Here is a 56,816-nt window from a genome sequence, read left to right as displayed (position 1 = left end):
AACACCTCGTAGTCGGTCGCCAGCGCGAACAGCAGCGCGATCATGAGCAGCAGGTTCGACGGGTCGATGTACCCGGAGGGCGTGAAGCCCAGCAGGTCCGACAGGTGGCCCTCCTGGAAGATCCACACCACGATGCCGAGGGCGGCCCCCAGCGAGACGGCGTTCATCAGGACCGCCTTGATGGGCAGCACGATCGAGCCGAACGCGAGGAACAGCACGACCATCGTGACGATGACGATGTACCCGAGCATGTACGGCAGGCCGTCGGCGACGGCTTCGAGCATGTCGACGCGGTCGGAGGCGCCGCCGGTGACGTACAGGTCCGCGCCGTCGACGTCGATGGCGCGGGCGTCCTCGATGAGGCCGCGGGCGTCGGCGCTGAACGGGTCGAGGTCGTAGAGGACGTCGAAGAGCATCGCGTCGGCGGTGGGCTCGGCCGCGGGCCGCACGCCGTCGACCAGGTCGAGCCCTTCGAGCTCGGACTGCACTTCGGCGATGGCGGCCTGGTCGCCCACGGCCATGACCTGGAAGGTCTCCTCCTCGCCGCCGGGGAAGTCCGCAGCGATCGTCTCGGTGACCACGCGGGACTCGGCGTCCTCGGGCATGTCGCGCTCGTCGACGCCGCCGAACTGCATGTCGAGCATGGGGCTCGCCAGGAGCGCCATGAACGCGAGGACGGGGAGCAGGACGAGCACAGGGCGGCGCATGACGCCCGCGGCGAGGCCGTGCCAGAAGCCGGTGTCGGTCTTGGGCGCGGCGTTGCGGCGCCACGGCAGGCGGCCCTTGTCCACGTTGTGGCCCAGCAGGTACAGGACCGCGGGGAGGGCGACGAGCGCGGCGAGCATGGCGACGCCGACGGCGGACATGACGCCGTACGCGATGCCGTGCAGGAACGGCACGTCGACCAGGAGCAGGCCGCCCATCGACAGGACGATGATGAGGCCCGAGACCATGACGGTGCGCCCGGCGGTGGCGACGGTGTTCATCACGGCGGTGCGCTTGTCGCGGCCCTGCGCGAGCTCCTCGCGGAAGCGGCGCAGCACGAACAGCGAGTAGTCGATGGACATGCCGAGGCCGATGATGGTGATGACGTTGGCGGCGAACACCGAGACGTCGGTGAACTCGGTGATGACGCGGGTGATCGCGAAGCCGCCGAGGATCGACATGCCGCCGATGAGCAGCGGCAGCGAGGCGGCCACGAGGGCGCCGAAGACCAGGATCATGATGAGCAGCAGGATCGGCATGGAGATCATCTCGGCGATCTCCAGGTCGTGCTGGACCTGCTCGTTCAGGTCCGCGAAGATCGCGGCCCCGCCGCCGAGCCGGACGTCGAGGTCCGCGGTGTCGCCCGCGTCGCGCAGCTCCTGCTCGATGCCGGAGAAGACGCCCGCGCGCTCCTCGTCGGAGGCCCCGGCGAGGGTGACCGGGACGAACGTGGCGTGCCGGTCCTCGGAGACCCAGCCCTCCTGGCCGGTCTCGTAGTAGGAGGCGGCGGTGTCGACCTCGTCGATGCCGTTGATGTCGGCGACGGCGCTCTGGACGGCGTCGGCGAAGGCCGGGTCGTCCACGGTGAGGGTGTCGGAGGAGTACAGGACCACGACCTCGGCGCCGATGGAGCCGAACTCCTCCTCGATGGCCTCGGCGTCGAGCACGGAGCGGGACTCCTGGGAGACGTACCCGCCGTCGGTGAACTCGTCGAAGACGCCGAGGCCCCAGGTCGCGCCGATGGCGAAGACCGCGGCGACGCCGGCGAGGATCGCCCAGCGGGTCTTGATGACCGCCCGGCCTAGCAGGGAATACATGAGCTTTCTCCTATGGGTGTTCAGCGGAGAGGGAGGCTGCGACCGCTGGTGCCGGAGGTCCGGTCGGCGGTACGATGGTAAGCGTTGATCATTTAGCTAACGCCGTTTACTCTAATGAACGCCCCTCATAGAGTCAACGCTGTTAACTGAATCGTAAGCAGAGGAGAGCAGTGACTTCCAACACCGCGGGTGGCCCGACCCGTCGCGAGCGCATGCGCGCGGAGACCATCGCCGAGATCAAGGCGAGCGCCCGGAGGCAGCTCCAGGAGCACGGTCCGAGCGGGATCTCCCTCCGCGCCATCGCACGGGAGGTGGGAGTCACCCCGGCGGCCCTCTACCGCTACTTCGACAACCTCGACGCACTGCTCATCGCCACGTGCTGCGACCTCTACGACGAACTTATCGCCGAGACGAGGAAGGCCATGGACGCCTTCCCGCCCGACGCCCACCTCGAACGGATGAAGTCCTGGATCTGGGCCTTCCGGGCCTGGGCCGTGGGCAACCGGCGCGAGTTCGAGCTGATGATCTCCTACCCCGAGGCCAACAGCGCCATGTCGATCAACGGGGTGCGCCTGGAGCAGGCCCCCGAGAACGTCGACCCGGTGACCATGAAGTCCCTGGAGCACTCGCAGCTGTGCGGCCGCGAGATGGCCGCGTTCTACCGCAAGACCGAGAACGGCGAGCTGCCCCCGGCCGGGCCCGTCGAGATGCCCGAGATCTCCGAGGGCCTCCAGGACGAGCTGATGGACAAGTGCTCGGCGTTCATCGTGGGAGAGCCGCTGCCGCTGTCGTGGATCTTCACGTTCACCTCGGCGTGGGTGCGGGTGTTCGGCCTGGTCGTCATGGAGGCGTTCGGGTCCCTGCCGGTGCAGGACAACGTCGACGAGTTCTACAAGACCCAGATCCTCGCCATGATCCGCGAGTTCGGGATCGACGGGTAGCCGGTCCGATATCGGACAGCGCCGCTTCCCGCCGACCGCCTGCGGCCGCATCGATGAGTCCCCATCATGGGACGGGGCCGGCGCTCGCCGGTCCGGGAGGGGATTGATCATGCGGCAGGGCATCATGCGAAGGGGCATGGCGGGCAGGGCCGGGCTCGGCATCACGGCGGTCGGGGCGGCGCTGGTCTTCACGCTGTTCTCCGGCGGCGCCGCGGGCGCCGCACCGGCGCCGGAGGCGGAGGCCGCACCCGCGGCGGCCGCCGAGGCGAACCCGCAGTGCGAGGCGATCGGATCGGTCACGACCCTGGCGGGCGTGAACCTGCGGCGCGAGCCGAACACGAACGCGACGATCGACGGCATCATCCCGCAGGGCGTCTCCGTGCCCTGGTGCGGGATCGTCGAGGGCGGGCCCTACAGCGTCTGCGGCGTCCAGGGCTGGACCTACTGGGACCACGTCAACTGGAACGGGCAGTCCGGCTACGTGGCGGGCGCCTGCACCACGCTCGACGAGTAGGACGGCGAAGGGCCCGGACGGCGCGGTCCGGGCCCTTCCCTGTGCGTCTAGGAGGCCGCGGGGGCCTCGTCGGCCGGGCAGGAGCGGATGTCGTGCCCGACGGAGGTCATGCACTTGCCGGACTTCAGGTTCCACTTCCACCCGTGCATCTGGCAGGTGAGGACGCCCTCCTCGATCTTCCCGAAGACCGACAGGTCGGCCTTGAGGTGCGGGCAGCGGCGCTGGAGCTGCCACCCGTTCATCGTGATGTCCTCGTCGTCGGGGCGCTGCTCGGCGTACCAGCCCTCGGCGTACTGGAGGCGCTCCTCGCTGAGGCACTTGAAGAACGCGTACACGTACTCGTTGTACTGGCCGATGCGCGCCGCGGTGAACCGGCACGACAGGAACAGCGAGTTGACCCAGTCGACCTCGCGGATGTGCAGCAGGTGCTCGATGAGGCGCCGCTCGGTGCGGAACCGGTAGCGGACCTTCCCGCCGTCGTCGTGGTGGATCTTCCGCTCCAGGAAGTCGAACACGATCGACTCCACGACCTGGTCGGAGTCCGGCGCGGTCAGGTCGAAGCGCACGGGGCCGCCGATGCCGGTGGCGATGTGCTCTGCGGACTCCATGAGCGGCTCGATGCGCTCGCGCAGCGTCTCCAGGACGTCGATCTCGGGGTGGGACCAGGACGCCTTCTCCGCGGCGATCCGCGGCTGCATCCGCTCCTTGAACTCGTCGAGGTGCTGCTTCTTGTTCTCGAACCAGACCTTGATGTCGTCCACGGGGTGGGCCACGGACCCGGAGCCGTCGGCGAGGACCTCGGCGACCGAGCCGGGCAGCAGGATGAGGTTGTTCTCGTGCCCCTGCCGCTCCAGCCACTCCACGTAGGACATCTGGTCGGGGAAGATGTTGCCCTCGTCGCCGAACACGTCGTTGAACTGGTACAGCGAGTCGTCCAGGAAGCAGGGCGGCCCGGCGATCGGGAAGACCCAGTCGCCCTTGACGTCGTCGATGTACCGCAGCGAGCGGTCGAACCCGCGCTCGCGCTTCTGCTTCCCGAAGGCGCGCTTGGCGTTGTCGGGCAGCTCGTAGACCATCGGGAACCAGATCGCGCCGGAGAACTGGAGCAGGTGGGCGTGGATCTTCCCGTGCTGGAGGAACACGCTCATGTCGGTGGGGCGGGCGTCGTTCTGGTTGAGCAGGCGCGTGCCGTCGGCGTCCTCGACCCACAGCGACGAGTCGCCGATCGGGCCGTCGGTGGGGCTGGTGAGCGCCTGGATCATGACCTTGACGCCGCCGGGGAGCTCCACGATCTCCTCGGACACGGTCTTGATGAACTTGTGGAAGCCCAGCGCCCGCAGCTCGGACTCCAGTTCGGAGGTGGGGTACTCCGGCAGCAGGACCGTCGTGTCCTTGCTGATGTGCTTGGTGAGGTTCTCCTCGTCGAAGTGGTCCCGGTGCAGGTGCGACACGTACAGGTAGTCGGCCTGGCCCAGCTCGTCCCAGTCCAGCTGCGAATTGTCGGGGAACGGGAACCACGACGCGAAGTACGCGGGGTTCACCCAGGGGTCGCACAGGATCGAACCCGCGGCGGTCTCGATGAACATGCTGGCGTGGCCGGTACCGGTGATTCGCACGGTTACCCTTCCGGACATGGGGACGACGACGCCCCCAGCCTACAAGTCACAGCCTGGCCGGGGGCCGGGCGCCGACGCTTGTGGCGTGGGAGACTGTGCGGGATCAAACGAACGGTTGGAGGAACCCGCATGGCTGCCGAAGAGCAGATTCTCTCGCCCGATCAGCGCAAGCCCACCAGCCGCAAGGCCCTCTACTCGGCGCTGACCGTCGCGATCGTCATCAACCTGGCGTACCTGTTCGGCAACCACCAGGGCTGGGTCGAGGACGCGTTCATCCTCATCACGGTCGCGGTCCTGCTGGCCGTCATGGTCATCGACGCGGCGCTCGTCAAGGCGGGCCTGCGCTAGAGCTTGAGACGTGAAAGGGGCGGGGCCGCGTTCGCGGCCCCGCCCCTTTCACGTTGCGCGTCAGTGCATCATGCCGCGGCGGGCGAACATCTCGCGGACCTCGCGGAGCGCGGAGTCCACTTCGGCCTCGAAGTAGCCGCCCTGCACTAGCGAGAACTGGCTGGTGTCGAGCTCGCGGTCCGAGAGCGGGACCGGGTTGCGGCCGGTCATCGCCGCGGAGACCGCGTCGAACATCTGGTCCACCTGGCTCGGGTCGTACCCGGAGCCGAAGCGGCGCGGCTGGAAGGCGCGGCGGAGCTGTTCGAGGCGCTGCACGTCGTCGGGCGTGAAGGGGGAGTCCGACGCCCGCATCTCCGTGGTCATCTCCTCCCGGCCGTGGCGGCCGGGGGCCTCGAAGGCGCCGCGGCCCTCGTACGGGTTGCGGCGGCCGAAGTCCGGCGGGGTGGCCGCGCCGCGCGGGCCGGGCCCGGGGGGCGGTCCGCCGGCGGGCCCTCCACCGGGTCCTCCGAAGCCGGACGGGTCGGGGCCGGGCGGCGGGGCCGAAGGCCCGCCGAAGCCGCCCGTGGGCTCGTGCTGCTGCGGCCCGCGGTCGAAGCCGCCGGTGGGCTCGTGCGGGGACCCGAAGCCGCCCGTGGGCTCGTGCGGGGACCCGAAGCCGCCCTGGACGGGCGGGCTGGGGACGCCGCCGCGGCGCCCGTAACCGGTGTCCTCCTGCTGCGGCGGCTGGGAGCCGAAGCCGCCCTGCTGCCCGTACTCGCGGCCGCGCGGGGCCCCGTAGGGCTCGGGCTGCTGCGGTTCGGGACGGCCCATGGGGCCGCCCTGCTGCATGCCCTGGACCAGGTTCTGCGGAATCGCCTGGGTCGGGGCCGCGGGCGGCATGGGCTCGGGTTCGGGCTGGCCGTAGCGGTCGGCGCGCGGGATCGCACCGGTCTGGTGCGGCGGCTGGCCCATCGGGCCCTGCTGCATCGGCGACTGGTGCGGCGGGGCCGCGCGGCGGCTGCCGGTGTCGCCGAACTCGTCGTCGTAGGCGGCGCCGAACCCGGGGGCGGGCGGCGGCTCGGGGGCGCCGCGGCGCGGGCCCTGGCCGTACACGCCCGGCTGGTCGGCGGGGCCGAAGCCGCCGCGCCGCGGGTCGGACTGGAGCGGGAGCTGCTCGGTGGCGCCGTGCGGGGGCCCGGCCTGGGGGCCGTCGTGGCCGCCCGCGCGCGGACCGGACTGCGCCGGGGGCGCGAAGTCGCCGCGCATCGGCTCGGGGCCGCGCGGCGAGCCGTACTCGCCTCCGCCGCCACCGCCGCCGTAGACGCCCGCCTCGGGGCCGCCGCCGCGCGGGCCGTAGCCGTTGGCGCCGTTGGGGCTCCGCTGCTGGAAGTCGTCGCGGCCGAAGTCGTCGCGGGGACCGGGCCCGAAGTCGTTCTGGGGGCCGCCGAAGTCGCCCGGCCCGGGGCCGAAGTCGTCGCGCTGCTGGGGCACGAAGTCGTTCTGCGGTCCCCCGAAGTCGTCGCGGGGGCCGAAGTCGTTCTGGGGGCCGCCGAAGTCGTCGCGCGGACCGAAGTCGCCGCGCCCGCCCTGGCCGCCGAAGTCCTGCTGGCCGCCGCGGGGGGCGCCGCCGCGCTTCGCGAACGGGTCGTCGTAGTCGTCACCGGGGGGACCGGCGAGGAAGCCGAAGCCCTCGTCGTCGCCGCCGCGGAGGTCGCCGAAGCCCTCGTCGTCGGAGGGTCCGGGGGCGGCCCTGGCGGGGCCGCGGCCGCGGCCGACCGGCTCGGGGGCGGGCGGCGGGGGGGCCATCTCGCGGGCGGCCATCATCTCCTGCGCGGGGATGACCTGCGTCGCCTGGACCTCAGGGGCGCGCCGCGAACCCGGGCCCTGCTGCATCGGGGGCTCGTCGAAGCCGCGGCCCTGGGCGGCGGACTCGGGCTTGCCGTAGTCGGGGGCGGGGGCGGATCCGAGGACGCCGCGCTCCTCCAGTTCGGCGAGCTGCCGCGCGACCCGGTCGAGGTAGACGTCCACCTGCCACTCGTCGTATCCGCCGAAGCGGACCCTGAAGACGACGTCGTCGACCTCGTCCGCCGAGACGGGACTGCCCACCGGCTCACCGGCGAGCGTCGCCTCGACGCGGTCCAGGAACGCGTCGACCTCATCGACCTTGTAGCCCCGGCTCAACGCCCGGCGCCGGAACCGGTCACCATGACTCGCCACTACCAAGCCACCCTTTCCGCCTACTCCGCGGCGCCGGAGGCGCCGGGCGACTCGGCAGCGGGGCGGCCGGGCGTACCGGCCTCCCGTACCGAAGCGGCCAGCTGCCCGCAAGCGCCGTCGATCTCTTGGCCGCGCGTATCGCGCACCGTCGTGGAGACGCCCGCATCCCGCAGCCGCCGCACGAACTCCGCCTCAACCGGCTTGGGACTCGCGTCCCACCGGCTCCCCGGCGTGGGGTTCAAGGGAATCAGGTTGACGTGGACCAGTCTGCCCTTCAGGAGCTTCCCGAGCAGGTCGGCCCGCCACGGCTGGTCGTTCACGTCCCTGATCATCGCGTACTCGATCGAGACGCGACGTTTCGTCACCCGAGCGTACTCCCAGGCCGCCCCGAGGACCTCGGCGACCTTCCAGCGGGTGTTGATGGGGACGAGCTCGTCGCGCAGCTCGTCGTCGGGCGCGTGGAGGGAGACCGCCAGGCGCACCGGCAGGCCCTCCGCCGCGAGCTTCTCGATGGTCGGCACCAGGCCGACGGTGGAGACGGTGACGTTGCGGGCCGAGATCCCGATCCCGTCGGGCACCGGCTTCGTGATGAGGTGCAGCGCCGCCTTGAGGCGGGGCCAGTTCGCGAGCGGCTCGCCCATGCCCATGAAGACGATGTTCGAGAGGCGGCCCAGGCCCCGCTCCTCGGCGAGGCGCGCGGCGTTGACGACCTGGTCGACGATCTCGGCGGTCGTCAGGTTCCGGTCGAGGCCGCCCTGGCCGGTGGCGCAGAACGGGCAGGCCATGCCGCATCCGGCCTGCGACGACACGCAGGCGGTCACCCGGTCGGGGTAGGCCATGATGACCGATTCGACCAGTGCGCCGTCGTACAGGCGCCAGACCGCCTTGACGGTCCGCCCGTCGTCGCACGAGTCGACGCGGATCGGCTGGAGGAGCCGCGGGAGCAGCGCCTCGCCGATGGCCTCGCGGGCGGCGGCGGGGAGGTCGGTCATCTGGGAGGCGTCGCCGACGTGGCGGCCGAAGTACTGCTGGCGCAGCTGCTTGGCGCGGAAGGCGGGCTGCCCGATCTCGGAGAGGACGGACTGGCACCCGGCCAGGTCGAGGTCGGCGAGGTGCCGTGGCGCGGCCTTGCGAGGGCGCGGTTCGGTCAACGTGAGTGCTACAGACATGTCACGACCTAGTCTCGCATGACAGGCCCGCGGCCCGCCAACCCCGGATAGTCGAATTCACCCCGGGCCCTCCTTCACCGGATACACCAATCAGGACACATCACCCGAGCAGGTAACGGAACCACACATAGGCCACCGGGGCCACCATGAGGATCGAGTCGAGCCGGTCCATCACCCCGCCGTGGCCGGGGATGAGATTGCTCATGTCCTTGATGCCCAGGTCCCGCTTCAGCAGCGAGACGGACAGGTCCCCCAACGTAGCGGCAAGGGCGACGCACACGCCGAACGCCACGCCCAGCGGGAAGGACACGCCGAAGAACGCCCAGAGGGTGATCGAGGCGCCGAGCGCGGCGGCCACGACGGACCCGGCCAGGCCCTCCCAGGACTTCTTGGGGCTGATGCGCGGCGTCATCTGGTGGCGTCCGAACAGCACCCCGGCGGTGTACCCGCCGGTGTCGGACATGACGACCGCGAACAGGTAGATGAGGACCTGCGCGGCGGCGCCGTCGATGAGGCGGGCCTCCGACGCCTCGGAGGTCGCCAGGAGCATCACGAACCCGGCCAGGAACGGGACCTGGATGAGCACGAGGGCCGCGGCGGGCACGTCGGTGCGGTAGCCGGTGGCGCCCTCGGAGAGCCGCCACACGTACAGGGCGGCGACGCTGACGGCGGTGCCCAGGAGCAGGCCGGTGGCCCCGCCGAACCAGGCGAGGACCACGATGAGGACCCCGGCGGCCGCGAGCGGGATCACGGGGACGTTCTTGCCGCCCTTGCGCATCGCGGTGCCGGTCTCCCAGCAGGCGACGCCGACGGCGACGACGGCGAGGACGAGGAAGGCCATCGGCTGGATGAGGACCGAGGCGATGACGACCGCGGCCATGCCGAGCCCGGCGCCGATGGCGACGGGGAGGTTGCGTCCGGCCTTGGGCCGGGACGCGGGGGCCGTCTCGGCGGTGCCGGGCCCGCTCCCGGGCCCGTCGGGAGACGGGTGGGGGCGACGGCCGGGCGAACCGTCGGGAATCGTGCTCATCAGATCTCGAGCAGCTCGGACTCTTTGGCGCTGACGAGGTCGTCGACGTGGCCGGTGAAGCGGCCGGTCAGGTCGTCGAGCTCCTTCTCGCCGGAGCGGCCCTCGTCCTCGGAGACCTCGCCGTCCTTGACGAACTTGCCGATCTCGTCCTTGGCCTTGCGGCGGACGTTGCGGATGGCGATCTTGGTGTCCTCGCCCTTGGTGCGGACGACCTTGATCATCTCGCGGCGCCGCTCCTCGGTCATGGGGGGCAGGTTCAGCCGCAGCTGGGTGCCCTCGTTGGAGGGGTTCACACCGAGGTTGGAGTTGCGGATGGCGTCTTCGATGTCCTTCATCTGGGAGGAGTCGAAGGGCTTGACGATGACCATGCGCGGCTCGGGGATCGCGATGGAGGCGACCTGCGGGATGGGAGTGGGCGCACCGTAGTAGTCGACGGTGATCCGGTTGAACATGGCGGAGGAGGCGCGGCCGGTGCGGACCGCGGCGAACTCCTCCTTGGCGTGCTCGATGGCCCGCTCCATCTTCTCCTCGGCTTCGAGGAGGGTGTCGTCAATCACGGTTCTACTCGCATTCTCTCGCGGCCTGACAGCACTTCTGACCGTACCGTCCCGCCATGGGTCCTCGGTGGCGCGGAGGTCCCCGGGCGCGGGGTTCGCCGCTTCTGCTGGTTCTAGTCCGCGGCGGCGTGGATGAGGGTGCCGATGGGGTCGCCGACGATGGCGCGCCGCAGGTTCCCGTCGTCGTCGGCGCCGAAGACGCGCATGGGGAGGGAGTTGTCCTTGCAGAGGCTGAACGCGGCCTGGTCGACGACCATGAGCTCGCGCTTGAGGGCCTCGTCGAAGGTGATGTCGTCGAGCCGCTGCGCGTCGGGGTCGGTGCGGGGGTCGGCGGTGTAGACGGCGTCGACGCCGTTCTTGGACACCAGGACCTCCTGCGCGCCGATCTCCAGGGCGCGCTGGGCGGCGACGGTGTCGGTGGAGAAGTACGGCATGCCGGCGCCGGCGCCGAAGATGACGACGCGGCCCTTCTCCAGGTGGCGGATGGCGCGCAGCGGCAGGTACGCCTCGGCGACCTGGGCCATGGCGATGGCGGTCTGGACGCGCGTGTCGACGCCCTCCTTCTCCAGGAAGTCCTGGAGGGCGAGGCAGTTCATGACGGTGCCGAGCATGCCCATGTAGTCGGCGCGGGCGCGCTCCATGCCGCGGCGCTGGAGCTCGGCGCCGCGGAAGAAGTTCCCGCCGCCGACGACCACGGCCACCTGGACGCCCGCGGCCACGCCCGCGGCGATCTGCCGGGCGACGCCCTGGACGACGTCGGGGTCGACGCCGACGGAACCGCCGCCGAAGGACTCACCGGACAGCTTCAGCACGACCCTGCGGAACGTGGCTTGACTCATGGGCTCTCCCCTGCTCTGTCTTTCCTCGCGGCCGTCCGGCCCGCTGCTGTGCTGTGGTGCGGGCATGGAACGAGGCGGCGGCCTGCGCCGCCGCCTCGTTCATGCTCACGGCTGGAGCCAGTGTAGTCCGCGCCTGCGGACTACCCGCTACTCCTGGCCGACTTCGAAGCGGATGAAGCCGGTGACCTCGGTGCCGGCGTCGGCCAGCACCTGTCGCACGGTCTTCTTGTTGTCGAGGACCGAGGTCTGGTCGAGGAGGACGAAGTCGCGGTAGTAGGCGTTGACCTTGCCTTCCACGATCTTGTCCCAGGCCCGCTCGGGCTTGTTCTCTTCCTTGGCGGTCTCCAGGGCGACGCGCTTCTCGGTCTCCACGATCTCCGCGGGGACCTCGTCGCTGGTGAGGTACTTCGGCCGCATCGCGGCGGCCTGCATGCCGGCCTGGCGGGCGGCCTCGGCGTCACCGGTGTAGGAGACGAGGATGCCGACGGCCGGCGGGAGGTCGGCGGACTTGCGGTGCATGTACACCGAGACCTCGCCCTCCAGCGAGCCGACGCGGCCCAGGGCCAGCTTCTCGCCGAGCTTCACCGACTCCTCGGCGATGACCTCGGCGACGGTCTTGCCGTTGAGCTCGGTCTGCGCGAACGCGGTCCCGTCGACGGGGCGGACCTGGTCGGCCCGCTCCACCAGGGTCTGCGCGAGCTCGATGAACGCGCCGTTCTTGGCGACGAAGTCGGTCTCGCACAGCAGTTCGAGGATGGTGTTGCCGGACTCGGCCACGAGGCCCTGGGCGGTGGTGCGCTCGGCGCGCTTGCCCACGTCCTTGGCGCCCTTGATGCGCAGGGCCTCAAGCGCGGTCTCGTAGTCGCCGTCAGCCGCTTCGAGGGCCTTCTTGACGTCCATCATCCCGGAGCCGGTGGCTTCCCGGAGCTTCTTGACGTCAGCCATCGTGAAGTTGGCCATTGCTCCCCTTCTTACTTCTCGTCTGGGATCGATTACTCGGCGGAGGGCTGCTCGGTCGCCTCGGGCGCGGCGGCCGGGGCCTCAGCGGCCGGGGCTTCGGCGGCGGGAGCCTCGGCGGGCTTGTCCTCGACGAGGAGCTCCTTCTCCCACTCGGCGAGGGGCTCGCCCTCGGCCTTCTCGCCGGCCTGGCCGCCGGAGCGGGCCAGGAGGCCCTCAGCGGCGCCGTCGGCGATGATCTTGGTCAGCAGGGCGACGGAGCGGATCGCGTCGTCGTTGCCGGGGATCGGGAAGTCGACCTCGTCGGGGTCGCAGTTGGTGTCGAGGATCGCGACGACGGGGATGTGGAGCTTGCGCGCCTCGTCGACGGCGATGTGCTCCTTCTTGGTGTCCACGATCCAGATCGCCGCGGGGACCTTCTCCATGTCGCGGAGGCCGCCGAGGGTGCGGTCGAGCTTGTCCTTCTCCCGCATGAGCTGGAGCATTTCCTTCTTGGTGCGGTTGGCCGCACCGTTGGCCTCGATGATCTCCAGCTCCTTGAGGCGCATGAGGCGCTTCTGGATCGTCTGGAAGTTCGTGAGCATGCCGCCGAGCCAGCGGTGGTTCACGAAGGGCATCCCGACGCGCTGGGCCTGCTCGGAGACGGCCTCCTGGGCCTGCTTCTTGGTGCCGACGAAGAGGATCTCGCCGCCCTCGGCGACGACGTTCTTGACGAAGTCGTGGGCCTTGGAGGCGTAGTCCACCGTCTGGCGCAGGTCGATCACGTAGATGCCGTTGCGGTCGGTGAGGATGAACCGCTTCATCTTCGGGTTCCAGCGACGGGTCTGGTGACCGAAGTGCACGCCGCTTTCGAGCAGCTGGCGCATGGTGACAACCGACACGGTTGTATTCCTTTCGTTCCCTGGTTCATTCGCGGGAGCCGCCCGAAGTCCGGGCGTCCCGCGCCTGGCGCCCGTCTCCGGCGATCCGCAACCGGGAAGGACCCGGACCTGGGGGATCGCGAGGGCCGGACCGCGCCACCGCAACTGCTCGGACACCGAGCGGGCGATGGAGGTCGGGCCGCGACGAACGCGCGAAGTCGGTTCGGCGCACAGTGGTGCCGTACCGCTTTGATCAGTGTACTTGGACCCGCGGGAACGCCGTCGAGGCGGTGGACCGCAGTGACAGACGCAATGCGCCGACCAGGACGAACGAGTTATCCACAGGCGCAAAAGATTTTTCTGGACGATTCCGGGCACCCGTCCCAACCTTGAGTCATGCGCCAACTACATCACGCGATCGTCATCGGCCTCATCACCACCGTGATCCTCACCGCGGCGGCACCCGCCGCACCGGCCGCCGCCGCGGAGGACCAACCGGCCGCCTCGGCCGGGTGGGTCCCGCCTACCGGGGACCTCGACCTCCGCACCGGCTTCGACCCGCCGCCGCTCCCCTGGCTCCCGGGGCACCGCGGCGTCGACCTCGCCGCGGCGGACGCCCGAACCGTGGTCGCCGCCGGGTCGGGGCACGTGGTCTACGCCGGCGACCTCGCCGGACGCGGCGTGGTGAGCATCGCCCACGCGAACGGCCTGCGCACCACCTACGAGCCGGTCGAACCCTCGGTCGCCGCGGGCGAGACCGTCACCGCGGGCCAGCCGATCGGCACCCTTCAACCCGGCCACGCCTCCTGCGGGACGTCAACCTGCCTCCACCTCGGCCTCAAACGCGGCCTCCGCTACCTCGACCCGATGCTCCTGTTCGGCAACGGCAAGGTCCGGCTCCTCCCCCGCCCCGGCCGCCCCCACGCCGCGCCCCTCACCGCAGGGGCCGGGTCATGACCGCCGCGGCCACCGGGATCGACCTGCGGCGCCTCCGCCCGCATGAGCTCGGCCGCCTCGGCGAACGGCTCGCGGCCGCGCACCTGCAACGCCACCGCATGCAGATCCTCGCCCGCAACTGGCGCCACCGCACCGGCGAACTCGACCTCGTCGCCCGCGCCGCCGACACCGTCGTCGTCTGCGAGGTGAAGACCCGCCGCTCCGACCGCTTCGGCGGCCCGCTCGGCGCCGTCGACGGCGAGAAACTCCACCGCGTCGAACGCCTCGCCCGCACCTGGCTGCGAGCGCACTGCCGCCCCGACCAGCCCTGGCGCATCGACCGGCTCGCCCTCACCGTCACGGGCGCAACGCAGCTCGCACTCGAACACCGCAGAGGAGAACGCCGTGGGTTACGCCCGAACCAACACCGTCTGCACCATCGGCGCCGCATCGGTCACCGTGACCGTCGAAGCCTCGGTCTTCAAGTCCTCCTCCAAAGGAGCCGACACGGTCCGCATGTCCGGCCTGCCCGACAGCGTCGTCAACCAGGCCCAGACCCGCGTCCGCTCCGCGATGGCGAACTCCGCGCTCCGCTTCCCGGACAAGTCGATCAGCGTCAACTTCGCACCGGCCTCGGTCCCCACCACCGGCTCCGCCGCCGACCTGGCCCTCGCCGTCACGATCATGTGCGCCGACGACCTCCTCCCCGTAGAACGCCTCGCCGACACCGTCCTCCTGGCCGAACTCGGTCTCGACGGCAGCCTCCGCCCGGTCCCCGGCACGCTCCCCGCGCTCATGGAGGCCCGCCGCAGCGGCCTGTGCACCGCGATCGTCGCCCCCGAGAACGCCGCCGAGGCGTCGATCGTCGCGGGCCTGACGATCCTCGCCCCGCCCGACCTCGCCACCCTCGTCGCCTGGATCTTCGGCCAGACCCCCCTCGACCCGGTCCCCCGCCCGCCCGAGCCAGCGCCGCCGCGCCTCCCCGACCTCGCCGACGTCCGCGGCCAACCGCTCGCCAGGCGCGCCTTGGAGATCGCCGCCGCCGGAGGCCACCACATGCTCATGGTGGGTCCTCCCGGAGCCGGAAAGACAATGCTGGCCGAGCGCCTCCCGTCGATCCTGCCGCCGCTCTCCGACGCCGAAGCCGTGGAGGTGACCTCGCTCCACTCGCTCCGCGGCCGGTTCACCGGCGGCGCGGCCGCGCTGATCCACCACGCCCCGTTCGAGGCCCCGCACCACTCGATCACCATGCAGGCCCTGGTCGGCGGCGGCACCGGCGTCATCGGACCCGGCTCCCTCGCGCTGGCCCACCGCGGCGTGCTCTTCATCGACGAGGCCCCCGAATGGCCCCGCTCGGTGCTCGACTCGCTGCGCCAGCCGCTGGAGAGCGGGGAGGTCCACATCAGGAGGGCGAACACCGCGATCCGCTACCCGGCCAAGGTGACGCTCGTGCTGGCCGCGAACCCGTGCGCCTGCGCACCGAACAAGCCGGTCGACTGCACCTGCCCGCCGCTGAAGCGCCGCAGCTACCTGACCCGCATCTCTCGGCCGCTGCTCGACCGCATCGACCTCAGGGTCAACCTGCCGCCGGTCCCGCCCTCGGCGATCCTGACCGACCTCACGGAGGCCGAGCCGTCGGGCTCGGTGGCAAAGCGGGTCCTGCGGGCCCGTGAGGCGGCAGCGGCCCGGTGGGCGGAGGCGGGCGAGTCCTGGGGCCTGAACAGCGAGGTCCCGGGTCCGACACTCCGTTCTGCGGCGTGGCGGCTCCCGGCGCAGGTCCGCAGGTACGCGGACGACCTGCTCATGAAGGAGCGGATCACGGCCCGCGGCTACGACCGCATTCTGAAGCTGGCGTGGACGATCGCGGACCTGCGGGAGCACGACGGCCCGACCGCGGACGACGTGGCCGAGGCGAGCGAACTGCGCCTGGGCTACTCGATCCGCTGAACCGACCGAGTGATGGACGAGCGACGAGGGGGAACCCGTGACCAACCTGCCGAACGACGACCGCCGGGCGCTGATGATGCTGTCCGAGCTCATCGAGCCCGGAGACGGCGAACTCGACGACCTCCTGGCCGAGACCGGCCCGATCGAGGCGGTGAAGCGCATCTGGGAGGGCGACGTCCCCGAACGCCTCCACCGCCTCACCAGCGCCGCGGTCTCCTGCACCCCGGACCCGGCCGACCGGGCCGACCAGATCGCCGCCGCGACCGCGGCCGCCGGAGCGCGGGTCCTGATCCCGGGCGAACCGGACTGGCCGGAGCAGCTCCGGGACCTCAGCCTGGTCTGCGACGCCGACGAGCCGCATGTGCGGCCGCCGCGCTGCCTGTGGGTCAAGGGCCCGCACGACCTCGCGGAGCTCTGCGCCCGCTCGGTGGCGATCGTCGGTTCAAGGGCCGCAAGCGAATACGGACAGCATCTCGCCGACGACCTGGCCGCGGACCTGACCTCCTCGGGCTGGACGGTCGTCTCCGGCGGCGCCCTGGGCATCGACCGGGCGGCCCACCTCGGCTCGCTCGCGCGGGGCGGCGCCACGATCGCCGTGCTCGCCTGCGGCCTGGAGATGCCCTACCCCAAGGCGAACCACTCGATGTTCAACATGATCGCCGAGCAGGGCATGCTCCTGTCCGAATGGCCGCCCGGCTCCACCGCGATGAAGCACCGCTTCCTGACCCGGAACCGGGTGATCGCCGCGCTCACCGCGGGGACAGTGGTCGTCGAGGCGGCCGACCGCTCCGGGGCGAGGAACACGGCCCGCTATGCGGCCGAGCTCGGGCGGGTCCTGATGTTCACGCCGGGCCCGGTGACCTCGTCCCAGTCGATCGGCGTCCACCGCCTCGCCAGGGAGCCGTGGGAGGCCCGCCTGGTCACCTGCGCCGAGGAGGTCATCGAGGACGTCACGGGCATCGGCGGCCCGCTGGCCAGCGCCCCGCCGCCACAGCGCCGCCCGCTCGACCGCCTCACGGAGATCGAGGCCCGGCTGGTGGAGTCGCTCCCCCGCGGCTATGTCGTGGACACCGCGCGTCTCGCCGCCGCTGCTGGCCTCCCGACCGACATCGCCGCGGAGACGCTCCACCGCCTCCAGCGGATGCGCTGGGTCGACCGGATAGACGACCGCTGGCGCCTCGCCAGAAACCAGCACCCCTGATCCGCTGACCGCCTGCGACAGAAAGGAGCCCACCATCACCAGAATCCGAGCCCCGCCCGAAGACCCGGACTCACCACCGGTCCCGCTCCGGCCGCAACGGCCGCAGCCCGACCGAACGCGCCCGGGCGCGATTGGCCAACACGCGGTGCACCGCGTCCGAAAACGACGGGTGGGAGGGGTGGGGGCGGGGGGGAGGGGCCCCAAAGATGTTTCGCGTTAGGGGATCGGCGGGGCTGGGGGGACGGGGTACTCGGTGAGGACGGTGCGGGGGTCTTCGAGTTCGGCGAGGGGGGCCCAGCATTCGTAGACGCCGCGTTCGACGCAGGTGGCGTCGGCGGCCATGATCGCCTCGATGTCGGGTTGGCTGAGGCGCAGGCGGACCCAGTCCTCGTTGCGGCCGAGGGCGAGGACCTCGGTGTCGCGCCAGCGCGCGCGGGTGTGGAAGCGGCGCGGGGCGGTGACGGGGCTGCGGCTGGCGGCGCCGCGGGCGTAGGCGTGGAAGCCGTGGCCGGGGTCGGCGGTGATGGGGACGCGTTCGCCTTCGTGCTCGCCGGTGAGTCCGGCGTGGACGGAGGGGTTGACGCGGAAGAGGGTGCGGCCGGTTTCGAGGCCGGGGATGCGGTTGACGAGGTCGCGGTGGCGGGCTCCGGCGACGCGGTTCCAGACGTTGGTCTGGGGCTGGTACTGGAACAGGGCGATCTCGGCGCCGTCGGGGGTGTACGCGAGGATCTCGGCGCGCGCGGAGAGCGGGAGGTCGGCGAGGCCGGCGGTGGTGAACTCGGCGATGAGGTGGGTGCCGCTGGGGAGGAAGCCGGTGCCGAGGACCATCGAGCCGCGCCGTTCGCGGCCGGGGATGCCGACGAGGCCGGGGTAATTGACGAGTTCGCTGCTGGTGTAGTCGGCGGGGCCGATGGCGCGCCAGCGCAGGCCGAAGGCGAGGTCGCGGACGTCGTCGGGATCGCCGGAGAGGACGATGCGGTCGCCGGGGAAGCGGAGGTGGGCGACGTCGAACTCGCGGAAGCAGAGGCCGCTGACGAGGGGCGCGGAGGTGAGCTGGCGGGCGACCTGGTGGCGGCTGAGGGGCTTGACCATGCGGGTGCCGGGGGTGATGAAGGCGGTGGCGCGGGTGGCGGAGACGAGGGCTCGCTCGGCGGGGCCGATGCGGGGGTTCTGGCTGTACTGGTGCACTGTGGAGGCGGTGATCCCGGGCATGACCGGGATCGCCAGGGGTGCGACGCCGGCGAGGAGCATCTCCCCGCCGGAGCTGGTCACTTCGGAGGCGTGGACGAACCGGTGGAAGTTGGCGCCGGCGGGTTGGAACCCGGGTTCCGAAGTGTCCGAATAGATCTCGAATGCGGCGCCTCCGGCGGCCGCACGGGCCCGGTATCGCCTGTCATGCCAGACGATCTCGGTGATGCCGGTCTGCGCGGCAGGTGGGGCCTGCATGACGCTGAGTGTACGGAGGCGGGTGAACGTCTCGGTGAACCGAAGGTGAACAGCAGCTTCCGCGGCCCTTCGGAGCTGGGATCACACCGTCTCCGTGACCTTTTTGAGACCCCTTGGGGCGTCGGGGTTCTCGCCCCGTTCAATTGCAAGGTGGAGCGCGAGGCGTTGCAGCGGAAGGATGTCGAGGAGGGCGGCGATGCGCTCGTCGACGGCGGGGGTGGCGAGGCGGGCGGTCTGGCCGGGGACGTCGGCGGCGCCGACGATGACGACGTCGGCGCGCTGCTTCTCAAGGCGGGTGAGGACGTTCCACATGGCGTGGCCGCCGGGGCCGGAGCCGACGACGGCGAGGACGGGGACGCCGGGGTCGGCCATGGCGAGGGGGCCGTGGAGGAGGTCGGCGCCGGAGAACGCGAGGGAGGGGAGGTAGGAGGTCTCCATGAGCTTGAGGGCGGTCTCGCGGGCGGTGGGGTAGGCGTAGCCGCGGCCGGTGGTGACGAAGCGGGAGGCGAAGCGGTAGCGGCCGGCGAGTTCGGCGGCGCCGGGGTCGTCGAGGACGCTCTGGGCGAGCTCGGGGAGCTTGTCGAGGGCGGCGGCCTCGGCGGCGTCGAGGCGGCCGGTGCCGGTGCGGATGCCCTCGATGAGGAGCAGGAGGGTGAGGAGTTCCGCGGTGTAGGTCTTGGTGGCGGCGACGGCGCGCTCGTGTCCGGCGCGGACGTCGAGGTGGAGTTCGGCCTCGTTGGCGAGGCGGGAGCCGGGGTTGTTGGTGACGGCGAGGGTGAGGGCGCCGCCCGCGCGGGCCGCGGCGACGACCTGGGCGAGGTCGGGGGAGCCGCCGGACTGGGAGACGGCGATGACGAGGCTGTCGGACCAGTCGGGGCGGGCGTCGTAGACGGTGACGACGGAGGGGCTGGCGAGGCTCGCGGGGAGGCCGAGGCGGATCTCGGTGAGGTAGGCGGCGTAGAGCGCGGCGTGGTCGGAGGTGCCGCGGGCGGTGAACACGATGGAGCGGGGGCGTCGCTCGGCGATGACGGCGGCGATGCGGGCGATCTCGGCGGTGCCGTGGTCGAGCACGTCGGCGTAGACGCCGGGCTGCTCGGCGATGTCGGCGGCCATGCCGACACCGGGCTGCTCGTCGCCGGTGGTGTCGGGGGCGCCGGCCTGGGGCTGGTTCACGGGTCGCTCCTTGTCGGGTGTGTACCGCCTGGGTACCGCAGTAAATATTAAACAAACCTTCAAAATGAAGCCTAGTCCACGCGCGCCAGGGTCGTCCACCGCCGCCGGGGCTTCCCGCGGACCGGGCGGGAGCCCTTCGCACACCACCCAAGGGTCCGTCGATTTCACCCCGTCGTCAACGCCCTCCGGACGGTCGCGCAGGTACCGGTAAGGTTGACCCACTGAATTCCCGACCACCGAGGAGGAAGCCATGGCGAAAGCAGCCCGCAAGCGCAAGTCGCGTAAGAAGAAGGCCGCGAACCACGGGAAGCGGCCGAACAGCTAGCGCTTGGCGGGGCAGGCGGCCGTGGCCGCGACTGCCCCGCGATGGCACTGGCCGCACCGGACAAGAACGAGACTTGCCCACATGACCGAGTCGCCGCGCGAACCGCGCGAGCAGAACCAGCCGAGCACCCGCGAGCGGATCCAGCAGACCGCGATCGCGCTCTTCAGCGAGCACGGCTACGAGCACACCTCTCTCAGGGAGATCGCCGAGCACCTCGGCGTCACCAAGGCCGCGCTGTACTACCACTTCAAGACGAAGGAAGACATCGCGGCGAGCTTCTTCGAGTCCTACGCGAACGACCTGGACGGCATCTGCGACTGGGGCGACACCCAGCCGAGGGTCCTGGGCACCCGCACCGAGCTGCTGCGCCGCTACGCGGAGGTCATCCGCGCGCACGTGCCGGTGCTGCGGTTCATGCAGAACAACCAGGCCGCGCTCACCCGCCTCGACCGCATGTCGGTGTTCAGGCTGCGCCAGCGCCGCCTGCACGGGCTGCTCGTCGACGGGGACGCGCCGCTGATCCACCGCATGCGCGCGTGGGACGCGATCACGACCCTCTACAGCAACTGGATCACGTACCCGCGGGTCGACGACTCGGAGGAGGAGATCCGGGAGGCGTCGCTCCAGATCTCGATCGGCATGGTCGAGGCGAACGCCGCCTGAGCGGGGTGCGCCGGGGCGCGGTCAGCGATCGCGCTCGGCGACCTCGCTGAACAGCTCGCTGACCTGCTCGATGGCGTGGAGCTTCTGGCGGAGGCGCTCCTTGACGTCGTCGGGGGCGACCTCCTTGGAGCAGCAGCGGTGCACGATGGCGCGCACCTCCTGCTCGATGCCGTACTCCGAGAGGCACGGCGAGCACTCTTCGAGGTGGTCCTTGATGACGCCGCGGCGCACGTCGGAGCATTCCTCGTCGATGTACAGGTAGACCTCTTCGAGCACCTCGCGGCAGTCGAGGTGGGGCTTGTCCGCTTCACTGGTCACGACTGGCCCTCCTGTGCGGGCGAGAGGCCGCGGTCGGCGGCGTAGGAGCTCAGCAGCTGGCGGAGCTGGCGGCGGCCGCGGTGCAGGCGGGACATGACGGTGCCGATGGGCGTGCCCATGATGTCGGCGATCTCCTTGTAGGAGAAGCCCTCGACGTCGGCGAGGTACACGGTGAGGCGGAAGTCCTCGCCGAGGCGCTGGAGGGCGTCCTTGACGTCGGAGTCGGGCAGGTGGTCGAGGGCCTCGGTCTCGGCCGAGCGCAGGCCGGAGGCCGAGTGGGACTCGGCGTCGGCGAGCTGCCAGTCGGTGATCTCGTCGGTGGGCGAGGTGAGCGGCTGGCGCTTCTTCTTGCGGTACGTGTTGATGTACGTGTTGGTGAGGATCCGGTACAGCCACGCCTTGAGGTTGGTGCCCTCGCGGAACTGGTGGAACTTCGAGTACGCCTTGAGGAAGGTCTCCTGGACGAGGTCCTCGGCGTCGGCCGGGTTGCGCGTCATGCGCAGGGCGGCGCCGTAGAGCTGGTCGATCAGGGGCATGGCGTCGCGCTCGAACCGCGCGCGCCGCTCCTGGGCGGTCTCGCTTCCTGCCTCGGTCACCGTCTCCCTCTCGTCGGCCTCAGAAGCCGAGCCTACGGCAGGGCCCTGGGCGGGGACGGCGGAAATACCTGCGGCGGTGACGCCGACGACGGGATCGGACCCGTAGGCGGGCGACCATTCGGGTCCGCTCAGGAGAGCGGCCAGGCGCTCGTCTTCGCGGCCGCGGACGGTGGTGGTCATATGCGATGCGCTCCTTACAGCGAGGTCGGAGACTCACCGGGCTCAACAGCGGCGCGTGCGGGTTCATTCCGCCGGGAGCGGAATGCGGGAGTCGGATCGGCCACACTGCGGGAGCTGGGACGCCGGGACGGGGCGAACCGGTGTGCTTTCGAGGAACCATCCGAAATGATTACTTTGTGGATTGAATCGGTAACTTTCGGTGCGCGCGGTCGTTAACGACAGTGGGCCCGGAAGGGCCTTGATCGCCGCGGCGCGAGCCGGGGCGTGAACTCCCAGTACCCGCCCCGGGCCGGCGGACCAGACACCGCCGCCGGTCCGGGGAGGTTCCTTTCCTCCCCCGAACAGCGGAAAGGCCGCGAGGTCGCCCTGGGGCGGGGCGGTCGCGGCCGTTCGAGCCGGGGGCGCTAGGCGCCGACGGCCAGGGGGTTGATGTCCTTCCAGACCTCGATCATGGCGCGGCGCTCGCGGGGCGCGGTGGCCCCCCAGACGCCGTGGCGGTCGCGGGCTTCGAGGGCGCGCACCAGGCAGGGCGTGCGGACCGGGCAGGACGCGCACATGGCCAGGGCCTCGTCGATGGGCTCGCGGGGCTCGGGGTACATGACGTCGGGCTCGGCCTCGGCGCAGTTGCCTCGGCGGAGCCAGTCGTCGCCGCTCATCCGGTACGAGCCCACGAGGGACTCGTTGCGGTATTCGGCGGCGTCGAGCAGCCGGGGGTCCTTCCGGGCGCGGGCTACTTCCTCGGGGCGGATTCGCCGCATTGCTGCCTCCCTTTTTCACTGCCGCCGCAGCCCTTCCGGGCGTCTACGCCGAGACGCGGGGAAGCGTTCCCTTCAGCCGGCGACGGCTTGTACACGAAAGACCGACGAGTTGTGGTACAGATACCGATGCAGTGGTGTGATTGACTTCACAATCCAGGAAGCACGGACGGCCCCTCCTCGCCGTCGGCCGGGCGGATCAGTTCCGGCCCGTCGTTCGAGGCGCGGCCGACGCCGCGCCCGACCTTCCGGATCTCCAGGTCCCCCGGCAGGGACGGGAGCGGACCCGCGAGGAGTTCCCCCTCGTCGGCGTCCTCCTCCCCCAGCCAGGCGGTGAACCGCTCGGGCGGGAGGACGTAGGGCATGCGGTCGTGGATCGTCTCCATCGCCTCGCCCATGGCCGGGCACGTGAGCACCGTGAAGGTGAGGAGTGTCAAGTCGCCGTCCTTCCAGGTGTCCCAGAGCCCGGCGAAGACCACGCCGCCGGGGCGGGTGAAGAAGTAGGGCTGCTTGCCGCCGCCGGGGAGCTTGCGCCACTCGTACCAGCCGTCGGCCGGAACGAGCGCCCGCCGCGTCGCGAACGGCCGCTTGTACGCGCGCGAGGTCGCCACGGTCTCGATGCGCGCGTTGAACATCCGCGCCCCGATCGCCGGGTCCGAGGCCCACGGCGGGACCAGGCCCCACCGGGCCAGCTCCACCACCCGCTCCTCGCGGGACTTCGAGCGGCGGACCACCGGCGCCTGGACCGTGGGCGCGATGTTGAAGCTCGGGGTCCACGCGCCCGCGATGAGGTCCTCGGCGTCGAAGAGCGCCGCCATGCTGGGGCTCGACTTGCTGTTCGCGTACCTTCCGCACATCCCCGTACCGTAACCCCCGCCACCGACAATCCGGCTCCTCCATTTCCGGCGGATCCGCCGGGGCGCCACCCCGGTCCGGCGACCACCCGGTTCCCGCACACCGGACCACTAGACTGGCGGGCGTGAACGCAACCGCCGCCCCCGAGAAGCGCCGCTGGGAGGCCCCGTACGCGGAGGCCGAGCTCGACGCGGTCGTCCGCGTGCCCGGCTCGAAGTCGATGACGGCCCGCGCCCTCATCCTCTCCGCGCTCGCCGCCGGACCCAGCACGATCGAGCGCCCCCTCATCGCCCGCGACACCCTCCTCATGGTCGAAGGGCTCCGCGCGATCGGCGTCGGCGTGGACACCTCCGACGACGACGCGTGGACCGTCAACCCCGGCGCGTTCCAAGGCGGCACGTCCGTGGACTGCGGCCTCGCCGGGACCGTCATGCGGTTCCTCCCGCCCGTCGCGGCCCTCGCCGACGGGCCCGTGGCCTTCGACGGCGACCCGCACGCCCGCAAGCGCCCCAACGACGGCGTCATCCTGGCCCTCCGCGCCCTCGGCGTCGGCATCGAGGACGGCGGGCGCCTCGCCCTGCCGTTCACCGTCGAAGCCACCGGGTCCGTGCGCGGCGGCGCCCTCGAAGTGGACGCGTCGAAGACCTCGCAGCTCGTGTCCGCACTGCTCATGGCCGCCCCGCGGTTCACCGACGGCATCGACCTGCGCCACACCGGCGACCGGCCCGTGCCCAGCCGCCCCTACCTCGACATGGTCGTCCACATGCTCCGCCAGGCCGGGGCCGACGTCGACGACTCCGAGCCGAACCGCTGGCGCGTCGCCCCCGGCGAACTCCAGGGCCGCACCTGGACCATCGAGCCCGACCTCCAGAACGCCGCCCCGTTCCTCATCGCCGCCGCCACCGCGGGCGGCACCGTCACCGTCGAGGGCTGGCCCACCGAGACCACCCAGGCCGGGGACGCCGTCCGCGACCTGCTCACCCAGCTCGGCGCCCGCGTCGAGTGGAGCCGCGGGGGCCTGACCGCCGTCGGCTCCGGCGAGCCCATCCCCGGCGAACTCGACCTCGCCGACGCCGCCGAGCTCACCCCCGCGCTCGCCGCGCTCTTCGGCGTCAGCCAGGGCCCCTTCGCGATCCGCGGCGTCGCCCACATCCGCGGCCACGAGACCGACCGCGTCTCGGCGCTCGTCACCGAGCTGCGCAAGATCGGCGCCGACGTCGACGAGTACGAGGACGGCTTCCGCGTCAACTCCGGCGGCCGCGGCCCCGGCGGCACCTGGAGCACCTACGCCGACCACCGCATGGCCCACGCCGGGGCCGTCGCCGGACTCGTCGTCCCCGGCCTCGTCCTCGACGACGTCGCCTGCACCTCCAAAACCTGGCCGGACTTCGCGGAGGTCTGGGAGCAGGCCGTGCGCGGGAAGGAATAGCCGTTGCCGAACCCGGACTGGGACGTCGACCCCGACGACGACGAAGAGGAGTGGGACGAGGACGACGTCAAGGTGCGCGCCTCCCGGCGCTCCCGCCCCCGCACCAAGATCCGGCCCAAGCACGCGAACGCCCAGGAGGGCTTCGTGACCGCCGTCGACCGCGGCCGCTACACCTGCCGCGTCGGCGAGACCACCGTGACCGCCATGAAGGCCCGCGAACTCGGCAAGCAGTCCATCGTGGTCGGCGACCGCGCGGGCCTCGTCGGCGACCTCACCGGGAACCCCGGGACCCTCGCGCGCATCGTGCGGATCGAGGAGCGCCACGGCGAGCTGCGGCGCTCCGCCGACGACGAGAACGCCACCGAGCGCGTCGTCGTCGCCAACGTCGACCGCCTCGTCGTCGTCGCCTCCACCGTGGACCCGCCGCTGCGCTACGGGTTCGTGGACCGGTGCCTCGTCGCCGCCTACGACGCCGGGGTCGCGCCCATCCTGTGCCTCACCAAGAACGACCTCGCCCCGACGATGGTCGAGGAAGTGCGGGCCTACTACTCGCAGCTCGACCTCACCATCGTCGCCACCGAGCCCGACAGCCCCCTCGACGAACTCGTCGACCTCCTGCGCGACAAGGAGAACGTGTTCTTCGGGCACTCCGGCGTCGGCAAGTCCACCCTCGTCAACCGGCTCGTCCCCGGCGCCGGGCGCGCCGTCAGCGAGGTCCGGTCCATCGGCAAGGGCTCCCACACCTCCACCAGCACCGTCTCCTTCGAGCTGCCCGGCGGCGGCTGGGTCATCGACACCCCCGGCGTCCGCTCCTTCGGCCTCGCCCACGTCACCGCCGACTCGATCCTCAAGGCGTTCCCCGAACTCGCCGAGGTCGCCCGCGACTGCCCCCGCGGCTGCACCCACACCCCCGAGATCGGCGACTGCGCCCTCGACGCCGAGATCGGGCCCGACGACCCGCGCGCCGGACGCCTCGCCTCCTTCCGCCGCGTCCTCGCCTCGCTCCACGAAGCGGACTCGAAGAACTGAGACCGGGGGCCGGGTCAGTAGGATGAGCCCATGCCCTCTTCCAGCTACAACGACGATCTCGGCCTCGCGCATCTGCTCGCGGACTCCGCGGCCCAGATCGGCACGAGCCGGTTCCGTTCCTCGGACCTGCGCGTCTCGTCGAAACCGGACATGACCGAGGTCACCGACGCCGACACCACCATCGAAGAGGTGCTGCGCTCCACGCTCGGACGCGCCCGCCCCCGCGACGGCATCTACGGCGAGGAGTACGGCGACAACCCGGGCGCCTCCGGCCGCAAATGGGTCATCGACCCGATCGACGCCACCCGCAACTACGTTCGCGGCGTCCCGATCTGGGCCACGCTCATCGCCCTGTTCGACCGCGGCGAGCCCGTCGTCGGCGTCGTCTCCGCCCCCGCGCTCAACCGCCGCTGGTGGGCCATGAAGGGCGCCGGGGCCTTCGCCGGACGCGACCAGCGCGCCGGGAAGCGCATCAGCGTGTCCAAGGTCGGCAAGCTCGCCGACGCCTCCGTGAGCATCTCCTCGATCACCGGCTGGGCCAAGCTCGACCGCCAGGGCGCCATGCTCGGCCTCCTCCACGAGGCGTGGCGCGAGCGCGGCTTCGGCGACTTCTACTCGTACTGCCTCCTCGCCGAGGGCGCCGTCGACATCGCCGCCGAACCCGAAGTGGCCCTGTGGGACCTGGCCCCGCTCGCCCTCATCGTCGAAGAGGCCGGCGGGACCTTCACCGACCTGCGCGGGCGCCCCGGCCCCGACGGCGGGTCCGCGCTCGCCACGAACGGGCTCCTCCACGACGAGGCGCTGGAGCGGCTGAAGATCCGCGAGGCATAGCGAAAGGGCGGGACCATCCGGTCCCGCCCTTCCTCGTCGTCTACCTGAGTTCTGCGAGGAACTTCAGGTGCTCGCCGCGCTGGTGGACGCCGCCGCCCTCGTGCTTGTTCCACGGCCACACGGTGATCCGCTTCTCGCCCTGCCAGCGGTTGTACGCCGCGAAGACCGTCGACGGCGGGCAGATGTCGTCCATCAGGCCCACCGAGTACAGCGCGGGCGCGGTGCCGCGGGCCGCGAAGTGCAGGCCGTCGAAGTAGTTGAGGGTCTCGAAGACCCGGTCCTCGCGCAGGCGCTGGCCCGAGAGGAACTCGACGATCTCCTGGTACGGGAACCCGTCGGTGATCGTCACGGCGCGCTGGAAGTGCGTCAGGAACGGCACGTCGACGATCGCGCCCGCGACGTCGGAGCGCAGGCCGCCCACGGCCTGGGTGATGCCGCCGCCCTGGCTGCCGCCCGCGACCACGATCCGGTCCGGGTCGATCCCGTCGAGGCCCTTCGCGACGTCCACCGCGCGGTACGCGTCGGTGAAGACCCGCCGGTAGTAGTAGTGCTCGGGCGCTTCGAGGCCCTGCGTCATCCAGCCCTTGTTGGTGGGGCCGGTGGTGCCGTAGGGGTCGGCGGTGTCGCCGGGCTGCCAGTTGCCGTAGCCCTGGCCGCGGGTATCCATGACGAAGTGCGCCCAGCCCGCCGCCGGGTACGTGGTGTGCGCCCACGGGTAGGAGCGGCCGCCGGAGTAGCCGATGTACTCCACGACGCACGGGAGCGGGCCCTCGAAGCCCTTGGGCTTGACCAGCCACGCCTTGATCGGGTGGCCGCCCCACCCGGCGAAGGTGACGTCCTGGACGTCCAGGGCGACCAGCCCGGCGTCGTACGGTTCGAGCCGCACGTCGAGGCCGAACCCGCCGGCCTCGCCGAGGGTCGTCTTCCAGAACTCGTCGAAGTCGGCCGGTTCGGGCACGTCGGGGCGGTACTCGCGGAGCTGTTCCAAGGGGAGGTCGAAAAGAGCCATGGGGAGTTTGTAGCACGACCCGACAATCACGTCTACAGCAACCGGTTGCCGAGCCGGGAGATCTGGGGCCGACCGCTTGCAAACGCTGTCCGCTCTGTTTTACCGTGAGAAATAGACACATATCGATATGTTGCGTCTCCCTCACCAACGAAAGGAAGGTTCGTCAATGTCGACGATCGTCTCCCTCACGGCCAGACGGGTCCTCGGGCTCGTCGCGGCGCTGGCGCTCGCCGCGCTCTCGGTCACCGCCTTCGACCCGGCACCCGCGTTCGCCCAGACCGGCCTCACCGGCTGGGCCACGCAGAACGGCGGCACCACCGGCGGCGCGGGCGGGCCCACCACCACGGTGACCACCGCCTCGGCGTTCACCTCCGCGGTCGCCTCCAGCAGCGCCAAGATCGTCCGCGTCAGCGGCACGATCGCCCTGTCCGGCATGGTGAACGTGGGCTCCAACACCACGATCATCGGGAACTCGGGCGCCACGTTCACCGGCGGCGGCCTCAACTTCGACTCCGACCGCAACGTCATCGTGTTCAACATGCGGTTCAACAACTGGTCCGACGACGCGATCAACGTCCAGGACTCGTCCACGAACCTGTGGTTCGACAACAACACCTTCGGCACCGGCTACGACGGCGCGCTCGACATCAAGCGCGGCTCGGACTTCATCACGGTGTCCTGGAACCGGTTCAACGGCACCGACAAGACGATGCTGCTGGGCCACTCCGACTCCAACGGGGGCCAGGACATCGGCCACCTGCGGGTCACCTACCACCACAACTGGTTCAACGGCACAAACCAGCGCACCCCGCGGGTGCGGTTCGGCGAGACCGTCCACGTCTACAACAACTACTACGCCAACATCGGCTCGTACTGCGTCGCCACCACCGAGAACGCCGGCGTCCTGTTCGAGGGGAACTACCTGGAGAACGCGGACGACGCCGTCCACATCGGCGAGGGCTCCTCGGACCCGGGCCGGATCGTCTCCCGGAACAACTACCTGGTGAACACCTCGACGCCCGCGTCGAGCGGCTCGGTCGGCGGCGTTCCGTACGGGTACTCGCTGACCACGCCCTCGCAGGTGAAGTCGGTGGTGACCGCCAGCGCCGGGGCCAGTTAGCCCCACCCGCAACAGTTCACGTCCCGTGCCAGGCGGGGCCGGTGCTCCCCCACCGGCCCCGCCTCTATCTATTTCGGACCGTCCACTTGCAAACGTTGTCCACGTCGGGTTACCGTCAACATTCAGGTTCATCGATATGTTGGACCTCCCCTCCATAGAAAGGACCCCTGTCTCATGGACAGCAACCGGCACGGCCACACCAGGCGCGGCTTCTGGAAGGTCGCGGGTCTCGCCGCGGCCGTCCCCGTCGCCGCGTCCGCGGGCCTGTGGGCCGCTTCCCCGGCACAAGCGGTCACCCCCGGCACCTGGTACTTCGTCAAGTCCCGGCACTCGGGCCTGGTCCTCGACGTGCTCAACATGAGCACCGCGGGCGGCGCGGAGCTCATCCAGTACACGCAGACTGGCACCACCAACCAGCAGTTCCGCTTCGTCGACTCCGGCGGCGGCTACTACCGCATCCAGGCGCGGCACTCGAACATGGTGCTCGACGTGTGGGAGTGGAACGCGGCGAACGGCGCGACCATCGCCCAGTGGAACGACCTGAACGGCACCAACCAGCAGTGGCTGGTGGCCGAGTCGGGCGGGTACGCGACGTTCGTGAACCGCTTCTCGGGCAAGGCGCTCGACGTGTGGGAGTGGTCGACGACCCCGGGGTCGCGGATCTCCCAGTACGACTACCTCAACGGGTACAACCAGCAGTGGCAGCTCGTGCCGGCCGGCGGCTCGACGCCGACGACGGGCCTGGTGGGCTGGGCGACGCAGAACGGCGGGACCACCGGCGGCGGGAGCGCCTCGGCGGTGACGGTCTCCTCGGCGTCGGCGTTCACCTCGGCGGTGAGCGGCTCCTCCGCGAAGGTGGTGCGCGTCAGCGGCACGATCGCCCTGTCGGGCATGGTGAACGTCGGGTCGAACACGACGATCATCGGGAACTCCGGCGCGACGATCACCGGCGGCGGCCTGAACATGAACGCGGTGCGCAACGTGATCATCCAGAACCTGGTGTTCCGGGACTACTCGGACGACGGGATCAACGTCCAGGAGGGCTCCACGAACATCTGGGTCGACCACAACACGTTCTACCCGGGCTACGACGGCTCGTGCGACATCAAGCGCGGCTCCGACTACATCACGGTGTCGTGGAACCGGTTCGAGGGCACCGACAAGACGATGCTGCTGGGCCACTCGGACGACAACGGGGGCCAGGACATCGGGCACCTGCGCGTGTCCTACCACCACAACTGGTTCAACGACACGAACCAGCGGAACCCGCGGGTGCGCTTCGGCGAGCCGGTGCACGTGTTCAGCAACTACTACGCGAGCGTCAACGACTACGGCGTCGCGACCACGATGAACGCCGGGGTGATCTTCGAGGGCAACTACATCGAGAACACCTCGTCCCCGGCCGAGATCGGCCAGGGCGACTCCGCGGGCGGCCGCATCGTCTCCCGCAACAACCACCTGGTGAACTCGCCGACGCCGGTCTCCAGCGGCTCCGTCGCGGGCGTGCCGTACAGCTTCACGCTGGACACCCCTGCGAACGTGAAGTCGATCGTGACGGGAGGCGCGGGCGCCAAGTAGCCGGATACGAGGACGGCCCCCGGCTGGTGCCGGGGGCCGTCGCTTCGGTTCAGGCCCAGGGGAGGCCGAGTTCGCTGTAGAGCTTCCCCTGGGTGGCGGCGTCCACGACGGCCTGGTCCACGCCCTTGAGGATCGTGACGGGGTCGTCAGGGTTGTCAACGGCACCGACGCGTTCGAGGTGCTTCTCGTCCACCAGGCGCGGGACGGGCGAGGTGAGGACCTGCTCCAGGACGCCGGTGAACGGCTTGGCGCGGCGCAGGCCGGAGATGAGGCCGACGCCGCGGCGGCGGTGGGCCAGGAGGTTGTCGAGGAGGTTCGTGGTGCCGTACTGCTTCGCCTCGGTCTCGCCGGGGAGGCGCAGGAGGTCCTCGCGGAAGCCGTACCAGGCTTCGCCCTCGGTGCCCTTGATGTAGATGTCGCCTTCGACCTTCCTGTCGCCGCAGAGGGTCACGGCGACGGTGATGCGGACGCCGTTCTTGTTGACGGCGCGCCAGGCGGCGGTGTCGTCCACCTGGACGGACTCGCGGGTGCGGAGGCGTTCGAGCTCGACGGGGCCTTGGAGCGGCCAGTCGCCGGCGAGGGCGATGGCCTGCTGGGAGGCGTGGGCCCACGGGTTGGCGAGGGCGCCGTCGGCGACGAGGGTGCCGTTGAGCTCGCGCTTCCCGGCCCACGCGGAGCGGCGGTAGTAGGAGTCGGGGCGCTGCCAGGACCCGGCGACGCCGATCGACTCGATCTCGCCGAAGCGGCCGGCCTCGATGGCGTCGCGGACGGCGTTGAACGCGTGGGAGCCGAGGGCCTGGAAGCCGACCTGCACGTTGCGGCCGGTCTCGGTCATGACGTCGTAGAGCCTGCGGTACTCGTCGAGGTTGGTGACCGGGGGCTTCTCCAGGTAGATGTCGGCGCCGTGGCGCATCGCGTCGCCCGCGATGGGCAGGTGCGAGGGCGGCGGCGTGGCGATGATGACGACGTCGGGGTCGGTGGCGTCGAGCATCGCCCGGTAGTCGTCGAACACGGGCGTGTCGCCGATGGGGGCGCCGGGGCGCTCCTGGATCTCGGCGGTGTCGCACATGCCGACGAACGCGAGTTCGCCGCGTGCGACGCGGGGGGCGAGGTTGTGCTCGCGGTGGTGGAGGCCGAAGCCGTTGGCGCCCACGAGGGCGACGCGCGGGATGCTCGTTGTCACAGGTGCTCCAGGGTGGTGGCGACGCCGTGCCGGTCGAGTTCGCGCAGCCATTTGGCGGCGGCCCGGCGCAGCTGGTGGTTGTCGGCGAGGGGTGCGGGGACGATCTGGCGGATGCCGAGGATCGCGTCGATTCTCGCGGCCGGGTTCGGGCCGGCCGCGGCGAGGCTCTGGCGCAGCACGTCGCGCAGCGGGTCGTCCAGCGGCAGGTCGCTCCCGTCGTCGGCCTTCCCGGCGCAGAAGCGGGTCCAGGCGGCGAGCGGCAGCGCGACCAGGTCGAGGTCGATCCCGGCGGCGGCGAGGTCGCCGATGGTGGCGAACAGGCGCTGCGGGAGCTTCTGCGAGCCGTCCATGGCGATCTGGATGCAGCGGTGGCGGATGCCGGGGTTCGCGAACCGCTCCAGGACGCTGTCGCCGTACGCGACGGTGTCCTGCCCGTCCGGCGGCGTGAACGACGGCGCGATCTGCTCGGAGACGAGCCAGCGCGCGAAGTCCTCCGCGCCCGGGAGCGCGAGGGCCTCGGCGACGGTCTCGGTCCCGGCGAGCGCGCCGAGGTACGCGAGCGTGGAGTGGACGCCGTTGAGGGTGCGCAGCTTCAGGCGCTCCCACCCGGCGACGTCGCCGGTGTAGGTGGCGTCCCAGCCGGGGCGGGGCCCGGCGAAGTCGTCCTCGATGACCCACTGGGAGAACGGCTCCGCCTCGACGGCGGCGAGGTCGGTGACGCCGAGGTCGGCCAGGGCGCGCTCGTAGGTGGCGTGCGTGGACGCGGGGACGATGCGGTCGACCATGCTGGAGGGGAACGTCACGTGCGTCTCGGCCCAGGCGCGGGCGGCGTCGCCGAGCAGCGGTTCGACGGCGGCGCGGGTGGTCTTCCCGTTGTCGGGGAGGTTGTCGCAGCACAGGATCGTGAGCGGCGGGCCGTCGTCGGCGGCGCGGCGGGCGATCCCGTCGGCGAGGAGCCCGGGGACGCCCTGCGGGTCGCGGTACGCCTTCTCGGTGACGGTGAGCGTCACGACGTGCGTGGCCGGGTCGGCGACGAGGGCGACGGCGCGGTCGCGTTCGCTCGCGACGTGGAGGGTGTCCACGATCGAGCCGATGACGCGGAGGTCGGCGCCGTCGGGGCCGAGGGTGGCGACGGAGTAGAGGCCGTCCTGCGCGGCGAGGGCGTCGATGACGTCGCGCGAGCGCGGGGCGGCGACGGTGATGCCCCAGTCGGTGTCGTCGGTGTAGACGGCCTGGTGGGCGCGGTGGAACGCGCCCGCGCCGAGGTGGAGGATCCCGGAGCGGTCGGGGCGGTCCCCGGGGACGGTGACGTCCCCGGGGAGCCGCTTCAGGACCTCGTTGCTCAGGCGCTCCACGCCGGGCCGTCCGGGTAGGAGAACTCGGCGATGGACTCGGCCTTGAGGGTGACCGAGTAGCCGGGCTGCGTGGGGAGCCGGTAGCGGCCGTCCACGACGGTGACGGGGTCCGTGTAGTGCTCGTGCAGGTGGTCGACGTACTCGATCATGCGTCCCTCCAGGGTCTTCCCGATCCGAAGGTATTCGAACATGCCGAGGTGCTGCACGTATTCGCAGAGTCCGACTCCGCCCGAATGGGGGCATACGTCCACGCCGCGCTTGGCGGCCATGAGGAGGGTCGCGAGGACCTCGGGGATGCCGCCGACGCGGCAGGCGTCGATCTGGCAGACCTTGATGGCCTCGGCCTGGAGGAGCTGCTTGAAGATGACGCGGTTGGCGGCGACCTCGCCGGTGGCGACGCGGATCGGGTTGACGGCCTTCGCGATCCTGGCGTGGCCGAGGATGTCGTCGGGGTGGGTGGGCTCCTCGATCCAGTACGGGTCGAACGCGGCGAGCTGGCGCATGTTCTCGATCGCCTCGGGCACGGACCAGATCTGGTTGGCGTCCATCATGAGGAGCCGGTCGGGGCCGAGGACGTCGCGGATGATGCGGGCGCGGCGCACGTCGTCGGCGACGTCGGGCGAGCCCACCTTCATCTTCGCGGCGGTCCAGCCGTCGGCGACGGCCTGCTCGGTGAGGGCCCGGACCTTGTCGTCGGAGTAGCCGAGCCACCCGACGGAGGTCGTGTAGGCCGGGAAGCCGTCGTTCTCCAGGACTTTGAGGCGGTCCTCGTAGCCGATGCGACCCTCTTCGAGGATCGCGACGGCCTCGTCGTAGGTGAGCTCGTCCTCGATGTGGCGGTAGTCGACCTGCGCGGCGAGCTCGGCGGAGTCCATCTCGGCGAGGAGGCGCCACATGGGCTTGCCTTCGAGCTTGGCGCGCAGGTCCCACACGGCGTTGACGATCGCGCCGACGGCCATGTGGGTGGCGCCCTTCTCGGGGCCGAGCCAGCGGATCTGCGGCTCCTGGACGATCGAGCGGGAGAACTCGACGGGGTCCGCGAAGATCTCCTCGACGGTCTTGCCGACCACGAGGGGCGCATAGGCTTTGACGGCCTGGACGCAGATCTCGGTGCCGCGGCCGCCGGTGAAGGTGAAGCCGGTGCCGGTGGGGCCGCCGTCGGTGAACAGCTCCACGTAGCAGGCGGAGTAGTCGGCCCGGTTGATCGAGTCCGAGCCGTCGCCTGCGGTCGCGGTCGGGAACCGGACGTCGTGGACTTCGAGGCGTTCGATTCGAGTCGGCACTTACTGTTCCAATCCGTAGATCTTGCGGGGGAGGTTGTAGGCGAGGTCGATCGCCGTCTCGGCGGCCTCGCTGTCGGTCATGCGGTGCTCGGCGACGAGGCGCGCGAGGTAGGAGGCGTCGATGCGGCGGGCCAGGTCGTGGCGGGCCGGGATCGAGCAGAACGCGCGGGTGTCGTCGACGAACCCGGCGGTGTTGTAGAAGCCCGCGGTCTCGTGGATCGCCTCCCTGAAGCGGCGCATGCCCTCCGGGGAGTCGAGGAACCACCAGGGGGCGCCCGCGAAGACCGCGGAGTAGCCGCCCGCGAGGGGCGCGATCTCGCGGCTGAAGACCGTCTCGTCCAGGGTGTAGAGGACGATGCGGAAGCGCGGGTGGTTGCCGAACGCGTCGAGCAGGGGCTTGAGGGCCCGCGTGTACTCGGTGGCGTCGGGGATGTCGCCGCCGACGTCCCGGCCCCAGCCCTCGTACAGCCACTGGTTGTGGTTGCGGTTGGCGCCGGGGTGGAGCTGCATGACCAGGCCGTCGTCGACGCTCATGCGCGCGAACTCCACGAGCATGAGCGCGGGGAAGCGCAGGACCTCGTCCTCGGTGGCCTCCCCGGCGAGCGCGCGGGCGTAGATGCCCGCGGCGGCCTTCGGGTCGTCCTCGGTTGCGGCCGTGAGGTTCCCGTGGTCGGTGCAGGTGGCACCGGCGGCGATGAAGTCCTGGCGGCGCCTGCGCAGCGCGGTGAGGAACCCGTCGAAGGTGGCGGTGTCCTCGCCGGTGATCGCGCCGAGCTGCTCGACGCGCTCCTTCCAGCCGGGCCAGCCCGGTTCGATCATGTTGTCGGGCCGGAACGTGGTGACGACCTTGCCGCCCCTGCCGCCCCACTTGCGGCCGCCCGCGCCCGGGAGCGCGGCGAGGGCCGCGTGCGGTTCGAGCGAGTCCACCGGGGACTCAGTCGTGGCGAGGACTTCGATGTTGAACTTGTCGAACAGGGCCCGCGGGCGGAACGCCGGCTCGGCGAGGCGCGCCGAGAGGTGGTCGTAGAACTCGTCGGCGGTGTCGGGGCCGAGGTCCTTGTAGATCCCGAAGACCTCGGCGAACGTGTAGTCGAGCCACAGTTTCGAGGGCGTGCCGCGGAACAGCCTGTAGTGCTTCGCGAAGCGCCGCCAGATCGTGCGCCCGTCTACTTCGGAGGGCTCACCGGCCGCGGAGGGGACGCCGAGCTCGTCGGGGCGCACGCCCTGCGCGTACAGCATCCGGGTCAGGTAGTGGTCCGGGACGACGAACAGGCGGGCCGGGTCGGGGAACGGCCGGTTCTCCGACATGAGCCGCGGGTCGACGTGCCCGTGGGGGCTGACCAGGGGGAGGTCCGCGGTGTTGCGGTGGATCTCCCGCGCGATGGCGCGGGTGCGCTCGTCGGCGGGGAAGAGCCGGTCGGGATGGAGCGTCATCTACTCCCCCAGCTTGAAGAGGTCGGCAACGGCAACCGATTGCCCAGTGCGGATGGACTCGTTGGACGCCAGGCCCGCCGCCAGCGCGTTGAGGCCGTCCTGCGCGTTCGCGGAGCGGTTGTGCGGGTCGGTGTCGCCGTCGAAGAGGACGCCCAGCATGCGGGTGTCGCCGCCGCCGTGCCCGGCGCGGTTGTACTCGCCGAGGTCGATCTTCTCGGGCTTGGTCCAGAACGGGTGGACGGTGAGCTCGTACCAGCCCTCTTCGGCCGCGGCGTGGGTGCCGTGGATGCTGGCGCCGTTGGGGCCCTTGAGGGCCGGGTTGACGTGGTCGTTCTCCACGACGAGGAGTTCGAGCCGCCCCTGGGTGCCGTTGAAGTGGACCCGGTAGCCCTCCCAGGGCGAGTACGCGGTGAGCCGGTACGAGAGCGTCACGCCGGAGTCGTAGTCCACGAGGGACATCATGTCGTCGTAGATGGTGACGCCCGGCGCGAACACGGACTGGTCGCGGACGTAGCCGTCCTCGCCCTCCGCGTCGAGGTACAGGGCCTTGAGGGTCGCGTTCTCCTCCATGTGGAGCGCGAACGGGTCGTCCTTCGCGGCCTCGGCGCCGTGGACGCGCGCGTAGCCGCGGTCGTGGCCGTTGGCCTTCCCGTTCTCGCCGTAGAACGCGAGCTTGCCCTTGGCGAAGGCGCGCACCGGGGCGGCGTCGAGCCACCAGTTGACGAGGTCGAAGTGGTGGCCGGACTTGTGGACGAGGAGCCCCCCGGAGTTGGCCTCCTCGCGGTGCCAGCGGCGGAAGTAGTCGGCGCCGTGGCGGGTGTCGAGGAGCCAGTCGAAGCCCACGGAGGTGATCTCGCCGATCGCGCCCTCGCGCAGGAGCTCGGCGACCTTCTCGTGCAGCGGGTTGTAGCGGTAGTTGAAGGTGACGGTGACCGTCCCGGCCGAGTTGCGCTCCGCTTCGAGGATCTGCGCGGCGTGCTCGGCGGTGGTGGTCAGCGGCTTCTCGGAGATGACGTCCTTGCCCGCGGCGAGCGCGGCGAGGATGTACTCGTGGTGGGTGGCGTCGACCGAGGTGACGATGACGGTGTCGGGGTCGGTCTCGGCGAGGAGGCGCTCGAAGTCCGCGGCGGCGTAGAGGGCCGGGGCGGGCAGGCCCGCTTCGGCGACCGCGGCGGCGTGGTGGGCGATCCGCTTCGGGTTCGTGTCCGCCAGCGCGACGAGCGCGGTCCGGTCACCCCGCTCGATGATGGCCCTGACGTACATCGTGGCGCGCGATCCGGTCCCGACGATGGCATAGCGATGCGGGGTGCCTGACATGTGACTCCTTCGTCTGCGAGGTTCTGGTAAACGCTATCTGAGAACGTCGCGCCAGGCAAGGTCAGGGTTGACCGCGGTCTATTTGGGAGTGGCTTTCGTGAAGGGGGGCTTGACGACCCGCACCGCGAGGCGCCGCCCGCGGACGTCGAGTTCGAGCTCCGCGCCGGGCTTGTACGCGGCGTCGAGGAGCGCGAGGGCGACGCCCTTCTTCAGGGTCGGCGCGTGGGTGCCGGAGGTGGTCTCGCCGACCACCGTGTCACCGTCAAGAACGGTCATGTGGGCGCGCGGGACGCCCTTGCCGGTTGCCTCCAGGCCCCACAGACGGCGGCGCGGCCCGGCGGCCTTCTCGGCGTCGAGCGCGGCCTTGCCCCAGTACTCGGGCTTGTCCCAGCCGATCGCCCAGCCGAGGCGGGCCTGCACGGGGGTGATGTCGAGCGAGAGGTCCTGGCCGTGGAGCGGGTAGCCCATCTCCAGGCGCAGCGTGTCGCGGGCGCCGAGGCCGCACGGGGCGGCGCCGGCGACGAGCATCGCGTCCCACAGGTCCCCCGCGGCCTCGTTGGGGACGACCAGCTCGAAGCCGGTCTCGCCGGTGTAGCCGGAGCGGCAGACGATGACGTCGGCGTGGTCCACGAGGTGCTCGCGGAAGCTCATGTAGTCGTGCTCGTGGGGCAGGCCGAGGTATTCGAGGATGCGCGGCGACTCGGGGCCCTGCACGGCGATCACCGCGAAGGACCGGTGCACGTCGCGGACCTCGACGCCCTCGGGGGCCGCGGCGGCGAGGCGGCGGGCGACCTCGGTGGTGTTGGCGGCGTTGGGGATCAGGAAGACCTGGTCGTCGCCGAAGCGGTACGCGATGAGGTCGTCCACGACGCCGCCGGACTCGTCCAGGCACAGCGTGTACTGGGCGCCGCCGGGGCCGACCCGGTCGAGGTCGTTCGCGAGGCAGCGGTTGACGAACGCCGCGGCGCCCTCGCCGGTCACCCAGACCTTGCCCAGGTGCGAGACGTCGAAGACGCCGACGCCGGTGCGCACCGCCTGGTGCTCGGCGAGCACCCCGCTCGGGTACTGGAGGGGCATGTCCCAGCCGGCGAACTCGGCGAACTTGGCGCCGTGTTCGATGTGGCGGGAGTGCAGCGGTGAGGTGAGCAGCGACGGTTCGGACATGGGACAGAGCCTATCGTGCGCGTCCCAGTGGCTAGGATCGGAGCATTTGGTCCCCGAAACAGCTAAGGAACGATCGTGACTGATCTGCTGAGCGCCTCCGGCGACGCCGCGAACGCGGACGTCGAGGTCCTCGTCGTGGGCGTCTTCTCCGGCGAGGACGCGCCCGTGCTCCCCGAGAGCCTCGCCGGCGTCGACGCCGAGTTCGAGGGGCGCCTCGCCGCGCAGCTCGCTGCACTCGGGAACACCGGGGCGGCCGGGTCGCTCACCCGCCTGCCCGCGCCCGCGGGGCTCCACGCGGACCTCGTGTACGCGGCGGGCCTGGGCGACGCCGACGACCTCGACGACGAGACGCTGCGCCGGGCCGCGGGCGCCGCGGTGCGCGCCGCGTTCGGGAAGGCCGCCGTCGCGATCGCGTTCGAGGGCGACCCGGAGGCCACGGCCACCGGCGCGGCCCTCGGCGCGTACAAGTACGAGGGCTTCAAGACCGACGGCGGCGGTGACGCCGCCCCCGAGTCGATCGCGGTCTACGGCGCGTCCGAGGCGGCCGTGGCGCGGGCGCGGGTCCTCGGCGAGAGCGTCGCCCTCGTCAAGGACTGGGTGTCCTCCCCCGCGAACCTGCTGCGCCCGCCGACGTTCGCGATCGAGATCGAGCAGGCCGCCACCGCGGCGGGCCTGGAGGTCGAGATCCTCGACGCCGAGGCGCTCTCGGCGGGCGGGTACGGCGGCGTGCTCGCCGTCGGCGGCGGGTCCGCCGCGGAGCCGCGCCTGGTGCGGCTGTCGTACCGGCCCGAGGGCGCGCGCAAGCACATCGCGCTCGTCGGCAAGGGCATCACGTTCGACTCCGGCGGCTACTCGATCAAGCCCGCCGCGGGCATGTGGGAGATGAAGTACGACATGGCCGGGGCCGCGGCCGTGGTCGGCGCGACGATCGCCGCCGCGAAGCTGGGCCTCGACGTGAACGTGACGTGCACCGTCGCGCTCGCGGAGAACCTCGTCTCCGGCTCGGCGTACCGCCCCTCCGACGTGCTCACCATCCGCAACGGCATGACCGTCGAGATCCTCAACACCGACGCCGAGGGCCGCCTGGTCCTCGCCGACGCGCTCTCGCGGGCCGTCGAGGATGAACCCGACGCGGTCTACGACGTCGCGACGCTCACCGGCGGGCAGCTCATCGCGCTCGGCCGCCGCACCATGGGCCTGATGGGCACCGACTCCGAGACCGAGCGGGTCCGCCGCATCGGCGAGGAGACCGGCGAGCACGGCTGGCCCATGCCGTTCCCCGACGACATCGTCAAGCTCATGGAGTCCTCGATCGCGGACGTCTCGCAGTGCGCGGCGGGCCTCAAGCGCGACGGGCACATGATCCAGGGCGGGATCTTCCTGTCGAAGTTCGTGCCCGAGGAGATCCCGTGGGCGCACCTCGACATCGCGGGCCCCGCCGACTCCGACTCGGCGCACGGGTACACGGCGAAGGGCGCGACCGGGGTGCCGGTGCGCACGCTGGTGGCGCTCCTGGAGGAGCACGCCGCCTAGTTCACCGCCGCGTGGCGGGAATGTGCACGAGAATTAACGAACGCGGCCGGTCCGGGAGGGCCGGCCGCTTCGCGTCTACTGGCGGCGCTGCCGCTCCAGCTTCTTGCGGGCGTCGTAGTCCCGTTTGCGCTGCGGATAGCCGACCTTCGCGACCTCGTACACCGGCACGTTGTGCTTGCGGCCCAGGGCGAACGCGCCCGCGGGGCCGTCGACGCGGCGCCGCGTCCACTCGCCGTCGTGCGCGATGAGCATGACCGTGGTCTCCGTGACGGTGGTCTTCGGCTCGACGTACGCCTCGACGCCGGTGCGCGTGCTGATGAACTCGACCAGGTGGCGCTGGTCGCCGTTGTCGGAGGCGCGGTCCAGCGTCCCGTCGCCCTGCTTCTTCTTCCGTCCGAACCAGCCCACGACCGCTCCTCACGCACCCGCCGATGTCGACTTTCAAGCGTACACACGCGCTATGACGCCTGTGTCCAGCCGCACACGAACTTGACTTTCCGAAGCTCCCAGCAAGCGGTTGAATGGTGTTGCACACTCCAAGCACCGGGTCTGGGCGACCACGAGTACCGGCCGGTGGAAGGATGGGCAGCGAACCTAAGCATCCGTTAAGTGGCAAGTGGGGAGAGCAATGAGCGACCCGAACGCAGGATACGACGTCGTCATCCTGGGCGGCGGCAGCGGCGGCTACGCGGCGGCGTTCCGCTCCGCTGAGCTGGGCCTGAAGGTGGCCCTCATCGAGAAGGACAAGGTCGGCGGGACCTGCCTCCACCGCGGCTGCATCCCCACCAAGGCGCTGCTCCACGCCGGCGAGGTCGCCGACACCGCCCGCGAGTCCGAGCAGTTCGGCATCCTCGCGGAGTTCAAGGGCGTCGACATGCCCGCAGTGAAGAAGTACAAGGACGACGTCGTCTCCAAGCTGTACAAGGGCCTCCAGGGCCTGGTCAAGGCCCACAAGGTCGACTTCATCCAGGGCACCGGCAAGCTCGTCGGCCCGAACGCGGTGCAGGTCGACGGCGGGCAGACCGTCACCGGCAAGCACGTCATCCTGGCGACCGGCTCGTACTCCAAGACCCTCCCCGGCCTTGAGATCGACGGCGAGAAGATCATCGCCTCCGAGCACGCGCTGGAGCTGACCGAGCTGCCGAACAAGGCCATCGTCATCGGCGGCGGCGTCATCGGCGTCGAGTTCGCCTCCGCCTGGAAGTCCCTGGGCGTCGAGGTCGAGATCATCGAGGGCCTCCCCCGCCTCATCGCGGCCGAGGACGCCGACTCGTCCAAGCAGCTGGAGCGCGCGTTCCGCAAGCGCGGCATCAAGTTCCACACCGGCAAGTTCTTCGAGAAGGTCGAGAAGACCGCCTCGGGCGTCCAGGTGACCATCCAGGGCGGCACCGTCGTCGAAGGCGACCTCGTGCTCGTGGCCGTCGGCCGCGGCCCCGTCACCGCGAACCTCGGCTACGAGGAGCAGGGCATCGCCCTCGACCGCGGCTTCGTCCCGGTCAACGACAACCTCCAGACCGCGGTCCCCGGCGTCTACGCCGTCGGCGACATCGTCCCCGGCATCCAGCTCGCGCACCGCGGCTTCCTCCAGGGCATCTTCGTCGCCGAGCACATCGCGGGCCTGAACCCGGCCGTCATCGACGAGACCGGCATCCCGCGCGTGACCTTCACCGAGCCCGAGGTGGCCTCGATGGGCCTCAACGAGGACAAGGCCAAGGAGAAGTACGGCGCCGACAAGATCAAGTCGGTCAACTACAACCTCGCGGGCAACGGCAAGTCGAACATCCTCAAGACCCAGGGCTTCGTGAAGCTCGTCGCGGTCGAGGACGGCCCGATCGTCGGCGTCCACATGGTCGGCGCGCGCATCTCCGAGCAGATCGGCGAAGCGGAGCTGATCTACAACTGGGAGGCTTACGCGAACGACGTCGCCCAGCTGATCCACATGCACCCCACTCAGAACGAGGCGATCGGCGAAGCGGCGATGCTGCTGGCCGGCAAGCCGCTGCACGCCCACGACTAATCCACAACCGCAGGAGTTGAACGAACGATGCCGACATCGGTAACGATGCCCGCTCTCGGTGAGTCGGTCACCGAGGGCACTGTCACCCAGTGGCTCAAGAAGGAAGGCGACACCGTCGAGGTCGACGAGCCGCTCCTGGAGGTCTCGACCGACAAGGTCGACACCGAGGTTCCTTCCCCGGTTGCCGGTGTGCTGCTGAAGATCGTGGTCCCCGAGGACACCGACGTCGAGGTCGGCGGCGAGCTCGCCATCATCGGCGACCCGTCCGAGGCCGGCGGGGCCGCCCCCGCCGCCCCGGCGCCCGCGCCCGCCCAGGAGCCGCTGCCCGAGCCCGAGGCCCCCAAGGCCGAGGCCGCTCCGGCCCCCGCCGCAGCGCCCGCCGCTGCTCCGGCCCCGGCCGCCGCCGCGTCCGGCACCGAGGTGAAGCTCCCCGAGCTGGGCGAGTCCGTCACCGAGGGCACCGTGACCACTTGGCTCAAGGCCGTCGGCGACACCGTCGAGGTCGACGAACCGCTGCTGGAGATCTCGACCGACAAGGTCGACACGGAGATCCCGTCCCCGGCCGCCGGGACGCTGCTGGAGATCCGCGTCGCCGAGGACGAGACCACCGAGGTCGGCTCCGTGCTGGCGATCATCGGCTCCGGCGACGCCGCCGCCGCTGCTCCGGCTCCCGAGCCCACTCCCGTGGTGAAGTCCGAGCCGGAACCCGTTCCGGCCCAGGCCGTCTCGACGCCGACCGCTCCGGCCCCGGCCGCCCCCGAGGTCGCCGAGGCCCCGGTCGCGGCTCCCGCCGCCGCCCCGGCCGCCGCGCCGTCCGCTTCCAAGCCCTCCGGCTCCTACGTGACGCCGCTGGTGCGCAAACTCGCCGCCGACAACGGGGTGGACCTCGCGTCCGTCTCCGGGTCCGGTGTGGGCGGACGCATCCGCAAGGAGGACGTCCAGGCGCTCATCGACGCCAAGAAGGTCGAGGCCCCCGCGGCCGCCGCCCCGGCGAAGGCCGCTCCGGCCCCCGCCGAGGTCAGCCCGCTCCGCGGCCGCACCGAGAAGATGTCGCGCCTGCGCCAGGCCGCCGCCAAGGCGCTGCTCCAGTCGATGCAGACCACTGCGCAGCTCACCACGGTGCGCGAAGTGGACGTCACGAAGGTGGCGAAGCTCCGCGCGGCCAAGAAGGACGAGTTCCTCGCCCGCCACGGCGTGAAGCTCTCCTTCCTGCCGTTCTTCTCGATCGCCGCGATCGAGGCGCTCCAGCAGTACCCGGTCGTCAACGCCACCATGAACATGGAGGAGAAGACGATCAGCTACCCCGAGGCCGAGCACGTCGGCTTCGCGGTGGACACGCCCAAGGGCCTCATCGTCCCGGTCGTCAAGAACGCCGGCGACCTGAACATCCCGGGCCTGGCCAAGCGGATCGCCGAGATCGCCAAGAAGGCCCGCGACGGCGGCCTCGCGCCCGACGACCTGTTCGGCGCGACGTTCACCATCACCAACACCGGCTCGGTCGGCGCGCTGTTCGACACGCCGATCGTCCCCGTCGGGCAGTCCGCGATCCTCGGCACCGCCGCGATCGTCAAGCGCCCCCGCGTGATCAACGACCCCGAGCTGGGCGAAGTGATCGCGGTGCGCTCGGTCATGCACCTGACCCTGAGCTACGACCACCGCCTGATCGACGGCGCCGACGCGGCCCGCTACCTCGAAGCGGTCACCAAGCGCATCGAAGAAGGCAACTTCGAGCACCAGCTCGGCCTGTAAGAACGCTTCACGGGGGCGCGGCGGGAGTGATCCCGCCGCGCCCCTTGGCGTTTCAGAAGTTACCAGCGAGGAACATGACTCATCCGCAAGTTTCCTCCCCAAACCGCGCCGATTACCCGTAACCGGAATGTCGTGTCTTCGTTGTTCCTACAACCCACCTTTTGTGACCCCACGCGGAAGTTAGGAACTCGAATGTCGATCGAGTACAACGAACTCCTCGCCATGCTGATGGAGACCCGCCCCGAATTCGCCACGGACCTGTACAACTTCACCGACGGCCCCGACCTCCCCGACTACGACGACATCGCCGTCAGCCGCAGGACGCTCACCCTCCCCGATCAGCCGAACCGCCTGCGCGTGTGCGTGGCGGCGGCCTACTCCAAGGACGGCGAGCGCGTCATCGCGGTCCTCTTCGACGCCGTCCTCGAACCCGATCCGGCGCAGGCGGACTCGTGGCTCCAGTTCATGACCGACGCGCAGCGCGCGCTCAGCTGCATGGTGGCGTTCGTGGTCCTGTGCCGCGACGCCCGCACCGCCAAGTGGGCCCTCACCCGGAGTGAGGTCGGCGACATCGGCTGCTATGTACTGCCCGTGGTCATTCCCTCATTGCTCGCGAGCGCCTAGAATAGACCCGGCCCTCGCTGCCGCCCCCACCACGGCCGCGAGGGCCGCTTCACGCCCCAAAACCGATTGCGGGCCTGGTGAACAGGGGTCAGACTCTCCACATGTCCCGATTCGGAGAGACCGTCCCGTACGACCGCACCGCCGTCCGCACCGGCTGGGAGACCCTCCCGGAGGCCGTGCGCGCCACCGTGGTCGAGGAGCTCGGCGGCCCGCCCGCCGAGATCCGCATGGCCGGCGGCGGCTTCGGCAGCGCCTTCGCCGCCCGCGTCCGCTCCGACTCAGGCGCCGAGCTCTTCATCAAGGCCGCGGGCCCCGACCGCCCCTGGGCCCTCGCGGCCTCCCGCCGGGAAGCCCTCGTGAACGCCGCTCTCCCCGCCGACGTCCCGGCCCCCCGCCTGGAGTTCGCCGCGGACCTCGACGACTGGACCGTCCTCGGCTTCGAGTGCGTGGACGGCAAGGCCCCGACGTTCCCCATGTCCCCGGGGGACCTCGACCTGATGCTGGAGGCATGGGCGAAAGCGGCCGAGGCTCTGACCCCCGCCCCGGAGTCCCTGCTGAACCTGGGCGTCCGAGCCGACCCGATCGACGACAAACTCCGCCAGTTCACAGGAGTAGCGGAGGGCACCCAGGAGCGTTTCTTCGTCCCGGACCCTCTGAGGCATCGACTCACCGACCTGGCCGAATTGGAATCGGGCATTGAAAAGGCGATGGAGTCCGACGCCGTGATGCACTTCGACCTGCGCCCGGACAACATGATCGTGGGCGCGTCCCAAGCCTGGATCTGCGACTGGAACTGGGTCCAGGTCCACTCCCCCTGGTTCGACACCGCCTGCTTCCTCGTCGCCGCCCACGGCGACGGCCACGACGCCGACGCCCTCTTCTGGGCCCACCCCACCGCCGCCGGCGTCACCCCCGACCAACTCGACACCGCCCTCGCCTCCATCACCGGTTACTACCTCGGCGAGTCCGCCCACCCCCCGATCCCCGACGTCTCCCCCTATCTACGCCCCCACCAACGCTGGAGCGGCCTCGCAGCCGCCGACTGGCTCGCCCAGCGCCGCGGGTGGTGACCGTATGGTGGAATCCTTCTCCCAATAATTGATACGGCGGAGGTAGTCTCTGCGCCATGGCACATGAGACTGCGAAGTACATCCACGGTCACCACGAGTCGGTCCTGCGCTCGCACACTTGGCGCACCGCTGAGAACTCGGCGGCGTACCTGCTGCCGTACCTCAAGACCGACCACACGATCCTCGACATCGGCTGCGGGCCCGGGACCATCACCGCGGACTTCGCCGAGATCGCCCACGACGGGCACGTGACCGGGGCGGACTACATCGCAGACGTGCTGCCGAAGGCCGAAGCCGCCGCGGCCGAACGCGGGCTCACCAACACGACGTTCGAGCAGGCCGACGTCCACAGTCTTCGGTTCGCTGACGACACGTTCGACATCGTCCACGCGCACCAGGTGCTCCAGCACGTGAGCGATCCCGTTCAGGCGCTGCGCGAGATGCGCCGCGTCGCGAAGCCCGGCGGGCTGATCGCGGTGCGCGACAGCGACTATGCGGCCTTCACCTGGTTCCCCGAGTCCGCGGGGCTCACCCACTGGCTCGACCTCTACGAGACGGTCGCCCGAGCGGGCGGCGGCGAGCCCGATGCGGGCCGCCGCCTCAAGTCCTGGGCGCTCAAGGCCAGGTTCCCCGAGACGGCGATCGAGGCGACCTCCTCCACTTGGACGTTCTCCGACGAGCCGGACCGCACTTGGTGGGGCGGCCTCTGGGCCGACCGCAGCCTCCACTCCGACTTCGCCAAGCAGGCCCTCGACGGCGGCCACGCCACCGCCGAAGACCTCCAGGCGATCTCCGACGCCTGGAAAGCCTGGGGCGCCTCCGAGGAATCGTGGCTGATGATCCCCCACGGAGAACTCCTCTGCCGCGCTTAGCGAGACCTCCCCGGGAACCCGAGACGAGTTCCCGGGGAGACCCCGCCCACAGCTCCCTGCTTTTCATCCTGGAACTGTCGGTAGTCGTCCATAACCTCTGAGTTGCAGCAAGCACAACTGCGCAACCAGAGGAGCAACCCGATGGAGACACCCAAGGCCGACCACCCCGAACTCGATCAACTCGCCGACGCCATCACCACCCTCGCCGGGGCCCGCCACCGCATCCCGCTGACCCAGCTCCTGCGCGAGACGGCCCTCAACGTGCTGATCCTCTCCCGCATCGCCTCCAACCGCCTTCCCGACCGGTTCCGCAAGGACGACGTCGAAGCAGCAGCCGACCACCTGGTCACCCAACTCCGCCACGCCGCCTGGGAACTCCCGCCACCGCCGATAGAACTCCCGGGACCGCCGCCATAGGCAACTATTCAAGCAAGCTTGATAAACCAAGCTTGAAGAACTACGATCAACGCATGGCAGACGACTCGGCATCGAACATCGCCCGCGACCTGCGGGCGGTGTTCGGCCGCCTCTACAGGCGCTTCAAGGAGCTCTCCGACAACCAGGGCCTGACGCCGTCCCAAGCGTCCCTCCTCAGCCGCCTCGGCAAAGAAGGCGACGCCTCCGCCAGCGCCCTCGCCGCCGCCGAGCGCGTCCGCCCCCAAGCGGTCGTCCCCACCCTCGCAGCCCTCCAAGAACGCGGCCTCATCCAACGCCGCCCCGACCCCGCCGACGGCCGCCGCCAACTGATCTCCCTCAGCCCCGCCGGCCGGACCATGTTCCAAGGCGCCCAGCAAGAGGGCGACGAATGGCTGACGAAGGCGATCCAAGACCGCCTCACCCCCGCCGAGAAACAAACTCTCGCCGAGGCCCTGACCCTCCTAGAACGCCTGACCGATTAAAGAGAGACAGAGCAAATGCCGATAACAGTTCTCGACAAGAAGACAGCCCTGCTGGTAATCGACCTGCAAAAAGGAGCCGAATCAAGGCCAACGGCCCCGAACCCGCTCTCCGAAGTAGTCGCGAACTCCAACAAGCTCGCAGAAGCCTTCCGCTCTAGGGACCTCCCGGTTTTCCTGACCCGCTTCACGGTCGACCCCGACGGCGCCTCCGCGACCCCTGGCCGAACCGACCTCGGCCCCCGCGCCTCCCAGCCTCTCCCCCAAGGCTGGGACGACTTCCTCGACGACTTCGTCACGTACCCGACCGACATCGTCATCCCCAAGCGCAACTGGGGCTCCTTCTACGGCACCGCCCTCGACCTTCACCTACGCCGCCGAGCCGTCACCCACCTCGTCCTCACCGGCATAGCCACCAGCCTCGGAGTCGAATCCACCGCCCGCTCAGCCCACGAACACGCCTACAACCTCACCATCCCCACAGACGCCACCACTGACCTCACCCCCGAATCCCACACCCACGCAACAACAAAGATCTTCCCCTTGATAGCCGAAACCGGCACCACTGAAGAACTCCTGAACACCCTGTCCACCAGGTAGATCGCCGCCAGTAGAGCAGAGGCACCACCCGTGTTAGCCCCTGGTCAGGTCGCCGACCAAATCGTTGAAGTCCTTGAGTCGGCGCTGCTCGGTCATTTCGTTCCAAGCCGCAATCTGCTCGCTGGTTCCGTGTGCGGGGACCGCCTCCTTCATCTCCTGGAAGGCGAGGTGGTACACGGCGTCGATCTCCCCCGTCCCCTGGGTGATAGACAGAAGACGGCTGGGAAGCGGCTCGGCAGTAACCGCGACCAGGTGAGGGGTTCGGCCTCGTCGGGCCCCGACGAGCAGCTTGAACTCCTGTCGAACGTTCTGCACTCTGTCCGACCGGATAGTCCATTTGCAGGAGACCACGGCATGCAGCAGCATCGCAGCGCCGATCCGTTTCCCGACGGTGACGTCCGGTTGGATCTGGTAGTCGGTTCCCAGCAGGAGCCGCAAATTCGGTTGTTCGGCATACAGCTTGCGGATGTCGTCAAGATAGCTGTACTGCTCGAACCGATCGATGGGTTCGGCTCCGACCCGCCACGTCCAATCGGCGTCTTTCGGGTCGAGAAGGCGGCTGCGCAGGTGCCCCTTGACCCCTTCCTCCAGAGGCAGCCCGATCCCGGTCCCGGTGCCTCCCTCCTTCCTCCCATTCAGGCCGGCCGTAACGTTGAGGGATTCGAAGACTGCGTTGGAGATCCTGGTACTCGGCGCGTTGCTGATGTCCGCGATATTCGGAGCGACGCTGAGCCCGATCGCCTTCCATGTGGCTTGATTTCCGCTGGCCTTGTAGTAGAGCAAGTCCTTGAACCAGGCTGGAGCGCTCATGAGTATCCTTCCTTGGTAGGCCCGAACCCTGGCAGCGTACCGGCCTCCAGCGCAGTCCGCGGTTCGCAGGAACCCCCCGTCTCCCGAGGGTCAGAGTTGAGTAGCACCGAGCCAGAGGAATGGAAGGCCCCTGAAGGCTCTTGGGCCTCTTCTGCGGGCAACCGGAAGAGCATGCTCGGCAACCGGAACCGGGACACCTCTCCGGAACTGGCGCTGCGGAAGCTGGTGCATGCGGCGGGCCTGCGGTACCGGGTCGCGGCGAAGCCGCTTCCGAAGATGCGGCGCACTGCCGACCTCGTTTTCAGGCCGACCAAGGTCGCGGTGTTCGTTGACGGCTGCTACTGGCACGGCTGCCCGGACCACTTCGTCCCTCCGAAGACGAATCCCGAGTACTGGCGGACCAAGATCGGCCGCAACAAGGAGCGCGACCAGGAGACGGACGAGCGGCTCAAGGCCGAAGGCTGGCTCGTCCTCCGTTTCTGGGAGCACGAGGGGGCAGAGCAATGCGCTTCGACGGTCTGCCGGGAGGTAATCTCTCGCAGGCAAAGCTCCGCGGCACCGCAGACCGCCGCCGATTCGGCAGCGGACGAGTTGTCGTAGGTGCCGATTACGCTTCGTGAGCATGTCCGGACATTCGACGCAGAGTGCCACTACATGGCTCAAGAGGGGGTTTGCATGGACGCGGAACAGCAGGGAGACAAGCTCGAAGTGGTCGAGATCTGCGCCGGCGCGGGCGGGCAGTCGCTCGGACTGGAACTGGCGGGATTCGATCACAGGCTCGCCGTAGAGCTGGACAGGAACGCGGCCCGGACGCTGGAGGAGAACCGGCCGGCCTGGAAGGTCGCGGTCGGGGACGTCGCGGACCCGGAGGTCTGGAATCCGATGGATTTCAAGGGAGTCGACCTCCTCGCCGGAGGTGTGCCGTGCCCCCCGTTCAGCATCGCAGGCAAGCAGCTCGGGGCGAACGACGAGCGCGATCTGTTCGCGTGGGCCGTCGAGCTCTGCGGACGCATGGAACCGCGCGCGCTGCTGCTTGAGAATGTGAAGGGGCTCAGCGCGAACCGCTTCACCGGCTACCGCCAGCATGTGCTTGACCGCCTCTACGAGCAGGGGTACATCGGGCGCTGGGAGCTGCTGCACGCTTCCGACTACGGCGTCTCGCAGCTCCGCCCCAGGTTCGTTCTGGTAGCGCTGAAAGAGGAGTACGCCGAGTACTTCAAATGGCCGGAGAAGAACGTCGCCCCAGCTCCGACAGTCGGCGAACTGCTCAAGGACCTCATGGGGGCGGGCGGCTGGGAAGGCGTTGAGGAGTGGTCGCGCAAGGCCAACGGCATCGCGCCGACAATCGTCGGCGGCTCGAAGAAGCACGGCGGCGCGGACCTTGGGCCTTCGCGAGCGAAGAAGGCATGGGCTGATCTTGCCGTCGATGCATGGGGGATCGCAAATGAGCCCCCCGGCCCCGGATTCAAGCCCTCGCCGCGGACAAAGGGCGAGGAAGTGACCGGTCCGAAACTCACTGCCGAAATGGTCGCCCGCATTCAGGGCTGGTACGGCGAGGAGTACGAGTGGGAGTTCACCGGCAAGAAGACGAGCCAGTACCGGCAGATCGGCAATGCGTTCCCCCCGCCGGTCGCAAGGGCGGTCGGCGAGTCTATTGCCAGCGCGCTCCGCAAAGAGCACAAGCAGACGCTTTTCGAGCATGAGAGCCGGGTCTTCGACCCTGTCTACAAGATCCTCAAGAAGGAGAGCGAGAAGAAGGTCAGCCGCTACCTCGATGCCGAGAAGATCGCCGGGATACTGGAGCGCGAGGGCACCCGGTTGAGCCACGCCGAGGTCGAGCAGCGGCTGGTCCACCTGGGCCATGACTTCGAACTGGACCGGAACGACCGGAAGAACGGGTCGGTCGGGTACCGGCTCGGGGAGTTCAAGGCGTTCCTCGGGCAGGACGACCACCAGCGCCACGAGCTCTTCTCCCAGTACCGGGCCAAGATCAGCTGATTTGCGACGGCTCTGCCGCGCCTCCTGGACCGGTTTTATTGACGGTCATCATTCCGCCTGGTATATCTGCGCTACGCGTCGGTAACAGGATGGAAGGCAGTCGGGCGATGGAGAGCGATGTTGTTGTCGTCGGGGGTGGGTTGGCTGGGTTGGTGGCTGCCTCGGAGTTGGTGCGGCTTGGGAAGAGTGTGACCGTTGTCGATCAGGAGGGCGGGCAGTCGCTTGGGGGGCAGGCGTTCTGGTCGTTCGGGGGGTTGTTCCTGGTGGACTCGCCGGAGCAGCGGTTCATGGGGATCAAGGACTCGCACGAGCTGGCGTGGCAGGACTGGGTCGGGACGGCGGGGTTCGACCGGGACGAGGACGCGTGGCCGCGGAAATGGGCCGAGGCGTACGTGGAGTTCGCATCCGGCGAGAAGCGGGCGTGGCTGCACTCGCTGGGCGTGCGGTTCTTCCCGGTGGTCGGATGGGCCGAGCGCGGCGGGTACACCGCCCAGGGGCACGGGAACTCCGTGCCGCGGTTCCACATCACCTGGGGGACGGGGCCCGGGATCATCGCGCCGTTCGTGCGGGAGGTCGAGCAGGCCGCCAAGGACGGGCGCCTGAAACTGCGGTTCCGGCACCGCGTCGACCGGCTCGACATGACGGATGGGCGGGTCACTGGGGTCTCCGGGACGCTGCTGTCGCCGGACGAGTCCGCTCGGGGCGTCTCTACGAGCCGCGAGGCGCTCGGGGAGTTCTCCATTTCCGCGGGGGCCGTGCTTGTCGCCTCCGGCGGGATCGGCGGGAACTTCGACTTGGTGCGGGCCAATTGGCCTGAGCGGCTTGGAAAAGCGCCCTCGCGGCTCATCTCCGGGGTTCCCGCGCACGTGGACGGGCGGATGCTCGGGATCGCCGAGGACGCCGGGGCGGATCTGATCAACCGGGACCGCATGTGGCACTACACCGAGGGCATCGAGAACTGGGACCCGATCTGGCCGCACCACGGTATCCGCATCCTCCCGGGGCCGTCGTCGCTGTGGCTGGACGCGACCGGGAAGCGGTTGCCCGCTCCTTACTTCCCCGGGTTCGACACCCTCGGGACGCTGGAGCACATCATGACGACCGGGCACGAGTACACGTGGTTCGTGCTCACGCAGAAGATCCTGGAGAAGGAGTTCGCCCTCTCCGGTTCGGAGCAGAACCCCGACCTCACCGGGAAGGACGTGAAGCTGCTGCTCAAGCGGGTCCTGCCGGGGGCACCCGGGCCGGTGGAGGCGTTCAAGAAGCACGGCGCGGACTTCGCGGTGGCGGAGACGCTGCCGGAGCTGGTGGCGAAGATGAACGCGATCACCGGGGAGGGCCTGCTGGAGTACGAGACCGTGCGGGCCGCCGTGGAGGCGCGGGACGCCGAGATGGGGAACAAGTTCACGAAGGACTTGCAGGTCACGGCGTTGCGGGGCGCGAGGAACTACCGGGGCGACAAGCTGATCCGGGTCGCCTCGCCGCACCGGCTGCTGGACCCGAAGGCCGGGCCGCTGATCGGGGTGCGGCTGAACCTGCTGACGAGGAAGACCCTCGGCGGGCTGCACACCGACCTGGACGGGCGGGTGCTGAAGGCCGACGGGACGCCGCTGCCGGGGCTGTTCGCGGCCGGGGAGGCCGCCGGGTTCGGCGGGGGCGGGATGCACGGGTACCGGTCGCTGGAGGGGACGTTCCTGGGCGGGTGCCTGTTCTCGGGACGCCAGGCCGCGAGGGGTGCGGCCAAGTAGCGGGTGAAATGAGTCACGAGGGTGAACGACCGTGAACGGTTGAGGTGTCCGGAATGTCGGCGCGACTGCCCGGACCAGGCGCGGTGGGACGGAAGGAGAGTCGCACCAGCGGTCTAAGGTGGGCGATAAGCGGCGTTCCTCACCCGCGAATCCGAGCACTCCTCGCCTACCGGGCGTGGTCCGCTAGCATCCAAGGTTCTGCGGGTGCCGGCCGGACCCACCACCCTTCGGCAGCGCTCGCCGAAGCCGACTCGGACCGCGCGTCGAGGACCGGCACCTCACAACTCGTGGATGGTTGAGCATGAGCGACTTTTACCGCCCCGCCCAAGGCCCCTCGGCCGGACCTCCCGGATCTCCCGCAGGGCCTCCGGCAGGGCCGCGACCCGGCTTCCAGGCGAGCCCGCCACCCGGGCTCCCGCCGGGACACGGTGCACCGCCGCCCCCGATGGGTCCGCCCGCGGGCCCGCCGCCCGGACCGCCCGCAGGGGTCCCCGGGCCCGGCGTCCCCCCCGGCCCCGCGGCGGGACGCGCCGGCGTCGGCCGCGCCTCGGTCGTCGGCGCCGCCAGGCCGAAGTCCGGCCCCGGCACTCCCCCGCCCGGCGGCAAGAAGCGGAAGAAGAAGATCTCCGTGCGCCGCCGCCGCGTCTACGCGGCCCTCATCATGGTCTGCCTGATGATGCTCGGCGCGGTGACGGTGGCCGGCTCCTGGTTCTTCCAGAACGTGCCCGCCCCGAAAGACCTCAAGTTCGGCGAGTCCACCTCGATCACCTACGCGGACGGCACGCTCGTCGCCGGGTACGGCGAGTACACCCGCAAGCTCGTCGACTCCTACGACAAGCTGCCCCCGCAGGTCGTCTGGTCGCTCCTGGCCCTGGAGGACAAGGACTTCTTCGAGCACGACGGCGTCGACTACAAGGGCACCATGCGCGCCCTCGTCAACAACGTCACCGGCGGCGACACCCAGGGCGCGTCCACGATCAGCCAGCAGTACGCGGGCATGGTCATGGACATCCGCGACGACGTCTCCTACGGCCGCAAGGCCAAAGAGGCCGTCATGGCGATGAAGCTGGAGCAGCAGTACTCCAAGGAGGACATCCTGCTGCACTACCTGAACCTGAACTTCTACGGCCGCGGCAGCTACGGCATCGCCGCCGCCGCCGAGGTCTGGTTCGGCGTCCCGCTCGAAGAGATCACCTGGGGCCAGGCCACGATGCTCACCATGCAGGTCAAGGCCGGCGACGGCTCCTTCGACCCGCGCCTGGCCGACGAGACCAGCACCGCCCCCGCGGACCGGTGGACGCACGGCATGGAATCCCTGCTGACCATGACCGACGACCTCAGCGAGGAGCAGATCGCCGCGATCCAGGCCGAACTGGACGCCGGGATGCCCGAGACCCGCGAGGCGCTGGAGAACCCGGGCACCTGGGGCCACAACACCCCCACCGGGTTCATCACCAACCCGAACGACGGCTACATCTGGGACGAGCTGGAGAGCCGCTACGGCCTCACCCAGAACGACTTCTACGGCAAGGACGCGGGCACCGGCGGCTACACCGTCCAGCTCACCATCGACCCGGAGATCCAGGCGGCCGCGTACTCGACCGCCAGCCGCGGCGACCTCCGCCGCGTCAAGGACGACGACGAGAACATGCTCAACGCCGAGGGCGAGATCGTCACCGACGTCAACGAGGCCGAGGTGTACCTCAACGACGACGGTTTCTCGGAGTTCACGAACTCGAACGACGACGCCGCGCTGGCCGACCAGAACAAGTCGATGGCCGACGCCGTCGTCGCCGTCGAACCCGGCACCGGCCGGGTCCTCGGCTACTACGGCGGCGAGAACGGCCTCGGCGTCGACAAGGCCGGGATCGAGAACCCGCACCCGCCGTCGTCGACGTTCAAGATGATCACCGCCGCGACCGCCATCGAGCACGGCGCCTCGATCGACTCGTGGTGGACCTCGGACTCGCCGCGCGAGTTCGACACCATGGAGGGCATCGGCGACGGCACCATCTCGAACGCGGGCCGCACCGAGAACACCGACCGGACCCTGACCGACGCGGTCCGCGACTCGCGGAACACGCCCATGTACCAGATCGCCGAGACCTACGGGGCCACCGCGATCCTGGAGAACGCCATCCAGATGGGCCTGCGGACCCTGAGCCAGAACGAGGACGGCGTCGCGGTCACCTACAAGTTCTACATCGAGGACGACGGCACCATCACCTACTCGCGACACGGCACCCGCGAGAACGAGGACGGCTCCTTCGCGACCGACTCGAACGGGAACGTCGACCCGCTCGCGCCGCTCGACGAGATCAACGAGGACGGGTCGCCCGTGCGCACCCCGCTCGACCTGGACTCGCCGAACTCGCCGTTCTACTACCACATCTCGTTCGGCCAGTACCCGACCTCGGTGAAGGACATGGCGACCGTGTACGCGACCATCGCGAACGACGGCGTCTACAACGAGACCCACTTCGTGGAGAAGGTCCTCGACCGCGACGGCAACGAGGTCCCCGAGATCCGGCCGCTGGAGCAGACCGCGGCGATCGACGCGAGCATCGCCCGCAACCTCCAGTGGGTCGGCTCCGAGATCGAGGGCGACGGCGGCGCCGTCGCCAACCCCTACACCGGCAAGACCGGTACGTGGGAGGCCAACTGGGACGGGTACGACAACGCCAACGCCCACACCTGGTACGTCGGCGCGATCAAGCAGCTGAGCATCGCCGCCTGGGTCGGCAACGCGACCGCCGAGTCGGCGCCGCTGCTGAACAAGGACGGCGGCACCGACAACCTCTTCGGCGGCACCCTGAGCTACCCGGTCTGGAAGCAGTTCATGGACGACGCCATCGAGGCCAAGGGGTACGAGCAGGTCCCCTGGACCGAGGCCGACCACCAGGGCAGCGCGATCGTCGACGGCATCGTCAACCCGGACGGCACGATCGACTCGGACAGCCCGTACTGCGCGACCGCGGCGGGCCAGGCCGACACCCGCTGCGGCGTCCCGACGCCGCCGGGCGGCGGGGGCGAGGAGTGCACGCCGATCATGGAATGGCTGGGCCAGTGCACGCCGACCGACGGGAACGGCGGCAACGGCAACGGCCGCGGCGAGGACGACTAGCAAGACGTGAGAAGGCCCGGCGGGATCACTCCCGCCGGGCCTTTCTCGTTGCGGCTCACACGAACGCGCGGCCCTCCCCGCGGTAGGTCGGGACCTCGTCCACGACCTCGCCGCGCTGGATCAGGTGGATCGTGTTGACGCGCTCGGCGAGCTCCCCGGCCTTGGCATGGCGCATCCAGATGCGGTCGCCGATGGCGAGCGCGTCGGCGGCGCGGCCGCGCAGAGGCGTCTGGACTTCGCCGGCGCCCTCGGTCTTGGAGTAGCGGAGCCCGGCGGGGAACGCGGGCTTGGGAAGGCGGTCGGGGCCGGGGACGCCGGAGGCGATCCAGCCGCCGCCGAGGGCGGTCACGATGCCGCGCTTGGGCCTGCGCACGACGGGGAGCGCGAAGAACGCGGCCGGGAGCGGCCGGATCGAGCGGTAGCCGTCGAACAGGGCGGGCGAGTAGAGGCCGGACCCGGCGGCGATCTCGGTGACCGAGGGGTCGGCGGCGGTGGAGATGACCGAGCCGGTGCCGCCGCCGTTGACGAATTCGAGGTCGGTGACGCGGCGGACGGCGGCGACGGCCTCGGCGCGGCGCTCGGCGAGCTCGGCCTTGGAGACGGCCTGCATGAGCCGCACCAGGGGCGAGCGCAGCGCAGCGGCACTGAAGGCGTCCTGGACGCCCGCGATCTGGCCCTCGTAGCCCATGATGCCGACGAGGTGGACGCCCGGCCGCTTGTCGATCTCGTGGGCCATGTCGAGGGCCTGGTCGGGGTTGCGGACCGGGGACCGGTAGGCGCCGATGTGGACGCGGCCGCCGAGGAGTTCGAGCGAGACGTCGAGTTCGAGGCACAGCCGCAGGGGCCGCGAGGGGTTCGGTTCGACGTGGCGGGCGAGGAAGTCGAGGTGCTCGACGGAGTCGACCATGAGGGTGATGCGGCGCGCGAGGCGGTCGTCGGCGGCCAGCGCGCGGAGCGCGTCGGTGTCGGCGGTGGGGTAGGCGACGACGACGTCGTCGAACTCCTCGGCGAGCCAGAGGGCCTCGGGGAGCGTGAACCCGAGGATGCCCTTGAAGCCGGGCTGGGCGAGGGCGCGCCGCATGAGGGGGCGGCAGCGCAGGGACTTGCTGGCGAGGCGCAGCGGTTTGCCGATGGCGTTGCGGCGCAGGATGGCCGCGTTCGTGTCGAAGGCGTCCAGATCGACCGCGGCGAACGGCGGCTGCAACCCCCGCGTCGCCCGGTCGAGGACGCCGAACCGCTGGTCGGCGGCGCCTTGCACGGCGGCCCCTGGCGAGCCCGTCACTCCCTGATAGCCCATCCGACTTCCCTTCTGGCGCTCAACTGGGGTTAGATGAAAGCTACCGTGAAGTACACCTCGTATTCAACAGAGTCGTTGGAAGGACCGCCGCCATGGGGACCCCCGTCGCCGAGAACGCACACTGGCAGAACTGGTCGCGAACCGAGGGCGCCGAGCCGGTGCGGACGGTGCGCCCGACGACGTCCGAGGAGCTCGCGGCCGCGGTCGGCGCCGCGGCGGAGGACGGGCTGCGGGTGAAGGCGGTCGGCTCGGGGCACTCGTTCAGTGCGATCGCGGTGCCCGAGGGCGTGCGGGTGGACATGGGCGGGCTGGACGAGGTCGTGGCGGTGGACCCGAAGTCGGGGCTGGTCACCGTGGAGGCGGGGATGACGCTGGGGGCCCTGAACACGGTCCTCGACGCGCACGGCCTGGCCCTGGAGAACATGGGCGACATCGACGCGCAGACGATCTCGGGGGCGATCTCGACGGGGACGCACGGCACCGGGGACCGGTACCGGGGGTTCGCGTGGCAGGTCAAGGGCC

General features: G+C 70.4%; 51 protein-coding genes and 1 pseudogene (2 of these 52 cut by a window edge). 27 read left to right on the top strand and 25 right to left on the bottom strand.

Going from position 1 to position 56,816, the window contains the following annotated elements; translation table 11 throughout:
• Positions 1-1,802, bottom strand: the 5' portion of a protein-coding gene (locus AB0A65_RS20700) for an MMPL family transporter (RefSeq protein ID WP_359953418.1). Its footprint begins 364 nt before the window's first position; the window shows 1,802 of its 2,166 coding nt (coding positions 1-1,802); its start codon is at positions 1,800-1,802; the stop codon falls past the left edge of the window.
• Positions 1,803-1,972: 170 nt separating this feature from the next.
• On the opposite strand from AB0A65_RS20700, the gene AB0A65_RS20695 reads away from it, so the two are divergent.
• Positions 1,973-2,743, top strand: coding sequence for a TetR/AcrR family transcriptional regulator (locus AB0A65_RS20695; protein ID WP_359953416.1), 771 nt, complete (start codon positions 1,973-1,975; stop codon positions 2,741-2,743).
• 109 nt (positions 2,744-2,852) lie between these two features.
• Positions 2,853-3,257 carry a hypothetical protein gene (locus AB0A65_RS20690; protein ID WP_359953414.1) on the top strand — a complete coding sequence of 135 codons (405 nt, stop codon included), beginning with the start codon at positions 2,853-2,855 and terminating at the stop codon, positions 3,255-3,257.
• Between the two features lie 47 nt (positions 3,258-3,304).
• On the opposite strand, the gene AB0A65_RS20685 is transcribed toward AB0A65_RS20690, so the two are convergent.
• The gene (locus AB0A65_RS20685; RefSeq protein WP_359953412.1) at positions 3,305-4,873 is read right to left on the bottom strand and encodes a Rieske 2Fe-2S domain-containing protein; all 1,569 of its coding nucleotides are present in this window, start codon (positions 4,871-4,873) and stop codon (positions 3,305-3,307) included.
• Positions 4,874-5,002: 129 nt separating this feature from the next.
• On the opposite strand from AB0A65_RS20685, the gene AB0A65_RS20680 reads away from it, so the two are divergent.
• Positions 5,003-5,221, top strand: a complete 219-nt coding sequence (locus AB0A65_RS20680) for a DUF2631 domain-containing protein (RefSeq protein WP_359953410.1) — start codon at positions 5,003-5,005, stop codon at positions 5,219-5,221.
• A 60-nt stretch (positions 5,222-5,281) separates the two neighbouring features.
• Here AB0A65_RS20680 and AB0A65_RS20675 read toward each other — a convergent pair whose 3' ends face one another.
• The 7 genes from AB0A65_RS20675 to rpsB form a co-directional block, all read right to left on the bottom strand.
• Positions 5,282-7,417: a DivIVA domain-containing protein gene (locus tag AB0A65_RS20675; RefSeq protein ID WP_359953408.1), complete on the bottom strand. Its 2,136-nt coding sequence runs from the start codon at positions 7,415-7,417 to the stop codon at positions 5,282-5,284.
• A 20-nt stretch (positions 7,418-7,437) separates the two neighbouring features.
• Entirely contained in the window at positions 7,438-8,586 is a 1,149-nt protein-coding gene (gene rlmN / locus AB0A65_RS20670; protein WP_359953406.1) for a 23S rRNA (adenine(2503)-C(2))-methyltransferase RlmN, read from the bottom strand.
• Positions 8,587-8,686: 100 nt separating this feature from the next.
• Positions 8,687-9,616, bottom strand: a complete 930-nt coding sequence (locus AB0A65_RS20665) for a phosphatidate cytidylyltransferase (protein ID WP_359953404.1) — start codon at positions 9,614-9,616, stop codon at positions 8,687-8,689.
• Positions 9,616-10,173 (bottom strand): ribosome recycling factor, encoded by a 558-nt coding sequence (gene frr, locus AB0A65_RS20660; protein ID WP_359953402.1) that lies wholly within the window; start codon positions 10,171-10,173, stop codon positions 9,616-9,618. The genes AB0A65_RS20665 and frr overlap by 1 nt, the downstream gene beginning before the upstream one ends.
• A gap of 113 nt (positions 10,174-10,286) precedes the next feature.
• A complete protein-coding gene (pyrH, locus tag AB0A65_RS20655) occupies positions 10,287-11,078 on the bottom strand; it encodes a UMP kinase (protein WP_359953400.1) in 792 nt (263 codons plus the stop codon).
• Positions 11,079-11,159: 81 nt separating this feature from the next.
• On the bottom strand, positions 11,160-11,972 hold the full coding sequence (tsf, locus tag AB0A65_RS20650) for a translation elongation factor Ts (RefSeq protein ID WP_359953398.1): 813 nt from the start codon (positions 11,970-11,972) through the stop codon (positions 11,160-11,162).
• Between the two features lie 32 nt (positions 11,973-12,004).
• Positions 12,005-12,850, bottom strand: a complete 846-nt coding sequence (gene rpsB, locus AB0A65_RS20645) for a 30S ribosomal protein S2 (RefSeq protein ID WP_359953396.1) — start codon at positions 12,848-12,850, stop codon at positions 12,005-12,007.
• Positions 12,851-13,225: 375 nt separating this feature from the next.
• Between rpsB and AB0A65_RS20640 the strand changes: the two genes are divergently transcribed.
• From AB0A65_RS20640 to dprA, 4 genes and pseudogenes are all read left to right on the top strand, one after another.
• Positions 13,226-13,786 (top strand): M23 family metallopeptidase, encoded by a 561-nt coding sequence (locus tag AB0A65_RS20640; protein WP_359953394.1) that lies wholly within the window; start codon positions 13,226-13,228, stop codon positions 13,784-13,786.
• A pseudogene (locus AB0A65_RS20635) lies at positions 13,783-14,151 on the top strand (YraN family protein); the annotation flags it as partial. The gene AB0A65_RS20640 and the pseudogene AB0A65_RS20635, both read left to right, overlap by 4 nt.
• 19 nt (positions 14,152-14,170) lie before the next feature.
• Positions 14,171-15,712 (top strand): YifB family Mg chelatase-like AAA ATPase, encoded by a 1,542-nt coding sequence (locus AB0A65_RS20630; protein WP_359953392.1) that lies wholly within the window; start codon positions 14,171-14,173, stop codon positions 15,710-15,712.
• Positions 15,713-15,749: 37 nt separating this feature from the next.
• Positions 15,750-16,913 carry a DNA-processing protein DprA gene (gene dprA / locus AB0A65_RS20625; RefSeq protein WP_359953391.1) on the top strand — a complete coding sequence of 388 codons (1,164 nt, stop codon included), beginning with the start codon at positions 15,750-15,752 and terminating at the stop codon, positions 16,911-16,913.
• Between the two features lie 216 nt (positions 16,914-17,129).
• Here the strand turns inward: dprA and AB0A65_RS20620 are convergent, their stop codons facing one another.
• On the bottom strand, positions 17,130-18,359 hold the full coding sequence (locus tag AB0A65_RS20620; protein WP_359953390.1) for a hypothetical protein: 1,230 nt from the start codon (positions 18,357-18,359) through the stop codon (positions 17,130-17,132).
• 81 nt (positions 18,360-18,440) lie between these two features.
• Positions 18,441-19,472: an SIS domain-containing protein gene (locus tag AB0A65_RS20615; protein WP_359953495.1), complete on the bottom strand. Its 1,032-nt coding sequence runs from the start codon at positions 19,470-19,472 to the stop codon at positions 18,441-18,443.
• A gap of 466 nt (positions 19,473-19,938) precedes the next feature.
• On the opposite strand from AB0A65_RS20615, the gene AB0A65_RS20610 reads away from it, so the two are divergent.
• On the top strand, positions 19,939-20,520 hold the full coding sequence (locus AB0A65_RS20610; protein WP_359953388.1) for a TetR/AcrR family transcriptional regulator: 582 nt from the start codon (positions 19,939-19,941) through the stop codon (positions 20,518-20,520).
• A 21-nt stretch (positions 20,521-20,541) separates the two neighbouring features.
• On the opposite strand, the gene rsrA is transcribed toward AB0A65_RS20610, so the two are convergent.
• From rsrA to AB0A65_RS20590, 4 genes are all read right to left on the bottom strand, one after another.
• Positions 20,542-20,838, bottom strand: coding sequence for a mycothiol system anti-sigma-R factor (gene rsrA, locus AB0A65_RS20605; protein WP_359953386.1), 297 nt, complete (start codon positions 20,836-20,838; stop codon positions 20,542-20,544).
• Entirely contained in the window at positions 20,835-21,614 is a 780-nt protein-coding gene (locus AB0A65_RS20600; RefSeq protein WP_359953384.1) for a sigma-70 family RNA polymerase sigma factor, read from the bottom strand. Before AB0A65_RS20600 ends, rsrA begins: the two co-directional genes overlap by 4 nt.
• Before the next feature lie 404 nt (positions 21,615-22,018).
• Positions 22,019-22,372 carry a WhiB family transcriptional regulator gene (locus AB0A65_RS20595; protein ID WP_359953383.1) on the bottom strand — a complete coding sequence of 118 codons (354 nt, stop codon included), beginning with the start codon at positions 22,370-22,372 and terminating at the stop codon, positions 22,019-22,021.
• Positions 22,373-22,518: 146 nt separating this feature from the next.
• Entirely contained in the window at positions 22,519-23,226 is a 708-nt protein-coding gene (locus AB0A65_RS20590; RefSeq protein ID WP_359953382.1) for an SOS response-associated peptidase, read from the bottom strand.
• 122 nt (positions 23,227-23,348) lie between these two features.
• Here AB0A65_RS20590 and aroA point away from each other — a divergent pair, with 122 nt between their 5' ends.
• From aroA to hisN, 3 genes are read left to right on the top strand one after another with little or no spacing between them, the layout of a single operon-like run.
• Positions 23,349-24,653 carry a 3-phosphoshikimate 1-carboxyvinyltransferase gene (gene aroA, locus AB0A65_RS20585; protein ID WP_359953380.1) on the top strand — a complete coding sequence of 435 codons (1,305 nt, stop codon included), beginning with the start codon at positions 23,349-23,351 and terminating at the stop codon, positions 24,651-24,653.
• A 3-nt stretch (positions 24,654-24,656) separates the two neighbouring features.
• Positions 24,657-25,682 carry a ribosome small subunit-dependent GTPase A gene (rsgA, locus tag AB0A65_RS20580; protein WP_359953379.1) on the top strand — a complete coding sequence of 342 codons (1,026 nt, stop codon included), beginning with the start codon at positions 24,657-24,659 and terminating at the stop codon, positions 25,680-25,682.
• Positions 25,683-25,712: 30 nt separating this feature from the next.
• Complete coding sequence (gene hisN / locus AB0A65_RS20575) at positions 25,713-26,513, top strand: histidinol-phosphatase (protein ID WP_359953377.1); 801 nt, start codon at positions 25,713-25,715, stop codon at positions 26,511-26,513.
• Between the two features lie 40 nt (positions 26,514-26,553).
• Here hisN and AB0A65_RS20570 read toward each other — a convergent pair whose 3' ends face one another.
• Positions 26,554-27,522, bottom strand: a complete 969-nt coding sequence (locus AB0A65_RS20570) for an acetylxylan esterase (protein WP_359953375.1) — start codon at positions 27,520-27,522, stop codon at positions 26,554-26,556.
• A 166-nt stretch (positions 27,523-27,688) separates the two neighbouring features.
• Between AB0A65_RS20570 and AB0A65_RS20565 the strand changes: the two genes are divergently transcribed.
• Together AB0A65_RS20565 and AB0A65_RS20560 are read left to right on the top strand one after the other, a co-directional pair.
• A complete protein-coding gene (locus tag AB0A65_RS20565) occupies positions 27,689-28,642 on the top strand; it encodes a pectate lyase (protein ID WP_359953373.1) in 954 nt (317 codons plus the stop codon).
• Between the two features lie 174 nt (positions 28,643-28,816).
• Positions 28,817-30,220, top strand: coding sequence for an RICIN domain-containing protein (locus tag AB0A65_RS20560; RefSeq protein ID WP_359953372.1), 1,404 nt, complete (start codon positions 28,817-28,819; stop codon positions 30,218-30,220).
• 49 nt (positions 30,221-30,269) lie between these two features.
• Here AB0A65_RS20560 and AB0A65_RS20555 read toward each other — a convergent pair whose 3' ends face one another.
• From AB0A65_RS20555 to gcvT, 6 genes are all read right to left on the bottom strand, one after another.
• Positions 30,270-31,403, bottom strand: coding sequence for a Gfo/Idh/MocA family oxidoreductase (locus AB0A65_RS20555; RefSeq protein ID WP_359953370.1), 1,134 nt, complete (start codon positions 31,401-31,403; stop codon positions 30,270-30,272).
• Positions 31,400-32,758 carry a mannitol dehydrogenase family protein gene (locus AB0A65_RS20550; RefSeq protein WP_359953368.1) on the bottom strand — a complete coding sequence of 453 codons (1,359 nt, stop codon included), beginning with the start codon at positions 32,756-32,758 and terminating at the stop codon, positions 31,400-31,402. Before AB0A65_RS20550 ends, AB0A65_RS20555 begins: the two co-directional genes overlap by 4 nt.
• Positions 32,746-34,041: an enolase C-terminal domain-like protein gene (locus tag AB0A65_RS20545; protein WP_359953366.1), complete on the bottom strand. Its 1,296-nt coding sequence runs from the start codon at positions 34,039-34,041 to the stop codon at positions 32,746-32,748. The genes AB0A65_RS20550 and AB0A65_RS20545 overlap by 13 nt, the downstream gene beginning before the upstream one ends.
• Positions 34,042-35,475 (bottom strand): glucuronate isomerase, encoded by a 1,434-nt coding sequence (gene uxaC / locus AB0A65_RS20540; RefSeq protein ID WP_359953364.1) that lies wholly within the window; start codon positions 35,473-35,475, stop codon positions 34,042-34,044.
• Positions 35,476-36,792 (bottom strand): Gfo/Idh/MocA family oxidoreductase, encoded by a 1,317-nt coding sequence (locus AB0A65_RS20535; RefSeq protein WP_359953362.1) that lies wholly within the window; start codon positions 36,790-36,792, stop codon positions 35,476-35,478. It abuts the gene before it with no gap.
• 78 nt (positions 36,793-36,870) lie between these two features.
• Positions 36,871-37,956, bottom strand: a complete 1,086-nt coding sequence (gene gcvT / locus AB0A65_RS20530; RefSeq protein ID WP_359953361.1) for a glycine cleavage system aminomethyltransferase GcvT — start codon at positions 37,954-37,956, stop codon at positions 36,871-36,873.
• 75 nt (positions 37,957-38,031) lie between these two features.
• Here gcvT and AB0A65_RS20525 point away from each other — a divergent pair, with 75 nt between their 5' ends.
• Positions 38,032-39,489, top strand: coding sequence for a leucyl aminopeptidase (locus AB0A65_RS20525; RefSeq protein WP_359953359.1), 1,458 nt, complete (start codon positions 38,032-38,034; stop codon positions 39,487-39,489).
• Positions 39,490-39,564: 75 nt separating this feature from the next.
• On the opposite strand, the gene AB0A65_RS20520 is transcribed toward AB0A65_RS20525, so the two are convergent.
• On the bottom strand, positions 39,565-39,897 hold the full coding sequence (locus AB0A65_RS20520) for an oxidoreductase (protein ID WP_359953357.1): 333 nt from the start codon (positions 39,895-39,897) through the stop codon (positions 39,565-39,567).
• Positions 39,898-40,117: 220 nt separating this feature from the next.
• Between AB0A65_RS20520 and lpdA the strand changes: the two genes are divergently transcribed.
• The 8 genes from lpdA to AB0A65_RS20480 all read left to right on the top strand — a co-directional run bounded on the left by lpdA (position 40,118) and on the right by AB0A65_RS20480 (position 47,317).
• Positions 40,118-41,506, top strand: a complete 1,389-nt coding sequence (lpdA, locus tag AB0A65_RS20515) for a dihydrolipoyl dehydrogenase (RefSeq protein ID WP_359953355.1) — start codon at positions 40,118-40,120, stop codon at positions 41,504-41,506.
• A 27-nt stretch (positions 41,507-41,533) separates the two neighbouring features.
• Positions 41,534-43,255, top strand: coding sequence for a 2-oxoglutarate dehydrogenase, E2 component, dihydrolipoamide succinyltransferase (sucB, locus tag AB0A65_RS20510; RefSeq protein ID WP_359953353.1), 1,722 nt, complete (start codon positions 41,534-41,536; stop codon positions 43,253-43,255).
• A gap of 192 nt (positions 43,256-43,447) precedes the next feature.
• A complete protein-coding gene (locus AB0A65_RS20505) occupies positions 43,448-43,879 on the top strand; it encodes a hypothetical protein (RefSeq protein ID WP_359953351.1) in 432 nt (143 codons plus the stop codon).
• A gap of 101 nt (positions 43,880-43,980) precedes the next feature.
• Positions 43,981-44,949 (top strand): aminoglycoside phosphotransferase family protein, encoded by a 969-nt coding sequence (locus tag AB0A65_RS20500; protein WP_359953349.1) that lies wholly within the window; start codon positions 43,981-43,983, stop codon positions 44,947-44,949.
• Positions 44,950-45,005: 56 nt separating this feature from the next.
• The gene (locus tag AB0A65_RS20495; RefSeq protein WP_359953347.1) at positions 45,006-45,821 is read left to right on the top strand and encodes a class I SAM-dependent methyltransferase; all 816 of its coding nucleotides are present in this window, start codon (positions 45,006-45,008) and stop codon (positions 45,819-45,821) included.
• A 141-nt stretch (positions 45,822-45,962) separates the two neighbouring features.
• On the top strand, positions 45,963-46,238 hold the full coding sequence (locus AB0A65_RS20490) for a hypothetical protein (RefSeq protein ID WP_359953345.1): 276 nt from the start codon (positions 45,963-45,965) through the stop codon (positions 46,236-46,238).
• A gap of 53 nt (positions 46,239-46,291) precedes the next feature.
• On the top strand, positions 46,292-46,720 hold the full coding sequence (locus tag AB0A65_RS20485; protein WP_359953343.1) for a MarR family transcriptional regulator: 429 nt from the start codon (positions 46,292-46,294) through the stop codon (positions 46,718-46,720).
• A 15-nt stretch (positions 46,721-46,735) separates the two neighbouring features.
• Entirely contained in the window at positions 46,736-47,317 is a 582-nt protein-coding gene (locus tag AB0A65_RS20480; RefSeq protein ID WP_359953341.1) for an isochorismatase family protein, read from the top strand.
• Positions 47,318-47,350: 33 nt separating this feature from the next.
• Here AB0A65_RS20480 and AB0A65_RS20475 read toward each other — a convergent pair whose 3' ends face one another.
• Positions 47,351-48,127: an NgoMIV family type II restriction endonuclease gene (locus tag AB0A65_RS20475; RefSeq protein ID WP_359953339.1), complete on the bottom strand. Its 777-nt coding sequence runs from the start codon at positions 48,125-48,127 to the stop codon at positions 47,351-47,353.
• 96 nt (positions 48,128-48,223) lie between these two features.
• Between AB0A65_RS20475 and AB0A65_RS20470 the strand changes: the two genes are divergently transcribed.
• From AB0A65_RS20470 to AB0A65_RS20455, 4 genes are all read left to right on the top strand, one after another.
• Complete coding sequence (locus AB0A65_RS20470; protein ID WP_359953337.1) at positions 48,224-48,727, top strand: very short patch repair endonuclease; 504 nt, start codon at positions 48,224-48,226, stop codon at positions 48,725-48,727.
• Between the two features lie 75 nt (positions 48,728-48,802).
• Positions 48,803-50,125: a DNA (cytosine-5-)-methyltransferase gene (gene dcm / locus AB0A65_RS20465; RefSeq protein ID WP_359953335.1), complete on the top strand. Its 1,323-nt coding sequence runs from the start codon at positions 48,803-48,805 to the stop codon at positions 50,123-50,125.
• 107 nt (positions 50,126-50,232) lie between these two features.
• Complete coding sequence (locus tag AB0A65_RS20460; protein ID WP_359953333.1) at positions 50,233-51,873, top strand: FAD-binding dehydrogenase; 1,641 nt, start codon at positions 50,233-50,235, stop codon at positions 51,871-51,873.
• Between the two features lie 445 nt (positions 51,874-52,318).
• Positions 52,319-54,997 (top strand): transglycosylase domain-containing protein, encoded by a 2,679-nt coding sequence (locus AB0A65_RS20455; protein WP_359953331.1) that lies wholly within the window; start codon positions 52,319-52,321, stop codon positions 54,995-54,997.
• Between the two features lie 55 nt (positions 54,998-55,052).
• Here AB0A65_RS20455 and AB0A65_RS20450 read toward each other — a convergent pair whose 3' ends face one another.
• Positions 55,053-56,294, bottom strand: coding sequence for an amino acid deaminase/aldolase (locus AB0A65_RS20450; protein ID WP_359953329.1), 1,242 nt, complete (start codon positions 56,292-56,294; stop codon positions 55,053-55,055).
• A 92-nt stretch (positions 56,295-56,386) separates the two neighbouring features.
• Here AB0A65_RS20450 and AB0A65_RS20445 point away from each other — a divergent pair, with 92 nt between their 5' ends.
• On the top strand, positions 56,387-56,816 hold the start of the coding sequence (locus AB0A65_RS20445; RefSeq protein WP_359953327.1) for a D-arabinono-1,4-lactone oxidase. It continues 893 nt past the right edge of the window; only the first 430 of its 1,323 coding nucleotides appear in the window; the start codon lies at positions 56,387-56,389; its stop codon lies off the right edge, out of view.

This window comes from Glycomyces sp. NPDC047010 (genome assembly GCF_040644205.1).
In the GTDB taxonomy this organism is placed as follows: Bacteria; Actinomycetota; Actinomycetes; order Mycobacteriales; family Micromonosporaceae; genus Glycomyces.
Note: the sequence above shows the minus strand (reverse complement) of the source record. Positions and strands in the feature narration are given on the sequence as shown.

Excerpts from the sequence above, each read along its gene's own strand:
- AB0A65_RS20690 (WP_359953414.1), top strand. The coding sequence starts at position 2,853 with ATGCGGCAGGGCATCATGCGAAGGGGCATGGCGGGCAGGGCCGGGCTC.
- AB0A65_RS20680 (WP_359953410.1), top strand. The coding sequence starts at position 5,003 with ATGGCTGCCGAAGAGCAGATTCTCTCGCCCGATCAGCGCAAGCCCACC.
- rlmN (WP_359953406.1), bottom strand. The coding sequence starts at position 8,586 with ATGTCTGTAGCACTCACGTTGACCGAACCGCGCCCTCGCAAGGCCGCG.
- AB0A65_RS20665 (WP_359953404.1), bottom strand. The coding sequence starts at position 9,616 with ATGAGCACGATTCCCGACGGTTCGCCCGGCCGTCGCCCCCACCCGTCT.
- pyrH (WP_359953400.1), bottom strand. The coding sequence starts at position 11,078 with ATGCCCGCACCACAGCACAGCAGCGGGCCGGACGGCCGCGAGGAAAGA.
- tsf (WP_359953398.1), bottom strand. The coding sequence starts at position 11,972 with ATGGCCAACTTCACGATGGCTGACGTCAAGAAGCTCCGGGAAGCCACC.
- AB0A65_RS20640 (WP_359953394.1), top strand. The coding sequence starts at position 13,226 with ATGCGCCAACTACATCACGCGATCGTCATCGGCCTCATCACCACCGTG.
- AB0A65_RS20620 (WP_359953390.1), bottom strand. The coding sequence starts at position 18,359 with ATGCAGGCCCCACCTGCCGCGCAGACCGGCATCACCGAGATCGTCTGG.
- AB0A65_RS20615 (WP_359953495.1), bottom strand. The coding sequence starts at position 19,472 with ATGGCCGCCGACATCGCCGAGCAGCCCGGCGTCTACGCCGACGTGCTC.
- AB0A65_RS20610 (WP_359953388.1), top strand. The coding sequence starts at position 19,939 with ATGACCGAGTCGCCGCGCGAACCGCGCGAGCAGAACCAGCCGAGCACC.
- AB0A65_RS20600 (WP_359953384.1), bottom strand. The coding sequence starts at position 21,614 with ATGACCACCACCGTCCGCGGCCGCGAAGACGAGCGCCTGGCCGCTCTC.
- AB0A65_RS20595 (WP_359953383.1), bottom strand. The coding sequence starts at position 22,372 with ATGCGGCGAATCCGCCCCGAGGAAGTAGCCCGCGCCCGGAAGGACCCC.
- AB0A65_RS20590 (WP_359953382.1), bottom strand. The coding sequence starts at position 23,226 with ATGTGCGGAAGGTACGCGAACAGCAAGTCGAGCCCCAGCATGGCGGCG.
- hisN (WP_359953377.1), top strand. The coding sequence starts at position 25,713 with ATGCCCTCTTCCAGCTACAACGACGATCTCGGCCTCGCGCATCTGCTC.
- AB0A65_RS20570 (WP_359953375.1), bottom strand. The coding sequence starts at position 27,522 with ATGGCTCTTTTCGACCTCCCCTTGGAACAGCTCCGCGAGTACCGCCCC.
- AB0A65_RS20565 (WP_359953373.1), top strand. The coding sequence starts at position 27,689 with ATGTCGACGATCGTCTCCCTCACGGCCAGACGGGTCCTCGGGCTCGTC.
- AB0A65_RS20560 (WP_359953372.1), top strand. The coding sequence starts at position 28,817 with ATGGACAGCAACCGGCACGGCCACACCAGGCGCGGCTTCTGGAAGGTC.
- uxaC (WP_359953364.1), bottom strand. The coding sequence starts at position 35,475 with ATGACGCTCCATCCCGACCGGCTCTTCCCCGCCGACGAGCGCACCCGC.
- AB0A65_RS20535 (WP_359953362.1), bottom strand. The coding sequence starts at position 36,792 with ATGTCAGGCACCCCGCATCGCTATGCCATCGTCGGGACCGGATCGCGC.
- gcvT (WP_359953361.1), bottom strand. The coding sequence starts at position 37,956 with ATGTCCGAACCGTCGCTGCTCACCTCACCGCTGCACTCCCGCCACATC.
- lpdA (WP_359953355.1), top strand. The coding sequence starts at position 40,118 with ATGAGCGACCCGAACGCAGGATACGACGTCGTCATCCTGGGCGGCGGC.
- sucB (WP_359953353.1), top strand. The coding sequence starts at position 41,534 with ATGCCGACATCGGTAACGATGCCCGCTCTCGGTGAGTCGGTCACCGAG.
- AB0A65_RS20505 (WP_359953351.1), top strand. The coding sequence starts at position 43,448 with ATGTCGATCGAGTACAACGAACTCCTCGCCATGCTGATGGAGACCCGC.
- AB0A65_RS20500 (WP_359953349.1), top strand. The coding sequence starts at position 43,981 with ATGTCCCGATTCGGAGAGACCGTCCCGTACGACCGCACCGCCGTCCGC.
- AB0A65_RS20495 (WP_359953347.1), top strand. The coding sequence starts at position 45,006 with ATGGCACATGAGACTGCGAAGTACATCCACGGTCACCACGAGTCGGTC.
- AB0A65_RS20490 (WP_359953345.1), top strand. The coding sequence starts at position 45,963 with ATGGAGACACCCAAGGCCGACCACCCCGAACTCGATCAACTCGCCGAC.
- AB0A65_RS20485 (WP_359953343.1), top strand. The coding sequence starts at position 46,292 with ATGGCAGACGACTCGGCATCGAACATCGCCCGCGACCTGCGGGCGGTG.
- AB0A65_RS20480 (WP_359953341.1), top strand. The coding sequence starts at position 46,736 with ATGCCGATAACAGTTCTCGACAAGAAGACAGCCCTGCTGGTAATCGAC.
- AB0A65_RS20475 (WP_359953339.1), bottom strand. The coding sequence starts at position 48,127 with ATGAGCGCTCCAGCCTGGTTCAAGGACTTGCTCTACTACAAGGCCAGC.
- dcm (WP_359953335.1), top strand. The coding sequence starts at position 48,803 with ATGGACGCGGAACAGCAGGGAGACAAGCTCGAAGTGGTCGAGATCTGC.
- AB0A65_RS20460 (WP_359953333.1), top strand. The coding sequence starts at position 50,233 with ATGGAGAGCGATGTTGTTGTCGTCGGGGGTGGGTTGGCTGGGTTGGTG.
- AB0A65_RS20455 (WP_359953331.1), top strand. The coding sequence starts at position 52,319 with ATGGGTCCGCCCGCGGGCCCGCCGCCCGGACCGCCCGCAGGGGTCCCC.
- AB0A65_RS20450 (WP_359953329.1), bottom strand. The coding sequence starts at position 56,294 with ATGGGCTATCAGGGAGTGACGGGCTCGCCAGGGGCCGCCGTGCAAGGC.